The sequence below is a fragment of the Mariniluteicoccus endophyticus genome (assembly GCF_054780035.1).
The window spans coordinates 57,672-114,217 of the sequence record NZ_BAAGXC010000015.1 but is presented as its reverse complement, the minus strand read 5'-3'; the positions used below and the strand labels follow the sequence as shown (position 1 = coordinate 114,217).

The following is a 56,546-nucleotide window of genomic DNA, read 5'->3' as shown; positions in this document are numbered from 1 at the left end:
CGGCGCCGGCAGGCCCGACTCGAACGGCTTGTACGCTCGCCGGACGGCCTCCCAGTAGGGCTCGAGGTCCATGACGGCCCGCAGGTCACCGGACCCGTCGCCGCCGGTGAGCCGGGTCGCCCGCTCGGTGTGCTCGAGCGCCGCGACGAGCGCGGACGCGGGGACCTGGGAAGTGGTGCCGGCCAGGGCCGACGAGGCCACGTCGACGGCGTCGACCCCCGCGTCGATGGCGGCGAGCAGCGTGGCGAGCTGGCCGCCGGCGGTGTCGTGGGTGTGCAGGTGGACCGGCAGGTCGAAGTGCTCGCGCAGCGCCGTGACGAGCGTGCGGGCGGCAGGCGGACGCAGCAGGCCGGCCATGTCCTTGATCGCGAGCACGTGGGCGCCGGCGTCGACGATCCGCTCGGCCAGCCTCAGGTAGTGGTCGAGCGTGTAGATCTTCTCGGCGGGGTTCGACAGGTCCGAGGTGCAGCAGAGCGCCACCTCGGCGACGGCGGTGCCGGTCTCCCGGACGGCCTCGATGGCCGGGCGCATCTGCTCGACGTCGTTGAGGGCGTCGAAGATGCGGAAGATGTCGATGCCGGTCGAAGCCGCCTCGGCGACGAACGCCTGCGTCACCTTCGTCGGGTAGGGCGTGTAGCCGACGGTGTTGCGGCCGCGCAGCAGCATCTGCAGCGTGTGGTTCGGCATCGCCTCGCGCAGACGGGCCAGCCGCTCCCACGGGTCCTCGGCGAGGAAGCGTAGGGCCACGTCGTACGTCGCCCCGCCCCAGCACTCGATCGAGAACAGCCCGGGCAGGGTGCGGGCCATGTGGGGGGCGACCTCGAGCAGGTCCTTGGTGCGCACGCGGGTCGCCAGCAGCGACTGGTGGGCGTCGCGGAACGTGGTGTCGGTGACCTCGACGTACACGGTGTCGCGCAGCGCGCGGGCGAAGCCCTCGGGGCCGAGCGCCTGGAGGCGCTGCTTCGCGCCGTCGGGGATCGGCCCCGAGGTGTCGAGCGCAGGGAGCTTGGTGCGGGGGTCGAGGCGGGTGGGCGCCGGGCCGTGGGGCTTGTTGACCGATACGTCGGCGAGCCAGCGCAGCATGCGGGTGCCGCGGTCGCCGGGGGTGACGGCGGTCAGCAGGTGGGGGCGCGTGTCGATGAAGTCGGTGGCCAGATTGCCGGCGGCGAACGCCGGGTCGGCCAGCACGGCCTGGAGGAACGGGATGTTCGTCGCGACACCGCGTACGCGGAACTCGGCGAGCGCACGGCGGGCGCGGGCGGTGGCGAGCTCGAAGGTGCGTCCGCGCGCGGTGAGCTTCACCAGCAGCGAGTCGAAGTGGGGACTGATCTCGACACCGGTGCCGACGGTGCCGCCGTCGAGGCGGATGCCCGCGCCGGAGGCGGAGCGGTAGGTGGTGATCATGCCCGTGTCGGGGCGGAACGAGTTCGTCGGGTCCTCGGTGGTGATGCGGCACTGGAGCGCGGCGCCGCGGATCTGGAGCTCGTCCTGCTCCAGGCCCAGGTCGGCGAGCGTCTCGCCGGCGGCGATGCGCATCTGCGACTGGACGAGGTCGACGTCGGTGATCTCCTCGGTGACGGTGTGCTCGACCTGGATGCGCGGGTTCATCTCGATGAACACGTGCTCGCCGGCGCGGTCGCCCTCGGTCTCGAGCAGGAATTCGACGGTTCCGGCGCACGAGTAGCCGATCGACTCGGCGAACGCGACGGCGTCGGCACACAGGCGCTCGCGCAGCTCGTCGGAGATGTTGGGCGCAGGCGCGATCTCGACGACCTTCTGGTGGCGGCGCTGGATGGAGCAGTCGCGCTCGAACAGGTGGATCGTCTCGCCCGTATGGTCGGCGAGCACCTGGACCTCGATGTGGCGGGGGCGGCGTACGGCCTGCTCGATGAAGACCGTCGGGTCGCCGAACGCGGCCTCCGCCTCGCGCATGGCCGCGCCGAGCGCGTCGCGGAGCGCGGTCGCCTCGTCGACGCGGCGCATCCCGCGGCCACCGCCACCGGCGACGGCCTTCACGAAGACCGGGTAGCCGATCTCGTCGGCGGCGACGACCAGCGCGTCGACGTCGGTCGACGGCGCGCACGACTTCAGGGTGGGTACGCCGGCGCGCCGGGCGGCCTCCAAGGCGCGAACCTTGTTGCCGGCCATCTCGAGGACCTCGGCGGGCGGGCCGATGAACGTCAAGCCGTTGGCGGCGCAGGCCTCGGCGAGGTCGGGGTTCTCCGACAGGAAGCCGTAGCCCGGGTAGACGGCGTCGGCGCCAGCCTCCTTGGCGACGCGGATGATCTCGGAGACATCGAGGTAGGCGCGGACCGGGTGGCCCTCCTCGCCGATCAGGTAGGCCTCGTCGGCCTTGATGCGGTGCTCGGCGTTGCGGTCCTCGTGGGGGAAGACGGCGACGGTGCGCGCGCCCAGCTCGGTGGCGGCGCGGAAGGCGCGTACGGCGATCTCGCCTCGGTTGGCGACCAGGACCTTGGAGAACATGGCCCCGACCCTAGTGCCAGGTCGGGCCCGGCGGGAGGGTCGTCCGGTCAGTGTGGACGGTAGCCAACGATGTGGGGCGCTCGGGCCCGCTTGTTGTGCTCGTCGGCGGCCACGGCGGCCCACACTGCGCCGATGGGGATGGTGAGGATCAGGCCGATCCCGAAGGTGAGGAACAGTGTCAGGACGTTGATCCCGAGCATGACCAGCGCCCCGACGGCCGTGGAGTAGAGCATGCCGAGGGGGCCGAAGAACAGACCGAGCAGGGCGGCGACGACGGGGGACTTCTCGGGCACCATCGGGATCGGCGCGGGCCCGTAGGGCACCATCCCGTACGCGCCGGGTGGCGGCATCGGTGCGGGCTGGACCGGGGCCGACAGGTTTACCGGGGGCGTCGGGGGCGGTGGCGGGGCGGGGCGGCTGATCGGCATGGGCGGCGCCGCGCGGTGCTCGCGCGGCGCGGGATCGGCGACGTGGGCCGGCGTGGGCTGCTTGTCACGCGGGTAGATGGGAAACCCGTTGTCCTGCGTCATGTTGCCTCCCCGAAGTGTCACCAGGTATTGAACCACTCAGACCGGCTCAGCCCCGGGCCACGAGCTGGCCGATGAGACCCTGGGTGAAGTAGATGAGGAACAGCACGGAGACGACCCACATGAGCGGGTGGACGTCCTTGCTGCGGCCGCGGGCGACCTTCATGAGGACGTAGGTGATGAAGCCGGCGCCGATGCCCACGGAGATGGAATAGGTGAAGGGCATGAGGGCCAGAGTCAGGAATGCCGGCAGGCCATCCTCGATGTTGTCCCAGTCGACGCCCGAGACCTGGGCCATCATCAGGAAGCCGACGAAGACCAGCACGGGGGTAGCGGCCTCGGAGGGCACGATGTTGACCAGGGGCGCGAAGAACACGGTGAGCAGGAACGCGCAGCCGGTCACGACCGAGGCCAGCCCCGTACGCGCGCCCTCCCCCACGCCGGCGGCGGACTCGACGTAGGAGGTGTTGGACGACACCGAGCCGAGGCCACCGGCCATGGCGGCGACGGAGTCGACGGCGAGGATCGAGGTGAGGTGGGGCGGCGTACCGTCCTCGTCGAGCAGGTCACCCTCGGCGCCGACGGCGACGACGGTGCCCATGGTGTCGAAGAAGTCGGCGAGCAGCAGAGAGAAGACGAGCAGCACCAGGGCGAGCACGCCGGAGAATCCGGCGCTGTGGGAGAACGCGCCGAAGAGGTCGACGCGGCCGAGCAGGCTGAGGTCGGGCAGGGCGAAGAGGTCCTTGACCGCGGGGACGTTGAGCATCCAGCCGGTGGGGTTGACGACCTCACCCCTGTCATCGTTCATGGCGCCGATGGAGAAGGTCGCCTCGAGGGCCACGGCGAGCATGGTGGTGGCGAGGATGGCGATGAGCAGGCCACCGCGTACGCGTCGGGCGTGGAGGATGGCGGCGAGCAGCAGTCCTACGATGAAGATCAGCATGGGCCAGCCCATGAGCGAGCCGTGGAGGCCGAACTCGACGGGCGGGGCGCCGGACGGCTTGCGGACGATGCCGCCGTCGATGAGGCCGACGAAGGCGATGAACAGGCCGATGCCGACGGCGATGCCGGCGCGCAGCGAGCGCGGGACGGCCCGGAACACCGCGGTCCGGAAGCCGGTGAAGACCAGCAGGGTGATGAGGATGCCCTCCCACACGACGAGGCCCATGGCCTGCGCCCAGGTCATCTTGGGAGCGATGACGTACGCGAGCATGGCGTTGAGGCCCAGGCCAGTGGCGATGCCGATCGGGTAGCGGCCGACGACACCCATGAGGATGGTCATCAGCCCGGCGACGAGAGCGGTGGCGGCGGCGACCATGGCGATGGTCGCGCCGATGTTCGGCCCGGTCGGCTCGAGGCCCGAGATGAGGCGTCCGGTCGCATCGGGGCGCGTACCGATGATCAGCGGGTTGAGGGCGACGATGTAGGCCATCGTGAAGAACGTGACGAGGCCGCCGCGGACCTCCCGGCCCACGGTGGATCCACGCCTGGTGATCTCGAACCAGCGATCGAGCGCGCCCGTGGTGGGCTCTGCGGTCTGGGTGCTCATGGCACGGATCCTAAGGCGTGACCAGTGGTCGGCCCGCCGCCGCACGTCCGGCGGACCGCGGCCGCCGCAGCTCTCTGCTGTCGCGGCCGACGCCCACTGGCTCCTCGTCCCACTGGCGCTCGCTCGGAGAACGCGACCACGCAGGGAGCCGACCTCTCCGGCGAGCGTCGGTCAGCGCGCCCCGGCGATTGGAAGAGCACAAAGGAATCGCCCCCGCGACGGCTTTTCGCTGGGGAGAGCGAAGCCGCCGCGGGGGCGGTGACGACTGCGATGAAGACGCCGGTTGACGGCGCGCGGACGCGAGCCGGGACGACTAGTCGAACAATGACTCGTCCAGCGAGATGGTGTCGAACACGGGGGCGGGGAGCTCGCCGCCGCGTTCGGGTGCGGTGACGTCGGAGTGGCCGCCGCAGCCGTGGTCGACGGAGACGACGCGGCCGTCGGAGGGGGACCACTGGTTGGAGCAGGCGCCGAACATCATGCCGAGATTGCCCTGGAGGCGGACGAAGTAGGCGCAGGTGTGGCAGTGGGCGGGCGCCTGGCGTGTCATGTCGTTGTCGGGGCCGCCGTCGGAGCCGAGCCAGCGTTGGGCGGCGTCCTCGCGTCCTTCGACGGAGAGGACTCGTTCGCGGCCGAGGCCGAGCTCGGCGACGACGGCGCGCATCTGGGAGGCCTCGGCGGGTTCGAGGTCCTTGGCGTGCTCGCCGCCGGTGAAGCCGGGTTCGAGGCGGGGGTCGTTGTCGGGCGTCGGCATGAGGGTACCGGGGGCGACGTCGCCGGGCTGGAGGCGGTCGGCCCAAGGCACCCAGGTGGGGGCGAGGAGGGCGTCGGGTCCGGGGACCAGGACGACCTCGTTGACGGTGATCTTGCGGGCGCGGGAGGCGCGGGCGACGGTGACGGACCACTCCCAGCCGCGGTAGCCGGGGTGGTTGCAGGCGAAGCGGTGGGTCACGACTCGATCACCCTCGGCGGTGACGCCGAGGTGGTCACCGACGGGCATGGTGGTGACGGTCGCGGACGTTGCGGCCTCGCGGGCGAGGTCGACCGCCTCGGCGCAGGCGGGGTCGAGCTTGGGCGCTGCCATCACATCTCCAGCTCGTCGGCGACGGCGCGGAGGACCTGGGCGACCCTGGCGCCGTGGCGGGCGTCGGGATGGCGCCCGTGGCGGTAGCCGTTGCCGATGCCGTCGAGCATCTTGATGAGGTCCTCGACGATGACGGCCATCTGTTCGGGCTTCTTGCGCGCGGCCTTCGACAGGGAGGGCGGTGCCTCGAGGAGGGCCACGGAGAGGGCCTGCTCGCCCTTGCGTCCCTCGACGACGCCGAACTCGACCTTCTGGCCGGGCTTGAGGCTCGTGACCCCGGCCGGCAGCGCGTTGGCGCGCACGTAGACGTCGCCGCCGCCCTCCTTGGTCAGGAAGCCGAATCCCTTTTCCGCGTCGTAGAAGCGGACCTTGCCCACCGGCACAGCTACCTCGCTCGATCAGTTGGCGTGCATGCGTGATGTTCCCGCGTGGTTCACGGGTCCCCCGATCCTAGCGCCGGTTGGCGGTCGCCACCTCCTTCTTTCCGTGGGGCGGGGTGGTGCGTACGTGTGGTCAGCGTCGGATGGCGGTGAGGGGGAGGTTCATGATGGCGCGGGTGAGCGCCTCGACGGGTTCGCGGGCGGCGCGGGGGTTGGCCTGCAGGGCCATCTCGACGTCGCAGAGCTCGGGGAGCTCGAAGCGGCCCGAGAGGATGCGGAGGTCGGAGGGTACGCGGGACTTGGACAGCACGCAGATGCCGAGGCCGGCGCGGACGGCGGCGAGGATGCCGTTGATCTCGCGGGTGTTGCAGGTGATGCGCCAGGTGCGTTCGGCGGTGCCGAGGGCGTCGATGGCGGCGGACCGGGAGAACGACGGTGCGTGGTAGGTGACCAGCGGCACGGGTTGGGCGGGGTCGAGAGCGGTGGACTCGAGCCCGACCCAGACGAGCTGGTCGCGGCGTACGAGGCGCCCGACGTCGGTGTCGGGTGGCTGGTTGATGAAGATCAGGTCGAGGTGGTTGGACTGGAGGCGGCGCTGGAGGACGCCGGACTGGGTGACGGTGAGCTCGAGGTTGATGCCGGGGTAGAGGACGCGGAAGTCGCGGAGGATGCGGGGCAGCTCGGAGAGCGCGAACTCGTCGGCGGCGCCGAAGCGGAGGCGGCCGCGCATGGCCTTGCCGGAGAAGTAGGCCTGGGCCTCGTCGTGGGCGGCGATGATCTGGCGGGCGAAGCCGCGCATGGCCTCGCCGTTGTCGGTGAGGGTGACCGACCGGGTGTCGCGGATGAGGAGCTGGCGTCCGGCGGCGGCCTCGAGGCGGCGTACGTGCTGGGAGACGGCGGGCTGGGTGATGCCGAGCTCGTCGGCGGCGCGGGTGAAGCTCAGGCTGTCGGCGACGGCGAGGAAGGTACGCAACAGCCGGGGCTCGAAGAACGCCTCCACGACCACCCTCCCCGCTCATAAGGACTCCTTATTGAATATATAGGCGCCATGAGGTTGAGGAATATAAACCTTTGCTTAGAGTTGTTCCACGCAGCGCCGCCAGGCCTCTCGGCCACTCCCCCATCCATACCCACACCTGAAACGGTGATCAGTTCGTCATGCCCTCCGGCAGCCCCGCAGTACTTCTTCCCCGCACGTCCCGCAAGTCCCGCAGCACCCGCAGCACCCGCAACCGCGGCCTGCCCACCGGTCTCGTGGCCCTCACGGTCCGGCACTACCGCACCTACTTCGGCGCCCTGTTCCTCGGCAGCCTCGGCTTCTGGATCCAGCGCATCGCCCAGGACTGGCTCGTCCTCGAGCTGACCGGCTCGGCATCGGCCGTCGGCGTGGCCGTCGCGCTCCAGTTCGCCCCCGTCCTCGCCCTCGGCCTCTACGGCGGCGTGCTGGTCGACCGGTTCGACGCCCGCCGCCTGCTGGCGATCAGCCAGACGGTGTGCGCGGTCCTCGCCGGGGTGCTGGCCGTGCTCGTCGCGACCGACCGGGTCACGATGTGGGCCTGCTACGGCCTCGCGCTGGGGATCGGCCTCACGTCGGTCGTCGAGCAGCCCGCCCGCATGCAGCTCGTCACCAGCCTCGTCGGCCTGTCCCGCCTGCGCAGCGCGCTGGGCCTCAACTCCACCGCCTTCCAGTCGGCCGGCCTCGCCGGACCCCTCGTCGCCGGCGGTGTCATCCACACCCTGGGGCTGAGCTGGTGCTTCGCCATCAACGTCCTCGGCTGCCTCACGGTCATCGCGGCCTGCGCGCTGATGCGCACGGGAGCCCCGCTGGAGTCGGACCGCCGCGAGGCCGAGCCGCAGAGCCAGGTCGCCGCCCTCGTGGAGGGCCTGCGCCACGTCGTACACCGCAGCGAGATCGCCTGGTCGATCACGCTCGTGGCCGTCATGGGCGTCTTCGGGACCAACCTCGCCGTGCTCCTCACCGCGTTCTCCCAGCGCGAGTTCGGGACGGGCGTGTCCGGCTATTCGACGTTCAACGCGCTCGTCGCGCTGGGCTGCGTCGCCGGCGCGCTCATCGGCGCCCAGCGCACCACCACGATGCGCCTGCGCCGCCTGACCGCGGTGATGGGCGTCTTCGGCGTGCTGCTCATGCTCGTCTCCCGCGCCCCGGGCCAGGGCCTGTTCGTCGCGGGCCTCGCGGTCGTCGGCGTGCTCATGATGACGTTCCAGCTGTCGGCGAACTCGACGGTCCAGATGGCCGCCCCCACCCACGTGCGCGGGCGCGTCATGAGCGTCTACGTGCTGGTCCTGCTCGGTGGCCAGACGATCGGCGGACTGCTGATCGGCTCGGTCGTCGACGCGTACGGCGCCCGCCTCGGCATGATGCTGTGCGGTGCCGCGATCACCACGCTCGGCGGGCTGTGCGCCCTGGGCATGGCCTATCAGTCCCACCTGACGCTGTCGTTTCGCCGCGGGCTGGTGCCGACGATCGTCCAGCGCTGAGGCTCACACCCCGCGCAGGGCGTCGTTCATCGAGCCCGACCGGAACGGCGCCCACTCGACGACGTCGAACCCGGCTTCGGTGACCTTCGCGGCAGCGGCGGCGCGGGGCGCCTCGCCCAGGGCGTCCAGGGTGGGGCGATCGACCTCCACGCGGGCGCGCCCGTCGCCGAGGTCGCGTACGCGCAGGTCCCGCAAAGCGTCCGGCAGGGCGGAGCGTACGCCGTTCTCGGCGCGCTCGACACGGGCCAGCCGCGCCGGGGTGATCCGCAGGCCGTACGCGACGCGCGAGCTCAGACAGGCGGCGGCAGGCTTGTCCCACGTGGGGAGCGCCCATCGGCGGGACTGCTCGCGGACGGTGGCCTTGTCGATGCCGGCGTCGGCCAACGGGGTGATGGCCCCGCGCTCGGCGGCGGCGCGGATGCCGGGCCGGAACCCTGCGACGACGTCGTCGGCGTTCGTCCCGGTGGCGACCGGCCACCCCAAGCCCTCCCCCACGGGCAGGACCCGCTCGACGAGCTCGGCCTTGCAGAAGTAGCAGCGGTCGCCCGCGTTCGCCCGATAGCCCTCGCGGTCCATCTCGCGGGTCTCGACGACGCGGTGGGTGACGCCGAGCGAGGCCGCATACGCCGCTGCCGGGTCGCGCTCGGAGCGGGGCATCGAGTCGGAGTGGGCCGTCACCGCGAGCACCCGGTCGGGGCCGAGCGCGCGCGCCGCGGCCGCCACCAGGAAGGCCGAGTCGGCGCCACCGGAGAACGTGACCACGAGCCCGGGCAGCGCGGCAAGCCGCTCCATGAGCGCGGGTACGCCGGGGGCGAGCTCGTCGGTCGGATCGTGGGTGGCCATGTACCCAGCCTAAGATGGAGCGCATGGCTACCTGGGAGGACGGACCGGAGTACGCGCCGGCGCAGCGGCCGGACGCGTTCCGCTCCCCCGCGGCCCCACCGCTCGACGTGGCCCCACCGCGCCCGCGACCCTCGGCCGACGCGCCGAGGGCGCTCCCGGTCTTCCGCCAGGATCGTCCGGCGCCGCCGCTGGAGTCGCTAGCCCCCCGCGGCGACGACCCGCGTGACCCCCATCAGGAGTTCGAGGTGGCGTCGAGCACGCTCACCGAGCCCGACTCCGCCTGGGGCGCCGTGGCCACCCACCACGCGCCGCAGCAGGTGTGGAGCCCGCCGACCGGGGCACCGGTGGTCGCCGCCGCGCCGGCACCCGACCCATCCTTCGAGATGCCCCACCCCGATGCGGTGACGGGCCCGCCGCAGGCCGACCCGCACGCGCCGATCACCCTCACCGGTGGCCGCCGCCGCGAGCCCGGCTGGGAGGTCCCCGGCTCGGCCTCCGCGCCGTTCGGCGCCCCTCCCCCACAGGGGTGGCCCGCGGTGGGCGTCACCCCTCCGGGTGAGATGGTGTGGGCGCCGCCCCAGCCCGTCATGCTCACGCTGGCGAGCTGGTGGTCGGCCATGCGACCCATCACGGTCGCCGCCCTGCTGTTCGGCGGGATCCTGTTCCCCGTGTCGCCGTTCCTGTTCGCCGTCGCGGCCTGGTCGGGCTGGGGGGTTCGCCAGCGCTCCGAGTGGGTGCGCAACATGTTCCTCGTGGGCATGGGCATGCTCGGCGTGACCGGTGTCCTCGGCCTGGTCATGACCGGTGGCGAGCTGCTCACCGCCTGGGACGTCCTCGGCAAGGTGTCCCTCGGCGTGTGCTGGCTGACGCTGGGCACCGTCGGCGTCATCGTCGCGACCAGCCTGGCCGCCGGGGAGCAGCCGGAACGATGGGCCTGACGTTCGCGTCGGCAGTCTCCGCCCTCGACCGGCCGGCCCTCCTCGAGCTGCTCACGCTGCGGCCCGACCTGCGTACGCCGGTCCCCCACGACCTCACCGACCTCGCGTCCCGCGCGGCCACCGAGTCGTCGGCGCGCCGCGCCCTCGACCGGCTCGACCGGGCCCACCTGGCCGCCGCCGAGGCGCTGGCGGCGCTCGGCGACCCCGCCACCACCGCGGAGGTGGCCGACCTCCTCGAGGTGCCCGCCTCCCGTGCCGCCGACCTCGTCGACGGACTGCGTCGACGTGCCCTTCTGTGGGGTGACGACGACGGCATCCACCTCCTGAGGGCGGTGCGGACGGCCTTCGGCCCGTACCCCGGTGGCCTCGCCACTCCCGGGGCCACCCCGCTCACCCCCGCAGACGTCGACGGCCGCCTCGCCGCACTCGACGACTCCACCCGCGCCGTCGTCACCCGGCTCGAGTGGGGACCGCCGGCCGGTGCGCTGCGCAACGCCGACCGCCCCCTTCCGCCGGAGGGCGAGCGCTCCCCCGTCGAGCGGCTGCTCGCCGCGGGCCTGCTGCGCGTCGGTGGCCCCGACACCGTGGTGCTGCCCCGCGAGGTGGCGCTGCGCTCCCGCGGCCGGTTCCTGCGTACACCGCTGGTCGACCCGGCCCCGCTGCCAAACGGCACCCGCACCGCCCGCCTCGTCGACCACGCCGGCGTCGGGGCGGCGTACGAGCTGGTCCATGACGTCGAGGTCGTCGGCGACGACCTCGGGACCACCCAGCCGGCCCTGCTCCGCTCCGGCGGTCTCGGCACGCGCGAGACCGCGTCGCTGGGGCGACGCCTCGGTCTGGCCGCCGAGCGGACGGTCCACGTCGTGGAGCTGGCGCACGCGGCCGGGCTGGTCGCCACCTCCGGAGGCCGCGTGACCGCGACCACGGCCTACGAGGCGTGGCTCGACCGGACCATCGCCGAGCGGTGGTCGACACTGGCGCTCGCCTGGCGCGACGCGCTGCGCTGGCCCAGCCACGCGCTCGGCACGCACGCGCTGGGCGAGCAGGCGTCGGTCGGCTGGGCGGCCGAGGCCCGCGCCGCGGCCATCGCTCCCCTGCGCGCCGGTCTGCGCCCCGACCCCGGGCCGTGGGCCGAGCAGGTGGCGTACGCGCGACCCGGGCTGGCCCGTCACATCTCCCCCGACGAGCTGGTCGCCGACGTGCGCACCGAGCTCGCGCTGCTCGGCGTCGTGGCGCTCGACCACGTCAGCGCGCTGGTCACGGTGCTGCACGACGAGGAGCTGCCCGTCGCGGTCGCGGACCTGCTGCCGAGCACCGTCGAGACCTTCGTCGTGCAGGCCGACCTGACGGCCGTCGCGCAGGGGCCGCTGGACCACTCGGTCGCACGAGTGCTGAGGCTGCTCGCCGACCAGGAGTCCCGCGGCGGCGCCGGGGTGTTCCGCTTCACCTCCGCGTCGGTACGCCGCGGCTTCGACGCCGGCTGGGACGCCGAGGCCATCGAGCGGTGGATCACCGATCACTCCACCACCGGGGTGCCGCAGCCGCTGTCCTACCTCATCGGAGACGTCGCCCGCGTCCACGGTGCCATCCGGGTGGGCCGCGCCGCCGCGTACGTGCGGGTGGAGGACCCGGCCCAGGTGCCGACGATCCTTGCGCACCCCCGCGCCGGCGAGCTGGGGCTGCGCCAGGTCGGGATCGGGGCGCTCGTCGCCGACGCCGATCCCGACGAGGTGGTGGAGGTCCTGCGCACGCTCGGGCTCGCCCCGGCCGCCGAGGACGCGACCGGCGGGGTCGTCCACGCGCCCGCACCGGCCCGCACCCCGGCGCGGGGGGCCGAGACGCCCCGCCCGGTCGCCACCCCCGAGCAGGTGGCGGCGACGCTGCTCGAGCGCGCCAAGGCTGCCGCCGACCGGGCCCTGACGACGTCGTCGGTGCTGGAGCGGCTGCGTGCCGCGTGCGACGAGGGGCGGGCCGTCGAGGTCGCGTACGTCGACTCCACCGGCATGCGGGAGACGCGCACCATGATGCCCGTCCACGTCGCTGCGGGCATGGTCCGGCTCACGTTTGATGAGGGTGCTCTCACCCTGCCCCTGTCACGCGTGAGCGACGTGCGCGACGCGACCTGAAAGGTGCCGTGCATCACATGCGCTCAGGTACCCTGATCCGCATGCGCACCCGGTGGATCCGTCGACTCCCTGTCGGCCTTGCCGTGTGCACAGCGCTGGGCATCTTCTTCTGGTCGCCGTCCCACCAGGCACCTCCGACCCCGCTGGCGGACGGTGTGCCGGCCGGACCGTTCACGGCCGCCCGCAGGCCCGCCTCCCCGACGCCGCGCGTGGTCGTGGTCCCGCCGAGTCCCGAGCCCACGGTCACCCCCGAGCCCACGCCCACGCCGACCTCGAGCACCACGCGCCCGACGCAGCGGCCGACGGCGACGTGGACGCATCCCGCGTCGTCGTCGACGCCGGCGGCCTCGTCCCCCGGCGAGCCGCTGCCCTCCACGGACCGGCCCGCACCGGTCGAGCCCGCGCCCGGCCAGACCCCGGCGCCCGCCCCGCAGGACGTGCCGCCCACACCGATCACCACCGCCGCGGAGCCGAGCCCAACCCCCACGCCGACCCCGACGCCGACCGGCATCGACATGCGCACGGCGCCCGTGGTGAGCACCGAGGACGTCAACGACGTGTGCAACACCGAGCGAGTCAGCTTCCTCGTCACCTGGACCGCGGTCAGCGGAGCGCAGGACTACTCCATCACCGCCTCCGGCCTGGGCCTGAGCTATTCGACCGCAGGCCTCAGCCACGAGGTCGCCTGCCCCACCACCGAGGGTCCGATCACCATCACCGTCGTCGGACGCGACAGCTTCGGCGCCGAGTCCGCGCCCGGGACGGCTTCGGTCCGCTACAACGGGCCGATGGGCGGCCCCCAGCTCCAGGTGGCCCTGACCCAGCCGTGACGGGCGTCACCGCCCGCCGGATGTTCCTCCCGTCCGGCTCCGCCGGTGGGCGACCGACGGCGACCTACTAGAATGAGCCGTAGCATGAATGGCCCCCTCGTCGTCCAGTCCGATCGCACGCTCCTGCTCGAGGTCGACCACCCCGACGCCGACGCCTGCCGCATCGCCATCGCCCCGTTCGCCGAGCTCGAGCGCGCACCGGAGCACATCCACACCTACCGGCTGACGCCGCTGGGCCTGTGGAACGCGCGCGCCGCCGGCCACGACGCCGAGCAGGTCGTCGACGCACTGATGACCTACTCCCGCTACCCCGTGCCCGGATCGCTGCTGGTCGACGTCGCCGAGACGATGGACCGCTACGGCCGGCTGCGGCTCGAGAAGCACCCGACCCACGGCCTGGTGCTGGTCTCGACCGAAGCCCCCGTGCTCGCCGAGGTGACCCGCTCCGCGAAGGTCAAGGGCCTGCTCGGCGAGAAGATCGATGCCGACACCGTGGTCGTCCACCCCAGCGAGCGCGGCCACCTCAAGCAGGTGCTGCTGAAGCTCGGCTGGCCGGCCGAGGACCTCGCCGGCCATGTCGATGGTGAGGCCCACGCCATCGAGCTCGACACGTCCGCCCACGCCGGCGGCAAGCCGTGGGAGCTGCGTCCCTACCAGAAGCAGGCCGCCGAGTCCTTCTGGCACGGCGGATCGGGCGTCGTCGTGCTGCCCTGCGGCGCGGGCAAGACCATCGTCGGCGCGGCAGCCATGGCGCTCGCCCGGGCCACCACCCTGATCCTGGTCACCAACACCGTGTCCGCGCGCCAGTGGCGCGACGAGCTGCTGCGGCGCACGTCACTGACGCCCGACGAGATCGGGGAATACTCGGGCACGCGCAAGGAGATCCGTCCGGTCACGATCGCCACCTACCAGGTCGTGACCACCAAGCGCGGCGGCGTACACCCCCACCTGGAGCTGTTCGACGCCCGCGACTGGGGCCTGGTGATCTACGACGAGGTCCACCTGCTGCCCGCACCTGTGTTCCGCCGCACGGCCGACCTTCAGGCGCGCCGCCGCCTCGGGCTGACCGCGACGCTCGTCCGCGAGGACGGCCGCGAGGGCGACGTGTTCTCCCTCATCGGGCCCAAGCGGTTCGACGCGCCGTGGAAGGACATCGAGACCCAGGGCTACATCGCCCCCGCCGACTGCGTCGAGGTGCGCGTCACCCTCACCGAGGGCGAGCGGCTCGCGTACGCGACGGGCGACACCGACGTGAAATACCGCCTGGCGGCGACCGCCGGGTCGAAGACCGACGTGACCGAACGGCTCGTCCGGCTCCACGAGGGCGTGCCGCGGCTGGTCATCGGCCAGTACGTCGACCAGCTCGAGGAGCTCGCCGAACGCCTCGACGCGCCCCTGATCACGGGTGCCACGACCAACAGGCAGCGCGAGAAGCTCTACGACCAGTTCCGCACCGGAGAGATCGACCTGCTGGTCGTGTCGAAGGTCGCGAACTTCTCGGTCGACCTGCCGTCGGCACAGGTCGCCATCCAGGTGTCGGGGGCCTTCGGCTCACGCCAGGAGGAGGCCCAGCGCCTCGGCCGCCTCCTGCGCCCGCAGGACGACAAGACCGCACGCTTCTACGCCGTAGTCGCCCGCGACACCTCCGACGCCGACTTCGCCCAGCACCGCCAGCGCTTCCTGGCCGAGCAGGGCTACGCGTACCGCATCATCGACGCCGAGGACATCGGCACGGGTGACCTAGGATCGGCGTCGTGACCGACCAGCCCCACCCCGAGCACGACCTCGGCGTCGACCCGACCACCGACGACTTCGGCCGCGAGAACCCGGATCCCGTGCCGGAGGCCGCCCCCCAGCGAGCCGCCGCACGCTCCCGCGTACCCTCCATCGTCGCCGTCGCGGGCGCCGGCGTCCTCGTGCTGGGCGTGCTCATCGGCCTGCTCATGTGGCGGCTGTCGGGCGGTGCGCCGGAACAGCTGCAGGGCCCCGACTCCACCCCCACGCCGGTCCTCACCCCCCGTGCGGGCACGCCCGCCCCCGTCGTCGAGGCGAAGGTCGGCCAGCGCGTCCCCATCGAAGGACTGTACGGCAAGGGCACCGTCATGGTGACCAAGTACGAGTGGTCCGACAAGGGCGACCTCCCGCCCGGTCAGGGCAGGAACTACCTGAACGTCGAGCTGCGCTACGACTGCTCCGAGGGCGTCATCCAGATCAACAAGAACCTGTACGCCGCGTACGACCTGGCGAAGAAGGAATACCTGTCAGGCATCGGCTCGGGCAAGGAACCGCTGCCCGACACCGAGCTCAAGCCCGGCACGCCGCCGGTGACGGGCTGGATCTCGATGGAGGTCCCGCCGGGTCAGACGCTGTTCACGATCGCCGACGAGGGCATGAACACGATCGTGATCGTCGACCTGCCCAAGCCCTGAGCCTGTTCCCCGATCAGACCGCCAGGGTCGACTCGTGGGTCTCGCGCCCCTTGTCGACGACCCAGCGATCCGGGTGGTCGGCGAGTGAGACCAGCTCGGACAGATAGCTCGGCCAGATCCACTCGTCGGTGGTGCGGAGCTCCTCAAGAGTCCACCAGCGCCAGCCCCGTAAGGTCAGCTGCTCGTCCTCGGTGTGGCCCGACTCGTCGACCTCGAACAGCTCGCATCGGACGACGTAGAAGTCCTCCGCCTGCTCGAGCACCTGGTCGGAGTAGCCGTGGACGGCAACGCGGCGCGAGACCGGACCAACGAGCCTGTCCTCTTCGATGACGAGCCCCGTCTCCTCCTGCAGCTCCCGGACGGCCGCCTGCGCAGGGGTCTCGCCCGGGTCGATGCCACCGCCGGGCGTCACCCACCAGGCCTGCTCGGGCAGACCGGGGTCGGAGTCGGCGAACAGCAGGACCTCGTCACCGGCGAGCACAACCAGGCGTACGGCCGTGCGGGTCTTGTGGGGCCGCTCGGCGGGCGGCAGCGGCACGTACTTGCGGGAGCGGAATGGTTCCTCGGTCACGTCCCGAGCCTAGCGAGTGGACAACGGTACGCCGGCGGCGCTAGGTTCTCCGTCTCCCTGTCCCCTCCCGCCGGCCACAGGTCGGCCTCGGCACGCTGCCACGTGCCGAACGGACGAAGGCCGGCCATGACCGATCTCGACCACGAACGTGCCCATCTCGCTGCGTCCCGCGCGGCGCTGCGTCGTATGCGCGAGGCGGCGTCGCGCCTGCGCGCCGACGGCGGCGACCGCGTGTCGACCGAGGCCATCGCCGAGGCGCTGTGGCGCCGGCGCCGATCGCTGGAGGACGACCCGACGGTGCCGCTGTTCTTCGGCCGCCTCGACTACGACACCGCCCTCGGCGCCGACCACGACGAGCGGCTCTACGTGGGCCGCCGCCACGTCGTCGGCGAGGCCGGCGGCGAGCCGCTGGTCATCGACTGGCGCGCCGGCATGGCGCTGCCCTTCTACCGGGCACGCCCGGGTGACCCGATGCGCGTACGCCGGCGCCGCCGGTTCGGTTTCGACCACGGCGAGCTGACCGCGTACGAGGACGAGGTGCTCTCGGACCCGACGACCGACACCCACTCACGGATCCTCGACGACGAGATCGAGCGACCGCGCACCGGCCCGATGCGCGACATCGTCGCCACCATTCAACCCGAGCAGGACGTGCTCGTGCGCGCCGACCTCGACCGCTCGGTGTGCATCCAGGGCGCTCCGGGCACCGGCAAGACGGCCGTCGGCCTGCACCGCGCGGCGTTCCTGCTGTATGCGTTCCGCAACCAGCTGTCCCGCTCCGGCGTGCTCGTCGTCGGCCCGAACGACGCGTTTCTCGGCTACATCGGCGACGTGCTGCCCGCACTGGGCGAGATCGACGCCCGCTCCGAGACCGTCGACTCGCTCGTCTCGCACGCGACCGGACTGGAGGTGAGGGGTGCCGACGAGGCAGACGTCGCGGTGCTGAAGGGCGGCGCCCGCATGGCCGACGTGATCCGCACCGCCGTCTGGTCGCACCTCCAGCGGCCCACCGAGACCCTGGTCGTGCCCCGCGGCGCACACCAGTGGCGCGTGCCCGCGTACGTCGTCGAGGAGGTCGTGGCGGCCATCCGTGCCCGTGGCGTCCGCTACACCGCGGGGCGCGAAATGCTCGCGCAGCGCCTGGCCCACGAGGTGCTGCTGAAGATGGAGGCGGTGGGCGACTCCCCCGACGACCGCGTCCAATCGGCGGTGGCGCGTACGCGGGCCATGAAGGCGTACGTCGACACAGTGTGGCCGGCGGTCGACCCGGCGAAGCTGGTGCTGCGGCTGCTGACCGATGCCGAGCTGCTCGCCGCCTGCGCCGAGGGCGTGCTGGACGAGGCGGAGCAGGGGCGGCTGCGGTGGGCGAAGGCGCCCCGGTCCCTGCGCGCCGCGAGGTGGTCCGCCGCCGACGTCGTGCTGGTCGACGAGGCCGCCGACGTGCTGGCCCGCACCGGCTCCGTCGGCCACGTCATCCTCGATGAGGCCCAGGACCTGTCCCCCATGCAGCTGCGCGCGGTGGGACGGCGGGTGGCGACCGGCTCGGTGACGCTGCTCGGCGACCTCGCCCAAGCCACCACGCCGTGGGCGACGACGTCGTGGGCCGAGTCACTCGCCCACCTCGGCAAGCCCGACGCCGACGTCGAGGAGCTCGTGGCGGGCTTCCGCGTACCCGGTGCCGTCATCGAGTACGCCGCCCGACTGCTCCCGGCGATCGCGCCCGGCCTCACTCCCCCGCACTCGATCCGCCGCTCGCGTGGCGAGCTAGACCTCCGACCAGGGGACCCGCTGGCCGCCCTCGCCGGCGTCGTCGGCGGTTTCACCGCGGCCGAGGGCACCGTCGGCGTCGTGACGCCTGACGCTCTGGTCCCGGCGGTGCGGGAGCGGCTCGAGGACGCCGGCATCACCTACGAGCTGCTGGGGGCCGACGACGGCTTCACCTCCCACGTCCAGGTCGCGCCCGCGAGCCTGGCCAAGGGCCTCGAGTTCGACCACGTCGTGCTGCTGGAGCCCGCGGGCATCGTCGACGGCGAGCCCGATCGCGTCACGGGCCTGCGCCGCCTGTACGTGTGCCTCACCCGCGCGGTGACCTCGCTGGTCGTGCTGCACGCCCGGCCGCTGCCCGACGAGCTGCGCTGACGCACAATCCTGTAGCCCCATTCGCCCACGGACTGGGATTGGGGGCGGTGGGACAGGAAGCGTGGGGAACGGTCAGCGCGGGGTGGACTTCACCTTGGCGTGGCGCTCGTAGTGGTCGAGCACGTCGTGGCAGATCCGCTCGCCGCTGTACTCGTACACCTCGTAGACCAGGCCCGTGGGCATCGCGACCTCGAGCTGGGTCGTCACGTCGTCGCTCTCGATCATGCGGCCGCCGTACGCCGGGGCGGGCAGCTGTCGCACCTGCACCGGATAGCGGAATTCGTCGCCCTCCTCGCCCTCGACGGCCAGCACGGCCCGGGCGACCACGCGCGCCTCGGTGGCCTCCTCGCGCTGGCGTACGACCGCCGGGATGCCGCGGTCGACCAGCTCCTCGGCGACCTCCCGCAGCGCGGGGATGACGACCGAGTCGAGACGCTGCTCGGCCTGGCGTACCGAGACCGTGCCGAACGTACGTGCAAGACGCTTGCGCCACGACACGCCCGAGGTCGGTGTGTCCCGCACGATCTGGGCCGTGAGCGAGCGGCGGGTCAGCTCGTCGTGGGCGCGCTCGCCCTCGAGCGCCCGATAGAGGCCCACCATGACGACGACCATGACTACCGCGAACGGCAGGCCCATGATGATCGTCGCCGACTGGAGCGCGGGCACGCCACCCACGACGAGCATCGCGATGGTCAGCACGCCGGTGGCGACGGCCCACAGGATGCGCAGCGACGCGCGGGCGTCGACCTCGGGGTCGTCGAGGACCGAGGTCAGGTTGGCCATGACCAGCGCGCCGGAGTCGGCGGACGTCACGTAGAACAGCAGGCCGACGAACGTGGCGAGCGCGATGATGACCATCGGCAGCGGCACCGACTGCAGGAGCGTGAAGAAGCCGTCCTGCGGCGAGTTCATCGCCAGCTCGCCGAACGCCTTGTCACCGTCGACGATGCGCTTGACGGCGGTGTTGCCGAAGATCGTCACCCACATGACGATGTAGGAGAACGGGATCGTCAGTGTCCCGACGACGAACTGGCCGATCGTGCGGCCCTTCGAGATCCGGGCGAGGAACATGCCCACGAACGACGCCCAGGCGATCCACCAGGCCCAGAAGAACAGCGTCCACGACCCCATCCAGCTCGCCGGGTAGTCGTACGCCATTGCGTCCAGCGTCATACCGGGGAACATCGCGACGAAGTCGCCGACGTTCATCACGATGGCGCGGAGCAGGAACGCGGTGTCGCCGGTCACCAGCACCCAGGCGGCCAGCAAGATCGCGAGCGCGACGTTGAGCTGGGAGAGGATGCGGATGCCGCGGTCGACGCCCGTGGTCGCCGAGATGGTTGCGACGGTGACGGCCACGATGACGAGGATCGACTGGACGGCGAGGCCCTGCGGGGCGCCCACCAGGATGCCGAGGCCCACGTTGAGCATCACGACACCGATGCCGAGCGAGGTCGCCACGCCGAAGATCGTGCCGAGCACGGTGGCGATGTCGACGGCGTCACCCAGCGGGCCCTGGACGCGCTTGCCGAAGACCGGGTAGAGCGCGGAGCGCACGGCCAACGGCAGCTGTCTGCGGTGGGCGAAGTAGCCCAGCGCGATGCCCATGAGGGCGTACATGCCCCAGCCGGTGATGCCGTAGTGGAACAGCGTCCACACCGTCGACTCACGTGCCGCCTCGAGCGTGCCGCCCGGGCCCTGCGGCGGAGCGAGGTACTGCGTGGCCGGCTCGGCGACGGCGAAGAACATCAGGTCGGTGCCGATGCCGGCGGCGAACAGCATGGCCGCCCACGAGAACGTGCTGTACTCCGGCCGGTCGGAGTCGGCGCCCAGGCGTACGCGGTGAAACCGCAGGCCCAGATAGATCACGAAGAGGAGGATCGACGTGGCCAGCAGGATGTAGAACCAGCCGAACCAGTTCGACGTCCACGTCACGGCGCTGCCGAGGAGGGCGGCCGCACCCTCGGGCGAGGCCAGGCACCAGCCGGCGACGAGCGCCGTGATCAGGCCGGCGACGACGAGGACGGGCCAGCGCACCGGCGTGCGCGCGGTGCGTGCTGCGGTGGCGCTCATCGCACGCCTCCCGCCCGGCCGGCGATGGCCTCCTCGGCGGTGGGGATGCGGTCGACCGCGTCCCATGCCTGGTTGCGGGCGTCCCCGGGCGGGAAGATCGGCATGCCGGCGTTCGCCCGGTAGACCGGCGGGTGCTCGGCCGGCAGCGGCGTGTTGCCGGCGATGAGGTCGGCGGCCTTCTCGGCGACCATCATCACGGGCGCGTAGATGTTGCCGTTGGTGATCGTCGGGAAGACCGAGGCGTCGACGACGCGCAGGCCCTCGGTCTGGTGGACGCGCATGGTGGCCGGGTCGACGACCGACATCTCGTCGGTGCCCATCTTGGCCGTGCACGACGGGTGGAGGGCCGTCTCGGCGTCCTTGGCGACCCAGTCGAGGATCTGCTCGTCGGTCTCGACGGCTGGCCCGGGCGAGATCTCACCGCCGTCGAACGCGGCGAACGCGGGCTGCGACAGGATGTCGCGGGCCGCGCGGATGACCTCGACCCACTCGCGGCGGTCGGTCTCGGTCGACAGGTAGTTGAAAAGGATGGACGGGCGCTCCATCGGGTCGGCGCTTCTGATGCGCACGTGGCCGCGTACGTCGGAGTTCATCGGGCCGACGTGGACCTGGTAGCCGTGCTCGCCGCCGGCGGCCGTGCCGTCGTAGCGGACCGCGATCGGCAGGAAGTGGAACATCAGGTTCGGGTACGCGACGCGGTCGCTGGTGCGGATGAAGCCGCCGCCCTCGAAGTGGTTGGACATGCCGACGCCCTGGCCGAGGAACAGCCACTGCGCGCCGATGACGGGCGCCTTCCACATCTTCAGCCACGGCGCGATCGACACCGGCTGGATGCAGCGGTGCTGCAGGTAGACCTCGAGGTGGTCCTGGAGGTTCTCGCCGACACCGGGCAGCTCGACGCGCGGGGTGACGCCCGCGGCGCGCAGCGTCTCGGGGTCGCCGACACCGGACAGCTGCAGCAGCTGCGGCGAGGCGAACGCGCCGCCGCACAGGATGACCTCGCCCGCCTCGACGTGGCTGTGCTGGCGGCCCAGGCGTACGTAGTCGACACCGGTGACGCGGTTGTCGCGCCAGGTCAGACCGGTGACGTGCGACAGCGTGGAGATGTCGAGGTTCTTGCGGTTGCGGATCGGGTGGAGGTACGCGCGGCTCGCGCTCCAGCGCGAGCCCCTGTAGACGTTGCGGTCGAACGGCGCGAAGCCCTCCTGGCGGTAGCCATTCACGTCGTCGGTACGTGGGTAGCCGGCCTGGACCGTCGCCTCGAAGAACGCCTGGAACAGCGGGCTGGAGGCAGGGCCACGCTCGAGGCGCAGTGGGCCGGCGCCGCCGCGCCAGGCGTCCGCGCCGGCGTACGTGGTCTCCATGCGCTTGAAGTAGGGCAGGCAGTGGGCGTAGTCCCAGTGGTCGAGGCCGTCGAAGTTCGCCCACTTCTCGTAGTCGCCGGCGTTGCCGCGCTGGAAGATCATGCCGTTGATCGACGACGAGCCGCCCAACACCTTGCCGCGCGCGTGCTTGACGCGGCGACCGCCCATGAAGGGCTCTGGGTCGGACTCGTACGTCCAGTCGTACAGCGGGTTGCCCGACGGGAACATCAGCGCGGCGGGCATGTGGATGAGCGGGTCGACCAGGAAGTCCGCACGACCGGCCTCCAGCACCAGCACCGAGGTGGACGGGTCGGACGAGAGCCGGTTGGCCAGCGCGGATCCGGCGGACCCACCGCCGACGATCACGTAGTCGTAGCGCTTCTTCATCGGTTCTCCTCGTTCTTCGGGTCGGAGAACCAGCCGGCGGGCGCGGGACGCGTGTTGTGCCAGATGTGCTTGGTCTCCTGGTATTCCTGCAGGCCCGCGTGGCCGAGCTCGCGGCCGAAGCCCGACTGCTTCATGCCGCCCCACTCGGCCTGTGGGACATAGGGGTGGTAGTCGTTGATCCAGATCGTGCCGTGGCGCAGGCGGCTGGCGACGCGCTCGGCGCGGCCCGCGTCTTGGGTCCAGACGGCCCCGGCAAGGCCGTAGATGGTGTCGTTGGCGATGGCGACGGCGGCGTCCTCCGCCTCGTCGCGCGTGGCGCCCGAGAAGGTCTCGACCGTCAGGACCGGGCCGAACGACTCGTCGTGGACGCAGTCCATGTCCTGGGTGCAGCCGTCGAGGATCGTCGGCGGGTAGTAGAAGCCGTCGGCCAGCTTGCCGCCGGCACGCTCGCCACCGCAGCGCAGCACGGCCCCCTCGGCCACCGCGGCGGCGACGTACGCCTCCACCTTCTCGCGGTGGGCCGAGCTGATCAGCGGACCGGTCTCGGCGTCGTCGTCGAACGGGCCGCCGAGGCGGATGGCCCGGGCGCGGCGTACGAGCTCGTCGACGACCTGGTCGTGGATCTCCTCCTCGACGACGAGGCGGGCGCCGGCGGAGCAGACCTGGCCGGAGTCGAGGAACACGGCCGTGAGCGCGTTGTCGATGGCGGCGTCGAGGTCGGCGTCGGCGAAGACGACGTTGGGGTTCTTGCCGCCGAGCTCGAGGGCGACGCGCTTCACGGTGCCCGCGGCGTTGGCCATGATCGTGCGTCCGGTCACGAGGCCCCCGGTGAACGAGACGAGATCGACGTCAGGCGACTCGCTGAGCGGACCGCCGGCGCTCGCGCCGGCGCCCAGGACGAGGTTGGCGACGCCCCTGGGCAGGCCGAGCTCGTCGAGGGTACGCATGAGCCAGATCGCCGTCTGGGGCGTCAGCTCGGACGGCTTGAGCACGAACGTGTTGCCGGCGGCGAGCGCCGGGGCGACCTTCCAGGCCGTCTGCAGCAGCGGGTAGTTCCACGGTGTGATGAGCGCGCACACGCCGACCGGCTCGGTGACGACTCGCGAGCTCACATCAGGGATTCCGGTGTCGACGACGCGACCGGCCTCGGACTGGACGATGGCGGCGAAGTGGCGGAAGACCGAGACGATGTCGGCCATGTCCAGCTGGGACTCGATGAAGCGCTTGCCGGTGTCCTGGGACTCCAGGCGGGCGACCTCGTCGGTCTCCGCCTCGAGGCGGTCGGCCAGCCTGGTCAGGATCGCGGCGCGCTCGGGCGTCGGGGTGGTCGGCCAAGGGCCCTCGTCGAAGGCGCGACGGGCGGCGGCGATGGCGCGCAAGGTGTCCTCGGGGCCGGCCTCGGGCACCGAGACCACGTGCGTCCCGTCGGCCGGGCAACGGATCTCGCGGGTCTTCCCGGACTCCGCGGCACACCACTGGCCGTCGATGAACAGGTGGTTCTCCGTCATGCTTCTCCTCGGTCGAAGGGGTACGCGCGGTGCGCCGACGTTATCGAACGACTGACAGAAACGCACGTTACACTTCTTGGGTGCCGAAGTATCCTGTCCGCGAACGCCTGCTCGACGCGGCCGATGCGGTGATGTTCATCGAGGGCGCGGTCGGCACCCCGGTGGACCAGATCCTGAAGGTCGCCGGCGCCTCGCCCGCCTCGCTGTACGGCCACTTCGGCAGCAAGGACGGGCTCGTCGCCGCGGCTCTCGAACGTCGTCTCGTCGTGTGGACCGCCGTCTGGGACGAGGCGCTCGCCGCCGCCACCACCGACGTCGAGCGACTGCTGAGCGTGTTCACCGCCATGCGGACCTATCACGACGAGCGGATGGCCGAGCGCTGGTGCGCCTTCCACGGCACCGCGGCCGCCATCCGCGATCCCAGCCCGGCGGTTCTGGCGCCGATCATGGCCGACCGCGAGCTGCTGTCCGGTCGCCTGCTCGAGCTGGCCCGCCCCATCGCGAACGACCGTGCGGCCGAGCTGGCCGACCACCTCGTCGTGGCGTACTCGGGGATGCTGGCGCTCATGCTGCGCAACGATCCCCACCAGGCCATGGAACAGGCCGAACGCACCGCCCGGTTTCTCGTCAGCGCGTACGCCACCACCACCGACTGATGCGCGCCAGACTGGGCTCATGACCCTCGCCCCCACGTTCTCGACGCCCTACACGGGGCGTCACTGGCTGCCGCACAGCCCGGTTACTCGGGCATCGAGTCCGCACGCGATCCGGAGACGGGCCTGGGGATCACCGTCAGCTACTGGGCCGACCGCGCGTCTGCTCGGGCGTGGAAGCAGGTCACCGAGCACGAGCGCGCCCAGAGCCGACGGCCGCACGCTGTGGTACAGCGACCACGTCGCCCGCGTCGAGCGGGACTGCACGGCATGAGCGGGGTGGCCGGGGCCTACGACACCGTCGCCGACACGTACGCCGACCACTTCCGGGGCACCGAGCCCGAGCAGCCCGTGGACGTCGCGATGATCGCGCACTTCGCCGCACTTCTGCCGGGCCAGCGGCGCGTCCTCGATGCGGGCTGCGGGGGGGGCCGCATGCTGCCCGTGCTCTCCGGCCTCAGGTGCCGCCCCGAGGGGGTCGACCTCTCCGGCGGCATGGTGCGGCGCGCTCGGCAGGACCACCCGGCGTACGCGACCGCCGTGGCCTCACTGGACGCTCTGCCGTACGCCGACGCGACCTTCGACGGGGTCTTCTCGTGGTACTCGACCATCCACACCGATGACGCCGGGCTGCCCGCCGTGCTGACCGAGCTGGCGCGCGTCACCCGCCCCGGCGGCGCGGTGCTGGTGGCGTTCCAGACCGGTCAGGGCGTGCGCGACGTCGCCCCTGCCTACAGGGCGGTGGGGCTGGAGGTCGAGCTCGTCCGTCACTGCCGCACGGCCGACGCGATGTCCCGTGCGCTGTCTGGTGCCGGGCTCACCGAGGTGGCGCGGCTCGACCGGGCTGCGGTCGGTGCCGAGCGAGACGGCCAGGCCGTGCTGATCGCCACGAAAACCCGTTGACCATGCACCGACGCACCCCGTTGGATGCGGTCATGGACGGACTCCCGACGTCGCTCCCGACCCTGTCAGGCGAAAGTTTGACCTCAGCAGCCCTCCAGAGGGGGGCCAGGGCGAAATCTCGGATGATTCGGCACGCCGCCCTCCGTTCAGGGCCGGATGATCGCCATCTTCGTGACGGTGAACTCCTCCATGGCCCAGCGCGGGCCCTCGCGGCCGATGCCAGAGTCCTTCACTCCGCCGTACGGCATGACGTCACTGCGGAAGCCCGGGATCTCGTTGACGACGACGCCGCCGACGTCGAGGCGGTCGAGCACGTCGAAGGCCGTGGCGAGCGAGGCGGTGTAGACCGCGCCCTGCAGCCCGTAGCGCGAGTCGTTGGCGATCTCCAGGGCCTCGTCGACCGAGCCGACGCGCTGCACGCAGACCACCGGGCCGAAGACTTCCTCGCACCACAGCTCGGCGTCACGCGGGACGTCGGTCACCAGCGTCGGGCGGAAAGCCCCCTCGCCGGCGGTGCCGTCCTCGCCGGCGATCACGCGGGCACCGGCCTCGACGGCGGCGGCGACCCAGGACGTGAGCCGGTCGCGGTTCTTCTGGTCGATCACCGGCGCCACGCGGGTCGCCGGGTCACGCGGGTCACCGACGACGACCTCCGGCAGGCGTGCCTGGAGCCGGTCCAGGAACGAGACGGCCACCGCGTCGTGGACCAGCAGGCGCTGCACCGAGATGCAGGCCTGGCCGTTGGCGTAGAAGCCGCCACGGACCACCGCGTCGACGGCGCGGTCGAGGTCGGCGTCCTCGGCGACGATCAGGGCGGTGTTCGAGCCGAGCTCCAGCAGGGCCTTGCGGGGCGCGGCGTTCTTTGCGATGAGGTGGCCGATCGCTGCGGAGCCGGTGAACGACACGATCGCGGCGCGCTCGTCGGTGACCAGGGCGTCGCCCACGTCGACGCCTCCCGTCACGAGCTGGCACGCCGCCGCCGGCAGACCCGCGGCGGCCAGCGCCTCGCGGACGATCTTGGCCAGCCACAGCGTCGCCAGCGGCGTCTGCGGTGCGGGCTTGCACACGACGGGGCAGCCCGCGCCGATGGCGGAGGCGACCTTGTGGGTGGCGAGCAGCAGCGGGTAGTTGAAGCCGGCGATGCCGACCACCACGCCGGCGGGGCGGCGGGTGAAGAAGCCCACCATGCCCTCGCCCGCGGCCTGCACGTCGAGCGGGACGGTCTCCCCCACCAGGTGGGTGACCTCGTCGGCGGCTGCCTCCCACGTCGACAGTGTCCGGGCGACCTCGACGCGGCAGTCCACCAGCGGCTTGCCCGTCTCGAGGACGAGCAGCTGCTCCAGCGCCTCGGTGTTCTCGCGCACCGTTGCGGCCACCGCCTGCAGCACGGCCTTGCGGGCGCCCACGGTCGCCTTCGCCATTGGGCGGCGCACGGCCTCGGCGGCGTCGATCGCGGCGCGCGCCTGGGCGGCCGAGCCCACCGGGGCATCGGCGACGTGCGAGCCGTCGTACGGGAACGCGATCGGCGTGGTCTCGGCGGTCGGCGCCCAGTCGTCACCGATCGGCAGGCCTGCGGGGAGCGAGTCGAGGAGGTTCTGCATGCCGCGAAGGCTAGCCGCGCAACCGTGTCACGCGGGGGTGTCTCAGGTGGTCTCGAACCAGCGCAGCGCGGCGACGACCAGCCCGTCGGCGCCGATCGGCGCGGCGACCTGCAGGCCGACCCGGCGTCCATCCGGCAGCGCGCCGATGTCGACGGTGCCTGCGGGCTGCCCCGACGCGTTGTGCGGCAGCGTGTACGAGATGTGCTGCATCGGCAGGTCGACGTCGGCGAACGGCATCGGGTCCTCCGCCGAGAACGCGGCCACCTGGCAGACGGGCGACACGATCAGGTCGTACGCCTCGGTGCGTGCCCGCGTCACCCTCGCCAGCTCGGCGAAGCGCTGGTAGTTCTCCACCGTCGCCGGCCCGTCGAACCGCGTACCGCCCTCGGCCCAGCGGCGCACCCACGGCAGGACGAGGTCCTGCTCGCCTCCGGCGAGGCGGCGCAGGTCGGCGAGGGAACGCGTACGCCAGAACCCGTCGATGCCCCCCAGGACCGGCTCGGTGAGGAAGGGGCCCACCCGCTCAAGGACCGCGCCCGCGTCGGACAACCGGCCAAGTGCGCGCTCGACGACCGCGGCGACGCCCGGGTCGAGCGGCAGGCCCGGCCCCGGGTCGAGCTGGACGCCGACCCGCAGGCCGCGCGGGTCGAGCGTGTCGCGGTATTGCACCGCCGGATAGGGCCGCGCGGTGAAGTCGCGCGGGTCGGCGACGGCGATGACCTCCATCAGCGCGGCCACGTCGTCGACACGGCGCGCCAGCGGCCCGGCCGCACGCGCGAGGTAGGGCACGTCGAGCGGCACGAGCCCCTCCGACGGCTTGAGGCTGGCCAGCCCCTGCCACGTCGCGGGCAGGCGGATGGACCCGCCGATGTCGCTGCCGACGTGCAGCGGCCCATAACCGGCGGCGGCCGCCGTGCCCGCACCAGCCGAGGAGCCGCCTGCGGTCAGGTGAGGGTCGAGGGCGTTGCGCGTGATGCCGTGGCGCGACGAGACGCCGGACGACAGCATCCCCCAGTCGGGCATGGTGGTGGCCCCCACGATCACACAGCCAGCCTCCAGCAGGCGGTCGGTGATCGGCGCGTTGTTCTCTGGCACGCGCGGCTCCAGCGCCGTTCCCGCGGGCATCGGCCACCCGGCCCGGGCGATGTTCTCCTTGATCGTCACCGGCACCCCGTCGTACGCCGAGCGCGGCGTCCCCCCGCGCCAGCGCAGCGTCGCGGCGCGCGCGTCGGCCAGCAGCCGGTCACGGTCGAGGATCCACAGGGCGTTGAGCTCGGGCTCGCGCTCGTCGATGCGGGCGAGGACGGAGGCGGCGGTGTCGTCGGGGGTCAGGTCACCCGCCGCGTAGGCCCGCGACAGCTCGTCGGCGGTCAGGTCGCACGGCTCGGTCACGCGTGCCCCCGCGTCACGGAGTCGATCAGGGAGCGCCACGAGGCCACGAGATCGGCGTCCACCCACGCCTTGAACGAGCCCTGCGGCCGGGCCGCGGCGCCGATATGGAAGGCGCGTACGCCGGCCCGGGCGAGCCAGGCGACGTGCTCGGGCTGCAGTCCCCCGCCGACCATCATCAGCGCTGCCTCCTCCGGCGAGGCCTTGGCGCGGGACAGCAGGTCGTCGAGGCCGTGCTCGACGTCGCGCGCCGAGCCGGCGGTGAGCACCTGGTCGAGCCGCGGCAGCGTACGCACCGCCCGCCACGCCTTGTCGGTGTCGAACGCGGAGTCGATGGCGCGATGGAACGTGAAGGGCCAGTCGCCCTCGTCGAGCAGGGCGTTGCAGACCTCGAGGTCGACCTCGCCGTGGCCGTTGAGGAAGCCCAGCACGATGCCGTCGGCCCCGGCGTCGACATAGCTGGCGGCGAGGCCGTGGAGGCGTACGAACTCGCCGCCGTCGGTGCCGAAGCCCTCACGCAGGCGCAGCGTCACCCGCACCTCGATCGACGTGGCCGCACGCACGGCCTTCACCACGTCGGGCGTGGGTGACATGCCGTCGTGGTCGATCGTGCCGACGACCTCGACGCGGTCAGCGCCGCCCTCCTCCGCACGCCGCGCGTCGTCGGCGTGCAGGGCGATGACCTCCAGAAGCCCGCTCATGGCACGAGTCTGCCAGCAGCCTCCTCGACGCGGGCGAAGGTGGCGGCGATGTTTCGCCAGCCGAGCTTCTCCAAGTCGCTCGGGCTCCAGCCACGCCCGCGAAGCGCGTCCATGAGGCGGGGGTAGGTCGACACGTCCTCCAGCCCGTCGGGCAGCACGTCCACGCCGTCGTAGTCGCCGCCGAGGCCCATGTGGTCGATGCCCGCGACCTCGCGGACGTGGTCGAGGTGGGCGACGACGTCGTCGATGGTCGCGCGCGGGCGCGGGTGCTCGGCCTCGAAGCGCTCGGCGAGCTCGGTGTACGCCGGGTCGGGCCAGTGCAGGTCGCCCGCCGCCTCCTGGAGGTTCCTCGACCACTCGGCGCAGGCCGGCGACACGAACTTCGGCACGAACGTCACCATGCACGTGCCACCGCCGGCGGCCATGCACTCCAGCACGTCGTCGGGCACGTTGCGGGGGTGGTCGTTGACGGCGCGGGCCGACGAGTGACTGAAGATCACCGGGGCGGTGGACGTGTCGAGCGCGTCACGCATCGTGTCGGGCGAGGTGTGGGACAGGTCGACCATCATGCCGAGGCGGTTCATCTCGGCGACGACCTCGCGGCCGAACTCGGACAGGCCGCCGTGGCGCGGCTCGTCGGTCGCCGAGTCGGCCCAGTCGTTGTTCTCGTTATGGGTCAGCGTCATGTAGCGCACGCCCAGCGCGTACAACATCCGCAGGACGCCCAGCGAGTTGTCGATCGAGTGGCCGCCCTCCGCGCCCAGCAACGACGCGACGGGACCGTCGGCCCGCTCGCACAGCTCGGTCAGCCCCGCCGAGGTGGTGACGAGCGCGAGCCGCTCGGGATGGCGCTCGACGAGACGGTGGACGCAGTCGATCTGCTCCAACGTGTCGCCCACCGGCGAGCCGGTCGTCGGCTCGTACGGCACGCCCGGCACGAACACCGACCAGAACTGGCCGCGTACGCCACCGGCCGCGAGCCGCGGCAAGTCGGTGTGCAGGTGCGGCTGGGAGACGGCGATGTCGCACGCCTCGAGGTCGTATGGTCGCGGCTGCGAGCGCAGCGCCCAGGGAAGGTCATTGTGCCCGTCGACGACTCCGATGCTTTCCATCGGGCCAGTCTCGCAGGGAGGTCAGAGCTGCAGCATGTGGGGCACTCGGTCACCCCTGTCGCCGTCTCGGTATCGCTCGATCCACGTCGCCATGGCCCCAGCCAAGCCGCGGTCGGGTGCAGGTCCCGCGTACCCTGACCGGCGTGACAGACGCCGACCGCCCCGCCGTGCCCACGTGGGTGTTCGGCTCACTCGGGTTCGTGACATTCTTCGACCGGTTCGGGATGCCGCCGATGCTGCTGATCATGGCGCGGCAGACCGGCATCCCGCTGCAGCTGGTGATCCAGCTGGTGACGATCTACTCGCTGCTGTACGCGCTGGGCCAGCCCGCCTGGGGTGTGGTCAGCGACCGGCTGGGCCGCGGCACCGTGCTCCGCCTCGCGCTGTTCGGCGCCGCGGTCGGCTCGCTGCTGAGCGCGCTGGTGTCGGGCTTCGTGCCGCTGCTGCTCGCCCGCGGCCTCGCCGGGCTGACGATGGGCGCGCTCTACCCCGCCCTGCTCACGATCATCGGTGACACGTACACCGGGCCCCAGAAGGTGCGCGCGCTCAGCGACCTCCAGGCGTACGCCGCCGTCGGCAACGCCGTCACCACGCTGGTGACCGGCGCCGTGGCCGCGTGGACGAGCTGGCGGGTCCCGTTCGCGATCACCGCTGTCGCGTGCCTGGCGATGCTCGTGGTCGTCCGCGACCTGCGGACGTCGACCCCCGACCCGACCGAGCGCTCCCTGCGCGAGGCCGCCGGCCGCTGGCCCGCGCTCGTCTACGTCGCCGCGTTCACCGAGGGCGCGGTGCTCATGGGGATCCTCACCTACGTCGTGCCCGCGCTGCAGGCCGACGGCGTGGGCGTCGCGCTCGCTGGGGCGCTGGGCGCCACCTACGGCCTCGGCGTCATCGCCGGCACGCGCCTGATGCGCCCGCTGTCCCGCCGCACCTCGCGTACGCAGCGCATCGCCGTCGGCGGGGCCGCGCTCGTGGCCGCCTGGGGCCTCGCCGCGCTGATGCACCCGGTGACGCTGACCGCCGCCGCCGTGCTGACGGGTGTGGCGAACGCCGTCATGCACTCCTCGCTGCAGGGCTGGGCGACCGAGGTCGCACCACGCGCCCGTGCCACGGCCGTATCGCTGTTCGTCACCGCGCTGTTCCTCGGCGCGTCGGCGGGCACGTTCCTGATGGCGCCGTGGGCCGGCCAGGGCCGGTACGCGCTCCTGTTCGCCGTTGCGACCGCGGCCACCGGCGCGGTCGTGGCGTACGTGGCGCTGGCCCACCGCGCGTGGGCGCGTACGCACCGCTGACCCGCACAACAGGCCGAAAACTTCACAACAGGCGTTGGCCGGCCTGTTGTGACGTTTTCGGCCTGTTGTAGCGAGGGAAGACCCGGTACGCGAAGGAGGCGGCCCCCTTGCGGGGACCGCCTCCTGCTGCGTTCAGAGAACGGCTGGACTCAGAAGTCCATGCCGCCCATGCCGCCGTCGGCGCCGCCCGGCATGGCCGGGGCCTTCTCGGGCTTGTCGGCGATGACGGCCTCGGTGGTGAGGAACAGCGCGGCGATGGACGCGGCGTTCTGCAGCGCCGAGCGCGTGACCTTGGCCGGGTCGATGATGCCGGACTTGACAATGTCGACGTACTCACCGGTCGCGGCGTTCAGGCCATGACCGGCCTCCAGGCCGGCGACCTTCTCCGCGACGACGCCACCCTCGAGACCGGCATTCACGGCGATCTGCTTCAGCGGGGCCGAGCAGGCGGAGAACACGATCTGGGCGCCGGTGGCCTCGTCACCCTCGAGACCCTCGACGTTGGCCTTCTTCGCGGCCTGGATCAGGGCGACACCGCCGCCGGGGACGATGCCCTCCTCGACGGCAGCCTTGGCGTTGCGGACGGCGTCCTCGATGCGGTGCTTGCGCTCCTTGAGCTCGACCTCGGTGGCCGCGCCGACCTTGATGACGGCCACGCCGCCGGCCAGCTTGGCGAGGCGCTCCTGCAGCTTCTCGCGGTCGTAGTCGGAGTCGCTGTTCTCGATCTCGTTGCGGATCTGCTGGACGCGGCCGGCGATCTGATCGGAGTCGCCCGCGCCCTCGACGATGGTGGTCTCGTCCTTGGTCACGCGGACCGAGCGGGCCTGGCCGAGAAGCTCGAGGGTGACGGCGTCGAGCTTGAGGCCGACCTCCTCAGAGATGACCTGGCCACCCGTGAGGATCGCGATGTCTCCGAGCATGGCCTTGCGACGGTCGCCGAAGCCCGGGGCCTTGACGGCAACGGACTTGAAGGTGCCGCGGATCTTGTTGACGATCAGGCCGGCGAGGGCCTCGCCCTCGACGTCCTCGGCGATGACGACGAGCGGCTTGCCCGACTGCATGACCTTCTCGAGGACGGGCAGGAGGTCCTTGAGGCCCGAGACCTTCGAGTTGACGATCAGGATGTAGGGGTCGTCGAGCACCGTCTCCATGCGCTCGGCGTCGGTGACGAAGTAGGGCGAGATGTAACCCTTGTCGAAGCGCATGCCCTCGGTGAGCTCGAGGTCGAGGCCGAACGTGTTCGACTCCTCGACCGTGATGACGCCCTCCTTGCCGACCTTCTCCATCGCCTCGGCGATGATCTCGCCGACGGTGGTATCAGCGGCGGAGATCGAGGCGGTCGCAGAGATCTGCTCCTTGGTCTCGATCTCGGTGGCCATGCCGAGCAGCTCGTCAGAGATGGCCTTCGTGGCGACCTCGATGCCCTTCTTCAGGCCCATCGGGTTGGCGCCGGCGGTGACGTTGCGCAGGCCCTCGCGGACCATCGCCTGGGCCAGCACGGTCGCGGTGGTGGTGCCGTCGCCCGCGACGTCGTCGGTCTTCTTGGCGACCTCCTTGACGAGCTCGGCGCCGATCTTCTCGTACGGCTCCTCGAGCTCGATCTCCTTGGCGATGGAGACGCCGTCGTTGGTGATCGTGGGGGCGCCCCACTTCTTCTCGAGCACGACGTTGCGGCCCTTCGGGCCGAGGGTGACCTTGACCGCGTCGGCGAGCGTGTTCATGCCACGCTCGAGCCCGCGGCGGGCCTCGATGTTGAATTCGATGAGCTTTGCCATGGTGTTCCGGGAGTCCTCCCGCGTCGGGGGCCGAAGCCCCATTGGTCAACGTTTCATACGTCAAGTCGATGCCCGCGACGGACGGCGCCACAGCGCCTCACCGGACTTGACGGTGGCACTCTCTTGCCGAGAGTGCTAACACCCTCATTTTTAGCACTCGCCCCATCCGAGTGCAAACAGTCCCGGCCCACGACAATGGCGGGGTGAACGCCTTCCTCGCGCTACGCCGCGCCGCCAACTGGGCCAACCTCTCCACGCCGCTCGGCCTGGCCGTGGCACGGGTCGGCCGGGCCCGCGTACGCCGGGGTCCGCGGGGGCTCTGGCTGGCCGAGGGATATCGGTTCGGCTTCCCCGTAGCCGGGGCGTTCACCGTCGGCAACGTTGTCGTCACCGCCCACGACTTCGCCACTCTCGAGGAGTCGGTGCCCGGCACGCTCGCCCACGAGGACGAGCACGCCTGGCAGTGGATGGCCTGCCTCGGCCTGCCATTCCTACCGATGTACGCGGCCGCCATGGGCGTCTCCGTCCTCGTCAGCGGGGACCGGGCCGCGTACAACCCGTTCGAGCGGGCGGCCGACCTGGAGGCCGGAGGCTATCTGCGCACACCGCACCGCTGGGCCCGCACGAGTGAGCCACGACGCTCCTAGGCTGCGAGCCATGACGAACCTCCCCCCGAACATGCCGCCGATGCCCGACCCGCGGTGCATTCTTGCCAAGATGGAGGCCGACGTGCGGGCCTTCGACGCCCGGGCCCAGCGCACTCAGGCCGCGCTCGCCGCCTCGGCGGTCGAGGCGACCTCCGACCACCTTCGGGTCAAGCTGCTCGGGGCCCACGTCGTCGGCATCGAGTTCGACGACTCGGCGCTCTCGCTCAGCGCACCCCAGCTGACCGAGGAGGTACGCCGGACCCTGCTGGAGGGCTCCGCCCGCGCCAATCACGCGTCCGCGGACGTGGTCCGCAACGCCTTCGGTGACGAGCAGGCGGCCAGGGGCGTGGAGGACGCCGCCCCCGAAGAGGTCGCCGATGAGCGCGACCGGCTGCGTTCCGACGAGGAGCTGCCGGCACCGAGCGCCGAAGGTCTGCGCGCCGAGGCCGAGCGCGCCATGACCACCGACGAGATCGAGGACCTCCTCGACGACGTGCTGAACCGCCTCGACAGCGACGACGAGTCGATCGACCCGGCGGAGATCGCGCGCGAGATCGGCTATGAGCAGTACCGCAGCACCGTGCCGCCCGAACAGATGCAGGCCCAGTTCGAGGCCGAGATGGACGCGCTCAAACGCCGGTCGGCCGGCCTTCCGACGCTCGTCCAGCAGGTGGAGGGCACCGGCGCGAACGACGAGGTCGAGATCACCGTCAACGCCGCGGGCTCCGTCCTCGCGACCCGGTTCCGGGCGGCGTTCGCCCGGAAGGGCTCCGACCACCTCGCCGAGCGGTTCATGGACGCGTACGCGGCCGCGCGCTCCGAGGCGGGCCGCGAGCTGACCCGGCGACTGACCGGCTCGGGCCTCGAGGTCCCCGACGAGACCCGCGACGCCCTCGGCCTCTGATCAGGGAACGTTCCACCGCCCCGGGCCCACCCATCGCACCCGGGCACACCTAGTGTTCGTGAGAGCCATCCAAGGAGGACCCATGAGCGAGACCTACTCGGTCGCCGAGATGCGAGCGCACCACCAGTCGCTGCAGACCGTCGACTCGAAGACCCAAGCACTCGTCGGCGAGGCCAACGGGCTGGGCTTCGGTGACTGGAAGATGTACGGCCTCTTCGCCAGCCCGATCCTGTGCCCGATCCTTGCGATCGGCAACGCCGCGAACACGGGCGCCATCAAGGAGCTCGGCCGCGTCTCGACCACCGCCACGGAGGCCTTCAAGACCACGGCCGACCTCTATGACGCCGCCGAGCAGTCGAACGTCGACCTGAGCAAGGTCATCCTCGAACAGATCGAGGACACCGGACGGAGGACCCGATGACCGCCCAGCCCCTGCCCGACGCCAAGGTCGGCAACGCGACGATCACCATCCCGGTCTACTCCGACCTGGTCAACGCCGGCAAGCACTGGACCGACGGCGAGACCACCCTGGGCGATCTGACCGCCGTCGGCGACGTCGCGCTGGGTGTCCTCGGTGCGGTCCTCGACCCCCTCAACACCTTGGTGGGTGCTGCCGTCGGCGCGCTGATGGACATCCTGGTCAAGAACATCTCCTGGCTCAAGGAGACTGTCGACTTCCTGCTCGGCAACCCCGACGGCATCTTCGAGCACGCCCAGAAGTGGCAGCGCGTGTCCGTGAACCTCGCCAAGACGGCCAACGAGCACGCGGAGACCGCCGGTCAGCTTCCCGGCTGGACCGGCCCGTCGTCCGACGCCTACACCCAGGTCCTTGTCAACGTGAACGAGAACTTCAAGGCTGCCAGCGGCGCCGCCGCCAAGATGGCCGACTGGGTGAGCGTCGCCGGCACCGTGGTGGCCATGTTCCGCGACTTCATCTGGAACATGATCAAGGACTTCGTCACCGAGGTCGTCACAGCCGCGATCATCGCCGCGGCCTCCGCCGTGCCGTCCCTCGGCGCATCGGTCGCCGCCTTCACCGGATGGTTCTCGGCGAAGATGGCGCTCATCGGCGCCAAGGTCACCAGCAAGCTCGCCAAGCTGATGCGCGTCCTGTCCAAGCTCGCCAAGAAGATGGGCATGAGCGGCAAGATGTTCGATGACGCCGCCCGAGCTCTCTCGCGCGTCTCGCAGTCGCTGTTCTCGAAGTCGCGCAACATCATCGCCTCGGGCGCGACCCGCCCGGCCCCCCGCGGCCGTCACCAGGTGCCCAACAGCACGATCCCGGTCACGGAGGCCCCCAAGCTCCCGAAGTTCGACTCGAAGGACCTGCTGGGCGAGCGCGGCGGCGACATCTACGACACGCTCAAGGACGCCAACAAGAAATACAACAAGCCGTTCGTCAAGCCCATCGACAAGGGACAGACGAAGGGCACCACCGAATTCGGCAACGATCCGTCGAGCACGATCGGCGACATCCAGCGCTGACCGGCGCGGCACGAGGGCTCCACTTCACCAGGAGCGGGGCCCTCGTGCGTCCGCGGATGGCGCGGGTCGGTTCAGTCGTCGAGGTCGAAGCCCAGACGGCGCGCCGAACGGGCACGTTGGCGCGAGGCACGCATGCGGCGCAGGCGCTTGACCAGCAGCGGGTCGTGGGCGAGGGCCTCGGGCTTGTCGATCAGGGCGTTGAGCACCTGGTAGTAGCGGGTGGCCGACATCTGGAACTGCTCGCGGATGCCCTGCTCCTTGGCGTCGGCGTACTTCCACCACTGGCGCTCGAAGTCGAGGATCTCAGCGTCCCGGGCGCTCAGGCCGGACGACGCGGCCGAGTCGCCGTGTGTGTGCAGTGCTTCGGACATGCCCCCCACCCTACGGCAGGAATCACAGCCATGTCATTCCTCGAGCGCGTCGCAGGAAGCCTCCGCGGGCTCCTCCGCGTACCCGTGGGTACCATCGCAGGACACGTTCGCGACAGGAGTGAGGCATGTTCAAGATCGAGGGTGTCGTCCAGGCGTACGACTGGGGATCGACCGACGGCATCGCGTCCGTCCTCGGCACCGAACCGACCGACCAGCCGCAGGCCGAGCTCTGGCTCGGCGCCCACCACCGCGCGTCGTCGACGACCGCCGACGGCCGGAGCCTGATCGAGGTCGTCGCCGCCGAACCCGAGGTCCTGGGCGCCGCCACCCGTGACCGCTTCGGCGACCGGCTGCCCTATCTCATGAAGATCTTGTCCGCGTCCCGCGCGCTTTCCCTCCAGACCCATCCCTCGCGCGCGCAGGCCGAGGAGGGCCACGCCCGCGAGGACGCCGCCGGCATCCCGCTGGACGCGCCCCACCGCAGCTACCGCGACGACTGGCCCAAGCCCGAGGCCATGGTCGCGCTCACCGAGTTCCACGGCCTGTGCGGGTTCCGCGACCCGGTGCGTACGCAGGCCCTCGTGGAGCGCCTCGGCGTCGACGAGGCCAGCCAGCTGGTCGAGCCGTTGGCCGACAACGACGGCATCGCCCGCGTCTTCCTCGAGGTCCTGTCGCTGGGAGCCGAAGGCGCCGACCTGGTCGCGTCGGTCGTCGAGGCCGCCACGCCGCACGCGGACGAGGACTCCGAGTTCGGCCTGTTCTGCCGCACCGCCGTCGAGGTGGGCCGCGACTACCCGGGCGACCCGGGCGTGCTGGCCGCCCTGCTGATGAACCGCGTGGTCCTGGCCCCCGGCGAGGCGTTCTTCATGCCCGCGGGCAACCTCCACGCCTACCTGCACGGCACAGGCATCGAGATCATGGCGTCGTCGGACAACGTGCTGCGCGGCGGGCTGACCTCCAAGCACGTCGACGTCGACGAGCTCGCGACGGTCGTCGACTTCCGCCCCAGCCTGCCGCCGACGATCGCCCCTATGGCCGACGGGCCGGGCGTCCTGCGCTACCCGACCCCGTCGCCGGAGTTCGAGCTGTACGAGGTCACCGGCACCACGGACCTGCCCGGTGTCGGCGGCGCCCGCATCGTGCTCGTCGTCGAGGGGGCCCTCCGGCTGGTCGGCGACGACACCTCGATCGACCTCGGGCGTGGCCAGGCCGCCTTCGTCGACGCCCGCGAGGACGTCGGCATCTCCGGCACCGGTCGTGCGTTCGTGGCGGCCCCGGGGGCCGACATTTCGGCTTGACGCCGGAACCGGGCACAATGGGCCCGCTGCCCCTGTAGCTCAGTTGGTAGAGCGTCGCTCTTGTAAAGCGAGGGTCGCGGGTTCGAATCCTGTCGGGGGCTCTGGAAGAAGCGTGTGATCGCCGACCCGAGAGGTATCCCCTTGAGCCGACCCGCCACGAGCGTCCCGAGGGGCAGGGCCGTACGCGCACGCTCCCGGACCGGTGGACGCCCGGCTCCCCGCGCCACGCCCAGGACCCGTGACGTCCCGCGTACGCGTTCCGGATCCCCGCGGCGCATGGAGATCCACGGCCTGCGCGGCCTGGCGATCGCCCTGGTCGTCGTCTACCACCTGTGGGGCGTGGGCCGCGTCTCCGGGGGCGTCGACATCTTCCTGATGATCTCGGCCTACCTGATGACGATGAGCTTCGTCCGCCAGGGCGAGAAATTCGACACGGGCAACTTCCTCGTCAAGCGATTCCGCCAGCTCATCCCCCAGGCCGCGCTGGTCATCCTGTCGACGTGCGTGGCGTCGCTGCTGATCCTCGCCCCGACACGCCTGCCGGTGGTCTTCGACCAGGCGAAGGCGTCGCTGCTGTACTACCAGAACTGGGCCCTGATCAATCTGGCCACCGACTACAACAGCCCCGACCGGTCCGGCACCAGCCCGCTGCAGCACTTCTGGTCGCTGTCGATGCAGGGCCAGGTCTTCATCGCGTGGGCGCTCATCATGGGCCTGGCGGTCTTCCTGGCCCGCTCCATGAAGATCAACATCCGGCTCACCCTCGGCATCGTCTTCGGCGTCCTGACGCTGTTCTCGATGACGTACGCCCTGCGCCAGATCTCGTCGAATCCCACGGGTGCCTACTTCAACACCTTCGCCCGCATCTGGGAGTTCTCGCTCGCCTCGCTGCTGGCCCTCGCGCCGACGATCAGGCTCCCCCGACCCTTGGCGACCGCGCTGGGCTGGGGCGGCCTCGTCGCGATCATCACCTGCGGCATGACCGTCGGCCATGAGCCCTTCCCCGGGCCCGCGGCGCTCGTCCCGTCGCTCGGCGCGGCAGCCATCGTGATGGCCGGCTCCGACGGTGGGCGCGGGACCGCCGCGTACTGGCTTGCCTCGTCGCCGCTGAGGTTCCTCGGCGACCGCGCGTACGGTCTCTACCTGTGGCACTGGCCGGTCTACATGCTGTGGATGGGCGCGACGGGCGTGAAGCAGGTCGGGCTGCTCGACGGGCTCGCCGTCATCGCGATCTCCGTGGCGCTGGCCGACGTGGCGACCCGGCTCGTCGAACGCCGCTTCAACCAGTGGGGTGCACTGAAGTCCTGGCAGGCCGGCCTGATCACCATCGTCACCGTCCTGACCGTCGCGTTGGGGGTCGTGTTCCTGCTCGACAAGCCCGTCAAGGACTCCGGCAGCGGCAAGCCCGTATCCCCGCCCGACACCAGCGGCAACGCCCTGGCCACGCCCGGCGTACCCGTGCCGCCGGGCAGCTCGACACGCAACGTCGCCCCCGGGGACACGATCGTCGCCCAGGACTGGCCCCCGCTGCAGGACTGCCCCATGGGCGTCCAGCCCACCCCGCCGTTCGGGGCGCAGTGCCACGAGGTCCCCGCCCAGGGCCAGCCGCGCAAGACCGTCGTCGTCATCGGCGACTCCCACAGCCGCCAGTGGATGTCGGTGATCGAGCCCATCGCCAAGGATAACAACTGGCGCGTGCTCATCTGGTCGCGCAGCTCGTGCCGCGTCGCCACCAAGGGCCAGTGGGTCGACGACGGGTGCGTCGAATACGGCCGCAACACCGTCGACGCCATCGTCAGGCTCAAGCCCGACTTCGTGTTCTCGACCGCGACCCGCGCCCACGCCAACAGCTCGGCCGAGGAGATCGTGGAGGGCTACTCGGAGATGATGCGTCCCGTCCTCGACGCCGGGATCAAGGTCGTCAACATGCGCGACAACCCGCGCTGGAGCCAGCAGATGCCCGAGTGCGTCCAGCAGTTCGGCAACGACGAGGGGAAGTGCACGCGGCCGGTGGCCGAGAAGCTCGCGCCGGTGTCCCCCCTCGACATGCTCGACCCGCGGATGGCGCAGATGGACCTCACCGAATACTTCTGCCCCGCCGGCATGTGCAACGGCGTCATCGGCAACACCTACGTCTACATGGACGACAACCACCTCACCAAGACCTACATCAAGACGCTCCGCAGGCCGTTCGAGGAGCAGCTGTTCGCGGTGGTGCCGAGGTAGACCATGTGGAACCGTGCCCGGATCGCCCTCATCGCGCTCGCGCTCCTCACCGCCGTCGGCGGCCCCCGCTCGGACCGCCCGCAGGTCATGGCGCCGCTGCGCCACCCCCCCGCGCTGCACGAACCCTTCCCGGAGGACGAGTCGCCTCGTTCCGACGACGCCCTCGACGACAAGCCGACGCTGCGCTCGACCATCGTCGGCGGCAAGCTCGTGCAGTACTGCGGCAACGGTTCGATCGACCGGCCGCCTGCCACCGTGCGGCGGGTCATCTTCATGATCCACGGCAACGACCGCGGCTCGTGCAACGCCGCTGGCGCGGTGATGAAGGCGGGCACGGCTGACGAGTTGCGGACGACCATGGTGGTCGCCCCGCGCTTCCCCATGGCGACCGACTCGGGCGTCGACCACCGCAACCAGCTGCACTGGTCGTTCTACGGCTGGTCCCAGGGTGATGTGTCGCTCAACACCGACGCGCCCATCAGCTCGTTCGCGGTCCTCGACAACCTCGCCTCGCGGGTGCCCCGCACGAGCCGCGTCATGGCGGGCTTCTCCGGCGGCGGCCAGTTCATCAACAGGTACGCGGCCGGCACCCCGGTCGAGGCCACCAGGTTCGTGATCGCCAACCCGTCGTCCTACCTCTACTTCACCAGCAAGCGCCCGGGGGTCGACCCGAAGCTGCTGCTGACGTGCCCCCACTACGACCGCTACCGCTACGGGATGAGCGAGCGCAACACCTACATGCGCCAGTGGACCCCCGAGGAGCTGCAGCGCCGCTACGCCAGCCGCGACGTGGTGTATCTGCTCGGCGACGCCGACAACGACCCGAAGTCGTCGTCGATGGACATCGAGTGCGGCGCCCAGTCCCAGGGCTCCAACCGCTACGAGCGCGGCCGCAACTACTGGGCCTATCTCCCCTCGGTGTTCGGGGCGAGGATCACCGAGCGGCAGTCGATGTTCGTCGTGCGCGGGGTGGCCCACGACGGCGGCCGCATGATGGCCGATCCCAACGGCAAGAAGGCGTTGTTCCGGTGATGGCCCCGGGGGTGAAAGACTCGGGCAACACGTCGGACGCGCCCAGGAGGACCTCGATGCTCGAGCGGATCTACCGACCTCTGGTCCTCGCGCTCGTCGGGGTGGGCCTCGTCGTGTGGGGCCTGCGCATCGACCCCCTCGCCGCCGAGTGCGGCAGCCGCGCGATGACCCCGGGCCAGATCTGCGACATCGTGGGCAAGGCGGGCCCGGTCCGCAAGACGTACGACGACATGGTCGCCGAGCGGCGCGCCCAGCGATTGTGGTTCCCCGTGGGCGGGGGTGCGGTCGTGCTGCTGGCGGGTGTGTGGACGCTCGTCGCCCTGCGCGGCCACCGACGCCCCGGCGACGACACCGCCGACGACGAGACCACGGGCCGTCACACGGCGGCCTCACCCCACACCGGCCCCCACCCGGCGCCGGCCCAGGAACGCGACCGCGGCTGGCGCCACGCCAAGGGTGCCACCGCCCTGTCGCGCCGCGGGGCCAGCACCCCGGCCCCGGCCCACCAGCGTCCCCAGCAGCCCGCCGAGCACAGCACGCCACCGCGTACCCAGCCCTCCGTCGCCTCGCTGCCCAGCGCCTCGCGCCCGGTGCCGTGGCAGCCCGGGCAGCCGTACGCGGGTGGCCGCCAGCCCGGTTCGCAGCAACCGCAGCAGGCGCGCCCCCAGCAGCCCTTCCCCCAGCAGGCACGCCCCCATCAGGTGCAGTTCCCGCCACACTCGGAGCAGGAGCCGGCGCACGGCCCGGCCCGGCCGCAGCAGCCGCCCCCGTACGGGCAGGGTCCGCAGGGACGCCCGCCGGGCGTACCACCGGCTCCCCCACCGCGCTGACCGCGGGCGTCAGGCGTCGGCACCCTCCCGGGCGCGGCGGCGCTGGGAGACCACGTAGGACCCGATCATCACCACGATGATGGCCAGCGAGACGTACCAGGCCCACCTGCCGTACTCGGCGACGACCTTCACGGCGGGTTCGCCGATGCGATAGCCGAGGTACATGTAGATGGCCTGCAGCATGCCGGCGAACGCGAAGTTGGCGGTGAGGAACCTCCGCCACGTCATCCCCGCCGCGCCGACGGTCGCGTAGACGACCGCGGCGGGCAGCGGGATCGGCAGGTAGGTCACGAGGATGGCCGGCACCTCGTAGCGGTGGGCGAACCTCTCGGCGCGCTCGGCGTTGCGCCGCGCGCGCGGCGAGCGGCCGGCCACCATCTCGAAGACGCCGCGCCCCCACAGCTTGCCGGCCCAGAAGTAGACCGGGTCGAACTTCATCACGCTGAGCGTGGCGAACAGCCACCACATCGGCAGCCAGCGCACGTCGTGGTGGGTGGCCGCCAGGGCGCCGATCATGACCACGCCGGTGCGTGAGCCGGTCAGGCAGGCCGCCAGGTAGGGCCTGGTGATCAGCACGGCGCGGAAGGGAAGGAGCGCCATGCCGTACACGCCGAGCGCGGCGATCAGCCAGAAGCACGTCATGTCGGCGCGCGTCGGCTCCTTGCTCCACGGGAGGTTCGGGTCGTCCCACCACGGCTTCTCGTCGGGCTCGCCACCGTCGGCCCGGTCGGGGTCGGCCCGGTCGGGGTCGGCCGGCAGCTCAGCGTTGGTCGGCTCCCACGCGTCCTCGGCCGGTCGGGCCGCCTCGTCGTCAGTCACGCGCGCAAGCATAGGTCTTGACGTGTCTCGGATATTGGGCAGACTTCACCCGTGACCGTGAGCGCATTCGACCTGTTCAAGATCGGCATCGGACCATCGTCGTCCCACACCGTGGGCCCCATGCGGGCCGCGCGCCGGTTCGTCGACGCCCTCGCCGAGGAGGGCCTGCTGGACGACGTGACGCGGGTGAAGGCCGAGTTGTTCGGCTCGCTCGGAGCCACCGGTCACGGCCACGGCTCGCGCGGGGCGGTGATGTGGGGTCTCGAGGGTGACGACCCCGAGACCGTCGACACCGACGCCGCGCCCGCCCGCACAGAGGCTATCGAGGCCTCGGGCCTGCTGCGGCTGGGCGGCACGCGCCGCATCGCGTTCGACACCGCCACCGACCTCGTGCTCCATCGCACCCGTCGGCTGCCGTTCCACCCCAACGGCATGACGTTCACCGCCTGGTCGGGCAAGCGCCAGGTCGCCCAGCGCACCTACTACTCGGTCGGCGGCGGCTTCGTCCTCGACGACGACGGCTCGGGGACCCCCGAGATCGTCCCCGACCCGACACCGGTCCCCCACCCGTTCCGCACGGCCGCCGAGCTGCTCGAGATCTGCGAGCGCACCGGCCTGTCGATCAGCGAGGTGGCGCTGGCCAACGAGTGCGCCCGCCGCAGCGAGGACGAGGTACGCGCCGGCCTGACGCGCCTGTGGGAGACGATGCAGGCCTGCGTCGACAAGGGCATGGGCACAGAGGGCACCCTTCCGGGCGGCCTCCGCGTACGCCGGCGCGCGGCCGAGCTGAAGGCCCGCCTGGAGAAGGACGCCGGGCGCTTCCGCGACGCGGCCGACCCCATGGCGGCGATGGACTGGGTGAACCTGTGGGCGCTGGCGGTCAACGAGGAGAACGCGTCCGGCGGCCGCGTGGTGACCGCGCCGACCAACGGCGCGGCGGGCATCATCCCGGCGGTGCTGCACTTCGCGGTCACTTATGTCCCCGACACCGATGTCGACGCGGTGCATCGCTTTCTGCTGGTCGCGGGGGCGATCGGTTCGATCTACCAGCAGACGGCGTCGATATCCGGCGCGGAGGTGGGCTGTCAGGGCGAGGTGGGCACGGCGTGCTCGATGGCCGCGGGCGCGCTGGCCGAGGTCCTGGGAGGTACGCCGGCGCAGGTCGAGTGTGCCGCCGAAATCGGGATGGAGCACCACCTGGGCCTCACCTGCGACCCGGTGGGTGGCCTGGTGCAAATTCCTTGCATCGAGCGCAACGCCGTCGCGTCGGTGAAGGCCATCAACGCCGCGCGCCTGGCCCTCTACGGCGACGGGACCCAGAAGGTCCGGCTCGATCAGGTCATCAAGACGATGATGGAGACCGGTCAGGACATGAAGATCAAATACAAGGAGACGGCCCGCGGCGGGCTCGCCGTGAACATCGTCGAGTGCTGACCCGTTCTTGACTGTTTGGTCACATCTTGGTGTCCATCGGGCGCCCGTGCGGTGACTCGGGGTCGACCGGGTGACATGATGAGGACACCTCGGGCGTCTGCCCGGGCGCTATTCCACTACGGATCGTCGGGCACGTACCTGCCCGTGGAAGGACACAACGGAACAATGGCAACCGTCAGTTTCAAGGACGCCACGCGCGTCTACCCGGGTGCGGACCACCCCGCCGTCAAGGCGCTCAACCTCGAGATCGGCGATGGCGAGTTCATGGTGCTCGTCGGCCCCTCGGGCTGTGGCAAGTCCACGTCGCTGCGCATGCTCGCAGGTCTCGAGGAGGTCAACTCGGGCGACATCTACATCGGCGACCGGAACGTCACCGACCTTCCGCCGAAGGACCGCGACATCGCCATGGTGTTCCAGAACTACGCGCTCTATCCGCACATGACGGTCGGCGACAACATGGGGTTCGCACTGAAGATGCAGGGCGTCTCCAAGCAGGAGCGCGACCAGCGCGTCATGGAGGCCGCCAAGCTGCTGGGCCTCGAGGAATACCTCGAGCGCAAGCCGAAGGCCCTGTCGGGCGGCCAGCGTCAGCGTGTGGCCATGGGCCGCGCCATCGTCCGCCAGCCGCAGGTCTTCCTCATGGACGAGCCGCTGTCGAACCTCGACGCGAAGCTGCGCGTGTCGACGCGTACGCAGATCGCCGCGCTCCAGACCCGCCTGGGCGTCACCACCGTCTACGTGACCCACGACCAGGTCGAGGCCATGACGATGGGTGACCGCGTCGCCGTGATGAAGGACGGCCTGCTCCAGCAGGTCGACTCGCCGCTGGCGCTGTACGACACCCCGAAGAACCTATTCGTCGCCGGCTTCATCGGCTCGCCGGCCATGAACCTGGTCGAGGGCAAGGTCTCCGATGGTGGAGTGGCCGTCGGCGACTTCACCGTCCCGGTCTCGCGCGAGGTCCTCGGCCGCGCCTCCGGTGACGCCGTCACCGTCGGCATCCGCCCCGAGAACCTCGGCCTGGCCCCCGACGACAACGGCATCGGCATCGACGTCGCCGTCGTCGAGGAGCTGGGCGCCGATGCCTACCTGTACGGCACGCCTGTCGGGCTGTCGGACGCCGACAAGATGACCGCCCAGCAGGTCGTCGCCCGCATCTCGTCCCGTCGTCCTCCGCAGCGTGGGAGTCAGGTGCGCCTGGCGGTCGACCCGGCCCACGTGCACGTGTTCGACAACGCCACGGGCGACCGCATCAGCTGACGTCACCCGCACCATCCGAAGGGCTCCCCGGTTCGCCCGGGGAGCCCTTCGGCGCCTCCCGCGGCTCAGCCGACCGTGACGTGGACGTGGTCCATGTGGTTGGCGGTCGCCGAGCCCCGGTCGGACATCGCGCGCCATCCCTCCGACGCGCGCTGAGTGCTCCAGATGTGCTGACGCCAGATGACGTAGCTCACGTCGAGCCGGTCGGCGTTCTCCTTCAGGTACGCGGCGATCTCGTCGCCGAGTGCCCTGCCCTGGGCCGACGTGGGATCGGGGATCATCAGGTCCAGCGCACGACCCGACGGGTGGTCGGGAAGGGGGTCGGCGCGTACGCCACCGATGTCGGTGACCTGCGGGAACCTCGAGCGGATCTCATCGAGCACGACCTCGGTCTGCGGCTGCAGGCCGTCAGTGCCCGTGAGCGTGCCGGAGGTGTCGCCCGTGCCTGCATCCGAGTTGTCGCCGGTGGACGTGTCGCCAGCGGAGGTGTCGCTCCCGGTTGTGGTGCTGCGGTTCGTGCCGCCTTCTGTCGCGCCGCTGCTGCTCCGGGTCGACGACCGCGCGGGGGTGCGCGCGGCCCCGTCGCCGTCGGGACGATCGGGTGCCGGACGGGCTGAGGAGGTGCCGGGCCGCGGGTCGTGGCGTACGCCGGCCTCGGCCGGGGAGACCAGGGACGTGAGTGAGCCCAGCAGGATGCCGGCCCCCAGCACGCCGGCGGCGAGCCGGCGCGGCGCGAAGAGATGGTTGGTGGACATGTTTCTCCTTGGTTCGTGACCTTCGGACGGGTCGACCCTAGGCAGACCTGAACGAAAACCAAGCAGATCCTGAGATATTCACAGTTTTTATGAAATGGCTGTGGTGGCGGCTGGGGCGGGGGTGCCACACTGGTCCCGTGCCCCGATTCCTCTCCGCGAAGCCCGACGCCCGGCTGATCCCCCTGCCCTGGGACGTACCGCTCGAGGAGTGGCCGCTGGAGCACCTGGTCGCACTCCCCCGCGGCATCTCGCGTCACGTGGTGAGATTCATCCCCATCGGCGACCAGGTCTACGCGGCCAAGGAGGTACTCGAGCACCTGGCGATCCACGAGTACCGGCTGCTGCACGACCTTATGCGTCTCCACACGCCCAGCGTGGAGCCCATCGGCGTGGTGACGGGGAGGCAGGACGCGGACGGCATGGCGCTCGACCCGGTGCTGATCACGCGCCACCTGAAGTTCTCGCTGCCCTACCGCTCGCTGTTCAACCGCGGCGTACGCCAAGAGACCGTGACGCGACTGGTCGACGCGCTGGTGGTGCTGCTGGCGAGGCTACACCTGATCGGCTTCCTGTGGGGAGACGTGTCGTTGTCCAACACGTTGTTCCGGCGCGATGCGGGCGAGTTCGCGGCCTATCTGGTCGATGCGGAGACCGGCGAGCTGCACGAGCGCCTCACCGACGGCCAGCGCGAGCACGACCTGCAGATCGCCCGCACGAACCTCTTCGGCGAGTTCTGCGACCTGCAGGCGGGCGGCCTGCTGGACGACGCGCTCGACCCGCAGAACCTGGTCGACACGATCGAGAACCGCTATCGCGAGCTGTGGCACGAGCTGACGGGCGCGGAGGAGTTCCAGCCGTCGGAGATGCACCGGATCGAGCGCCGCGTACGCCGGCTGAACGCGCTGGGATTCGACGTCGCCGAGCTCGACATCATCACCGACGTCGACGGGGCACGCATCCGGATCCAGCCGAAGGTCGTCGACGCCGGCCACCACTCACGGCGCCTGCTGCGGCTGACCGGCCTCGACACCGAGGAGAACCAGGCGCGGCGACTGCTGAACGACCTTGACACGTTCCGGGCGCGGACGGGGCAGCAGGGCGCCGACGAGGCGATCGTGGCCCATCAGTGGCTGACGCAGTGTTTCGAGCCGGTGGTGAACGCGGTCCCGGAGAACCTGCGCGGCAAGCGCGAGTCGGCGCAGCTGTACCACGAGGTGCTGGAATATCGCTGGTACCGCTCGGAGGAAGCCAACTACGAGGTTCCATTGGCCGATGCCGCACGGGGCTACGTACACGACGTGCTGACCACCTTGCCCGACGAGGCGATCTCACCGGACGCCCTGGCCGTGGTCGACTCGGACGGGGGCCGCGCACTGGCGAACCCCTACGACCCGAGCAAGGGGTACGCCGACGATCTCGACGACGAGCTGCTGCCGGAAGACCCCTGGGAGGTCGCTGCCCAGGCCGAACCGGAGCCGTCGGGCTTCCTCGACATCGACGCGTTGCGCCGAAAGGCGAAGGGGTAGCCGATCCTTCCGCTCCCGCCACCGGTTCACACAGACAACGCCGGCTGCCTGGGGTGAATTCGCACCGGCACCGATCTCCCGTCGGTCATGGACGGCTGATGCCGGCCCGATCGACGGCCAGCCCGGCCAAAACAACGACAAGGCGCGGGCGAAGTCCTGAATCAGTCACAGTTCGAGCAGGCGCGGGGCCGGACTAGCGCGGCGGCATCCGGAGCGCCCCGTCGAGGCGGATGACCTCGCCGTTGAGCAGCGGGTTCTCGAGGATGTGGCGGGCGAGCATCGCATACTCGGCTGGGGAGCCGAGGCGCGCGGGGTGGGGCACGAGGGCCTCGAGGGAGGTGCGGGCGGCTTCGGGCAGGCCGGCCATCATCGGGGTCTCCATGACACCGGGGGCGATGGTCATGACGCGGATGGACTTGTCGGCGAGGTCGCGTGCGGCGGACAGGTTGAGGCCGACGATGCCGCCCTTGGAGGAGGCGTAAGCGGCCTGGCCGATCTGGCCGTCGTAGGCGGCGACCGACGCGGTCATGATGACGACGCCGCGGTCGCCGTCGAGGGGCTCGTTGTCAAGCATGGCCTCGGCGGCGAGGCGGAGGACGTTGAAGGTGCCGATGAGGTTGATCTCGACGACGGTCCTGTAGGTCTCGAGGTCGAGGACGCCCTTGCGGGAGATGATGCGGCCGGGGGTGGCGACGCCGGCGCAGCAGATGGCGGCGCGGAGCGTCCCCATCTCCTTGGCCTTCGCGATGGCGGCGGCCACGTCGTCGGCGGAGCGGACGTCGGCGGGGGCGAAGGCGACGCGGTCGCCGAACTCGGCGTACGCCTCGATGCCGCGGCTGCCGGGCAGGTCGAGGACGACGACCTTGGCGCCGCTGTCCAGGACTTCGCGGGCGGTCGCCTCGCCGAGGCCGGAGGCCCCGCCGGTGATGAGGACGACGTCGTTGTCGGCGAGCTTCATGGTTCTCCTCACTTGAGCAGGTCGCGCGCGATGACGACCCGCTGGATCTGGTTGGTGCCTTCGAAGATCTGGGTGACCTTGGCCTCGCGCATGAAGCGTTCGACCGGGAAGTCTCGGGTGTAACCGTAGCCACCGAAGACCTGGACGGCGTCGGTGGTGACCTTCATCGCCGCGTCGGTGGCGACGAGCTTGGCGACGGCGGCCTGACGCACGAAGTCGCGGCCGGCGTCACGGCGGCGGGCGGCGTCGAGGTAGGCGGCGCGGGCGGTTTCGACGGCGGCCTCCATGTCGGCGAGGAGGAACTGCACGCCCTGGAACTCGGCGATGGCCTGACCGAACTGCTCGCGCTCCTTGGCGTACGCGACGGCCTGGTCGAGTGCGGTCTGGGCGAGGCCGGTGGCGCAGGCGGCGATGCCGAGGCGGCCGTTGGCGAGGCCGGCGAGCGAGATCTTGAGCCCCTGGCCCTCGTCACCGATGCGGCGGTCGACGCAGACCCGGACGTTGTCGAAGTAGACGGCGGTGGTGGTGGAGCCGGTGAGCCCCATCTTCTGCTCGGGGGCGCCGAAGGTGAGGCCCTCGGCGTCGGCGGGCACGATGAAGCACGTGATGCCGTTGCGACCTTCGCCGGTGCGGGCGAAGGTCGTGTAGTAGTCGGCGTGGGAGCCGTGGGTGATCCACTGCTTGGCGCCGTTGATGACATAGTCGTCGCCGTCGCGGCGGGCGACGGTCTTCATGGAGGCGACGTCGGAGCCGGCGCCGGTCTCGGAGAGGGCGTACGCGCCGAGCAGGTCGCCGCCGAGGATCTCGGGGGCGAGGCGTTCGCGCTGCTCGGACGTGCCGAAGGCCATGAGCCCGTAGCAGGTCATGATGTGGACCGAGACGCCGACGCCGACGCTCATCCATGCGGCGGCGACCTCCTCGAGGGCCTGCAGGTAGACCTCGTAGGGCTGGTCCATGCCGCCGTGCTCCTCGGGGTAGGGCATGCCGAGGAGACCGAGCTCGCCGAGACGCTTGAAGGCGTCGCGGGGGAACTTCTCGGCGGCCTCGTCGGCGGAGGAGCGCGGCAGCAGCTCGGCCTGGGCGAACTGGCGGACGAGGTCCACGAGTTCGCGGGCGTCGTCGTCGGGCAGGAGTCGGTCAACAGCCATCACGGAGTCCTCGTCGCTGAGTCGGAGCGGTACTTCGAGGTGAACTCTAGTACCACCGTGGGGATCACGCGAACCCCATGGGGTGGTGGCATACTGGCTCCACCATGGCCCCTCGCTCCCCGCTCACCCCGCGTCAGGAACAGCTGCGCGACGACCTGCTCGCGCTGTTCCTCGCGGAGGGCTTCTCCCACTTCACTCTGGACGAACTGGCGGCGCGGCTGGGCTGCTCGAAGCGGACGCTGTACACGTTGGCGCCGTCGAAGGAACAGCTCGCCTCGTCGGCCGCCCGCCTGTTCTTCCGTCGGGCGACGGAGCAGGTGGAGGCGTCGATCGCACGGCTGCGCTCCCCCGCCAGGCGACTCACCGGCTATCTCGAGGCGGTCGCGGCGGCGCTCCAGCCGGCGTCGCGGGAGTTCCTCGCAGACCTGGCCGCGCTGGGACCGACACGCGAGATCTATGCCGAGAACACGACGGCGGCGGCCGGCCGCGTACGCGACCTGATCGACGAGGGCGCGGCGGCGGGTGCGTTCCGGGCCGACCAGGCCGGCTTCATCGCGGAGGTCGTGACGGCGACGATGACGCGCATCGGGACGGGTCGGGTCCAGACCAACACGGGGCTGACGGACGCGGAGGCGTACGCCCAGCTGGCGCGACTCGTGGTCGCGGCGGTCCAGCGCTAGTCGGCGCTGCGCGCGTGGTGACGCAGCGCGTACGCGAGCCACTCGACGAGCGCGTCCCCCTCGACGGCGTCGCCGGAGACGGCGAGCCAGCCGTCACCCATCTCGCGGGCGGGGCCCATCATGGCGACCTTCGCGCCTGGCCGTGCCATGAGCTCGGGGCGGTCGGCGGGGTCGATGCGCAGGAGCAGGTCGCCGTCGGCGCGGGCGGCGGCGACCATGCGGTCGTCGACCATGAAGGACCGGCCGCCGAACATGTTGACCTCGCGGACGTCGCGGCCGGACAGAATTGCGCGTACGCGCTCGGGCAGGGTCGGCACGGGGCACCTCGTTCGGTCGGTGATGGCTTCAGGGGTGCATCGTCTCGCAGCGGCGGGTCGCGGGCTCGAGCTGGATGGTGGCGTGCTCGAACGACACGGGGAAGTGCTCCTGGACGCAGGCATGGATGTCTTCGAGGATCCGTGGCGCGTGCCCGTCGCGGAAGCAGCCGTCGTCGACGACGACGTGGCCGGTGAGGACCGGGAGGCCGGTGCCGACGGTCGACGCGTGCAGGTCGTGGACCTCGCGGACGTGATCGAGGGCGGCGATGTGGGCGCGTACGTCGTCGAGGTCGACCCCTGCCGGGCTGAACTCCATGAGGATGTGGAGCGCATCGGACGCGATGCGGAACGCGCGCGGGAGAATCAGCACGGCGATGAACAGCGCGGCGAGCGCGTCGGCGCGCGTGAAGCCCGTCCAGCGGATCACCACGGCGGCGACGATGACCGCGACCGACCCGAGGCTGTCGTTGAGCACCTCCAGGAATGCCGCACGCATGTTGAGGTTGGCGTCGCGCCCGCCGCTGAGCAGGGCCAGCGATGCGAGGTTGGCGGCGAGCCCGATGATGCCGAACAGCAGGAGCCCCTCGGCGGTCACGTCGGGCGGGTCGATGAGGCGGCGCACGCCCTCGACGGCGGCGAAGACGCCGACGACGAGCAGGACGGCCGCCTGGGCGAGCGCGGCGACGACCTCGACGCGGGCGAAGCCCCAGGTGTGCCGACTGCTGGCGGGACGCAGCATCAGCGTTGCGGCGATGGTGGCGATGACCAGCCCCGAGGCGTCCACGAGGGCGTGGCCGGTGTCGGTGAGCAGGGCGAGGCTGCCGGTCACGAACGCGCCGATGGCCTGCGCCGCCACGACGACCAGCGTCAGGGCCAGCGCGCCGAGCAACCGGGCGCGCGACGCGTGGGCGCCATGGGAGTGATCGTGGCCCATCACGCACCCCCGATGGCCTGCTCGCGCGCAAGGTGGGCGGCGAGGTCGACGCCACCCGTGGCGGCGGCGTGGGCGTCTGCGGCGCGGCACAGTGAGTCGAGGAGGTCGGGGTGGGCGATCGTGAACCACGAGCTGCGGCCCTCGTTGCGCACCGTCGCCAGTCCGCAGTCGCGCAGGCAGGCAAGGTGCTTGCTGACGGTCGACTGGGCCAGGCCCATGTGGTCGACGACGTCGCGTACGCGGTGCTCACCCTTCGCGAGGTGGCCGAGGATCGCCAGCCGGGCGGGCTCGGACAGCGCATGGAACAGCGCGGCCCGCCCGACCTCCACCGGCACCTCAAGGCCTTCATTGATCGCCATATGTCGATGATATCACCGGGGAGCGATCATTTCTCGTCGACCGGTCGCCTCCGAAGGCCGACACGGCCATCGCCTGACCCCTCCAGAACCTGCGTACGCCCCCAGGTCCCCGCATGCTGGCGCGGGGGGTTGTGAGGGCGCGCCGTTTGGGTCAGGCTCGGCCCATGACCTATGACGTCGCGCGTGTGCGTTCCCACTTCCCCGCCCTGACCGGCCCCGACGCGGCCGCCCACTTCGACGGGCCCGGGGGCTCGCAGACGCCGGCCGTCGTCGGCGAGGCCATCGCCCGCACCCTGACCTCCCCGCTGGCCAACCGCGGCGTACGCACCGCCGCCGAGCGCAACGCCGAGGACGCCGTGACCGCGTGCCGGCAGGCCGTGGCCGACCTCGTCGGCGGTGATCCGCGTGGCGTGGTGTTCGGCCGCTCGGCCACCCAGCTGACGATGGACATGGCACGTACGCTCGCCCAGCAGTGGTCGCCCGGCGACGAGGTCGTAGTGACGCGCCTCGACCACGACTCGAACATCCGGCCGTGGATCATCGCCGCCGAGCGGGTCGGCGCCACCGCCCGGTTCGCCGAGTTCGACCCCGCGACGGGTGAACTGGAGCCCGAGGCGATCGCCGCCGTCCTGTCGGACCGCACACGTCTGGTCGCCGTCACCGGCGCGAGCAACCTCATCGGCACGATGCCCGACCTCCCCGCCATCAGCCGGCTCGTCCATGACGCGGGGGCGCTGTTCCACGTCGACGGCGTCCACCTCACCGCGCACGAGCTCGTCGAAGTCGCCGAGATCGGCGCCGACCTCTACACGGCCTCGCCCTACAAGTTCTGCGGCCCCCACTGCGGAACCCTGACCGCCTCACCCGACCTGCTCGAGACGCTGCACCCCGACAAGCTGCTCCCGTCCACCGACGCCGTCCCCGAGCGCTTTGAACTCGGCACACTGCCCTACGAGCTCATGGCCGGCACCACCGCGGCGATCGACTTCCTCGCCGACCTCGTCCCGGGCGAGGGCGACCGGCGTACGCGCCTGCGGGCGTCGTTCGAGGCCATGGGCGAGCACGAGCTCCGGCTGCGTACGCGCATCGAGGAGGGCCTGGCCGAGGTGGGTGCGACCATCTACTCCCGTGCCGCGCACCGCACGCCGACCCTGGCGTTCCGCCTGCCCGGCCGCTCCGACGCCGAGGTGTACACGTCGCTGGCCGGCCGCGGCGTGAACGCGCCGGCGAGCAACTTCTACGCGCTGGAGTGCTCGCGTGCGCTCGGTCTGGGCGACGAGGGCGCGATCCGCGTCGGCCTGGCGCCCTACACCGACGACTCCGACGTCGACCGCCTGCTCGAAGGTCTACGTGCCATCGTCGCGTGACCGATGGTCCCCAACCGCACACCGGGCACCCCCTGGGGGCACGACGAACGTGGGAAGGGACGATCGGGCACGGCCGCTAGGCTGTCGGGGTGACGTTCCAGCTCTACGACTCCGCGACCCGACGGGTCACCGCCCTCGACCCCGTGCGCCCCGGTGAGGTCTCGATCTACCATTGCGGCCTCACTGTCCAGTCGCCCCCCCACCTGGGCCACATCCGCAAGGAGGTCGTCTTCGACGTCCTGCGCCGCTGGCTGACACACTGCGGGTTGAAGGTCACCGTCGTCGCCAACGTCACCGACATCGACGACAAGATCCTCGCCAAGTCGGCGGCCGCCGGCGTCCCCTGGTACGCCCACGCGTACCACTTCGAGCGCGAGCTCCACCGTGCGTACGCGGCGCTGGGTTGCCAGCCGCCCACCTACGAGCCCCGCGCGACCGGCCACGTGCCGGAGATGATCGAGATGATCTCGACGCTGATCGAGCGCGGCCACGCGTACGCCGCCGAGGACGGGTCCGGCGACGTCTACTTCGACGTGCGCTCCTGGCCCGCGTACGGCCGCCTGTCCAACCAGCGCGTCGACGACATGGAGGACGCCGCCGACGCCGACGCGCGCGGCAAGCGCGACCCGCGTGACTTCGCCCTGTGGAAGGGCCACAAGGACGGCGAGCCCGAGACAGCCTCGTGGCCCACCCCGTGGGGCGGCGGGCGTCCGGGCTGGCACCTCGAGTGCTCGGCCATGGCCGGAAAATACCTGGGAACCGAATTCGATATCCACGGCGGCGGCCTCGACCTGCGTTTTCCCCACCACGAGAACGAGCTCGCACAGTCGACCGCGGCGGGCCAGGCGTTCGCGCGGCACTGGATGCACAACGCACTGGTGACCATGCGCGGCGAGAAGATGTCGAAGTCGATGGGCAACGGGGCACTCGTCACCGAGGTCGTCAAGGAGTTCCCGGCCCGCGCGGTGCGTCTGTACCTGCTGGCCCCCCACTACCGCTCGATCATCGAGTACGCCGCCGACTCGCTCGCCGAGTCGACCGCCGCGCTCGAGCGCATCGACAGCTTCGTCGCCCGCGCCTCTGAGCTCGTCGAGCCCGCCGAAGTCGACGTCCCCGAGGCGTTCCGCACGGCGATGGACGACGACCTCGGCACCCCTGCGGCCGTCGCCACGCTCCAGACCGCGGTGCGCCGCGGCAACCAGTTTCTCGAGTCCGGCGACCGCGAGGCCCTGTCCACCACGCTGGGCGAGGTGCGGACCATGCTGCGCGTCCTCGGCCTCGACCTCGACGACCCGGTCTGGGCCGAGGCCGCCGCGCCCGCCGACGACGACCTGCGGCCGGTGGTCGACGGCCTGGTCGGGGCGCTGCTGGAGCAGCGCGCCCAGGCCCGCGCCCGCAAGGACTGGGCGGCCGCCGACGCCATCCGCGACACGTTGAACGACCTCGGCCTCAAGGTCGAAGACACCCCGCAGGGTGCCCGTTGGACCCTGCAGAAGAAGGGATCCTGACATGCCCGGAAACTCCCAGCGCCGCGGCGCCGGCCACAAGGGCAAGGGCAACACCGCCGGCTCGGGCGGCCGGATCCGCCGCTCCCTGGCCGGCCGCGGCCCCACCCCGAAGGCCGAGGACCGGCCCTACCACAAGGCCCACAAGGCCAAGAAGGCCGCCGAGCGCAGCGGGGGGCGCGCCGCGCCCCGCCGTGACGCCCAGCGCACGGGCCGCCCCGGCGCCGGCCCTGAGTGGGTGGCCGGGCGCAACCCGGTGCTCGAGGCGCTCCAGGCCGGCATCCCGGTGTCCACGGCGTACGTCGCCGAGGGCGCCGAGCGTGACGACCGGCTCAAGGAGATCCTGCGCCACTGCGCCGAGCACGGCATCAACCTGCTCCAGGCCAGCCGGATCGAGCTCGACCGCCTCACCGGCGGCGCGGTCCACCAGGGCGTGGCGCTGAAGCTGCCCGAGTACGAGTACGCCCACCCCGACGACCTGCTCGCCGACGCGCTCGACTCCGACACCCCCGGGCTCGTCGTGATGCTCGACCAAGTCACCGACCCGCGCAACCTCGGCGCGGTCGTCCGCTCGGCCGCCGCGTTCGGCGCCCACGGCGTGGTCATTCCCGAGCGCCGCTCGGCGTCCATGACCGCCGCCGCGTGGAAGACGTCGGCGGGCGCCGCCGCGCGCCTGCCGATCGCGCGCGCCACCAATCTCAACCGCGCCCTCGAGCGGTATGCGAAGGCGGGCTTCACCATCGTCGGGCTCGCCGGCGACGGGGACGTCGACATCCAGGACGTGCCCGGCGTCGACGGCCCGCTCGTGCTGGTCGTGGGCTCCGAGGGCGACGGCCTGTCGCGGCTCGTCCGCGAGCATTGCGACGTGCTCGCCTCCATCCCGATCGCCAGCGCCGTCGAGTCGCTCAACGCTGGCGTGGCCGCCGGCATCGCCCTCTATGAGGTCAGCCGGCTGCGCTGACGGCCTAGACGATGAACGCGGTCCACTCCAGGATCCACGTGGTGAATAGGAAACCTTGGTAGACGGCGCTGACCGTCACCAGCGGCCACGCCAGCCACGGCACCTTCCGCGCGACGAGCGCGAGCAGCAGCGTGAGGGCGAACAGGCCCGAGGCGTACCTGATGATGCTGAGGTGCCAGTAGGTCAGCGACGCCATCGGCAGGGCCAGCAGCAGGACGCTGTACAGGCCCAGCGGCCACGGCACCCAGCGCATGCTGACCAGCGCCGCGACGGCGAGCAGGATCACCAGCCACGCCTTCAGCGTCACTTGGTCGACGTGCGGCTGGGCGAGCGCGGCGAGGATCGGCTCCCACGGCATGCGCGGCTCGATGCCCCAGCCGACCTTCTGCAGCTGGGAGTACGCCATCCAGTTGCCCGTGAGCTGCTTGCAGTACAGCAGGAACGCCGCGAAGCCCAGCCCGGCTCCGGTCGACGCGGCCGCGCCGGGCAGCAGCACGCGCAGGATCGCCCGCCACCCGTCCCGCCACGGCACCTGGGCCAGCACGATCAGCCCCAGCGGCATCGCGATCAGGA

50 protein-coding genes and 1 tRNA gene (2 of these 51 cut by a window edge) are annotated in these 56,546 nt (G+C 71.5%); 26 read left to right on the top strand and 25 right to left on the bottom strand.

Translation table 11 applies throughout. The features are described from left to right. From ACYVGD_RS05100 to ACYVGD_RS05075, 6 genes are all read right to left on the bottom strand, one after another. On the bottom strand, nt 1–2,484 hold the 5' portion of the coding sequence (locus ACYVGD_RS05100) for a pyruvate carboxylase (protein ID WP_460741912.1). It extends 942 nt beyond the left edge of the window; the window shows 2,484 of its 3,426 coding nt (coding positions 1–2,484); the start codon lies at nt 2,482–2,484; its stop codon lies beyond the left edge, outside the window. 47 nt (nt 2,485–2,531) lie between these two features. Then, nucleotides 2,532–3,014: a hypothetical protein gene (locus tag ACYVGD_RS05095; RefSeq protein ID WP_460741911.1), complete on the bottom strand. Its 483-nt coding sequence runs from the start codon at nt 3,012–3,014 to the stop codon at nt 2,532–2,534. A 46-nt stretch (nt 3,015–3,060) separates the two neighbouring features. Beyond that, nucleotides 3,061–4,560, bottom strand: a complete 1,500-nt coding sequence (locus tag ACYVGD_RS05090; protein ID WP_460741910.1) for an NCS2 family permease — start codon at nt 4,558–4,560, stop codon at nt 3,061–3,063. A 313-nt stretch (nt 4,561–4,873) separates the two neighbouring features. Beyond that, nucleotides 4,874–5,644, bottom strand: a complete 771-nt coding sequence (locus ACYVGD_RS05085; RefSeq protein WP_460741909.1) for a DUF3027 domain-containing protein — start codon at nt 5,642–5,644, stop codon at nt 4,874–4,876. Continuing rightward, nucleotides 5,644–6,027 carry a cold-shock protein gene (locus tag ACYVGD_RS05080; RefSeq protein WP_460741908.1) on the bottom strand — a complete coding sequence of 128 codons (384 nt, stop codon included), beginning with the start codon at nt 6,025–6,027 and terminating at the stop codon, nt 5,644–5,646. Before ACYVGD_RS05080 ends, ACYVGD_RS05085 begins: the two co-directional genes overlap by 1 nt. Before the next feature lie 130 nt (nt 6,028–6,157). Next, the gene (locus tag ACYVGD_RS05075) at nt 6,158–7,024 is read right to left on the bottom strand and encodes a LysR substrate-binding domain-containing protein (protein ID WP_460741907.1); all 867 of its coding nucleotides are present in this window, start codon (nt 7,022–7,024) and stop codon (nt 6,158–6,160) included. Nucleotides 7,025–7,182: 158 nt separating this feature from the next. On the opposite strand from ACYVGD_RS05075, the gene ACYVGD_RS05070 reads away from it, so the two are divergent. Next, a complete protein-coding gene (locus ACYVGD_RS05070) occupies nt 7,183–8,523 on the top strand; it encodes an MFS transporter (protein WP_460741906.1) in 1,341 nt (446 codons plus the stop codon). Between the two features lie 3 nt (nt 8,524–8,526). On the opposite strand, the gene larE is transcribed toward ACYVGD_RS05070, so the two are convergent. Beyond that, nucleotides 8,527–9,366 (bottom strand): ATP-dependent sacrificial sulfur transferase LarE, encoded by an 840-nt coding sequence (gene larE, locus ACYVGD_RS05065; RefSeq protein ID WP_460741905.1) that lies wholly within the window; start codon nt 9,364–9,366, stop codon nt 8,527–8,529. Between the two features lie 23 nt (nt 9,367–9,389). On the opposite strand from larE, the gene ACYVGD_RS05060 reads away from it, so the two are divergent. The 5 genes from ACYVGD_RS05060 (at nt 9,390) to ACYVGD_RS05040 (ending at nt 15,689) form a co-directional block, all read left to right on the top strand. Continuing rightward, on the top strand, nt 9,390–10,304 hold the full coding sequence (locus tag ACYVGD_RS05060; RefSeq protein ID WP_460741904.1) for a hypothetical protein: 915 nt from the start codon (nt 9,390–9,392) through the stop codon (nt 10,302–10,304). Continuing rightward, a complete protein-coding gene (locus tag ACYVGD_RS05055; RefSeq protein WP_460741903.1) occupies nt 10,295–12,430 on the top strand; it encodes a helicase-associated domain-containing protein in 2,136 nt (711 codons plus the stop codon). The genes ACYVGD_RS05060 and ACYVGD_RS05055 overlap by 10 nt, the downstream gene beginning before the upstream one ends. A gap of 41 nt (nt 12,431–12,471) precedes the next feature. Next, a complete protein-coding gene (locus ACYVGD_RS05050; protein WP_460741902.1) occupies nt 12,472–13,260 on the top strand; it encodes a hypothetical protein in 789 nt (262 codons plus the stop codon). 72 nt (nt 13,261–13,332) lie between these two features. After that, entirely contained in the window at nt 13,333–15,018 is a 1,686-nt protein-coding gene (locus tag ACYVGD_RS05045) for a DNA repair helicase XPB (RefSeq protein ID WP_460741901.1), read from the top strand. Beyond that, a complete protein-coding gene (locus tag ACYVGD_RS05040; RefSeq protein ID WP_460741900.1) occupies nt 15,015–15,689 on the top strand; it encodes a hypothetical protein in 675 nt (224 codons plus the stop codon). Before ACYVGD_RS05045 ends, ACYVGD_RS05040 begins: the two co-directional genes overlap by 4 nt. A gap of 13 nt (nt 15,690–15,702) precedes the next feature. Here the strand turns inward: ACYVGD_RS05040 and ACYVGD_RS05035 are convergent, their stop codons facing one another. After that, nucleotides 15,703–16,260, bottom strand: coding sequence for an NUDIX hydrolase (locus ACYVGD_RS05035; RefSeq protein ID WP_460741899.1), 558 nt, complete (start codon nt 16,258–16,260; stop codon nt 15,703–15,705). Between the two features lie 126 nt (nt 16,261–16,386). Here ACYVGD_RS05035 and ACYVGD_RS05030 point away from each other — a divergent pair, with 126 nt between their 5' ends. After that, nucleotides 16,387–18,399: a HelD family protein gene (locus tag ACYVGD_RS05030; protein ID WP_460741898.1), complete on the top strand. Its 2,013-nt coding sequence runs from the start codon at nt 16,387–16,389 to the stop codon at nt 18,397–18,399. Nucleotides 18,400–18,471: 72 nt separating this feature from the next. On the opposite strand, the gene betT is transcribed toward ACYVGD_RS05030, so the two are convergent. Genes betT through ACYVGD_RS05015 form a run of 3 tightly spaced genes read right to left on the bottom strand, consistent with a single transcriptional unit; the run spans nt 18,472 to nt 23,731 of the window. After that, nucleotides 18,472–20,472 carry a choline BCCT transporter BetT gene (gene betT, locus ACYVGD_RS05025; protein WP_460741897.1) on the bottom strand — a complete coding sequence of 667 codons (2,001 nt, stop codon included), beginning with the start codon at nt 20,470–20,472 and terminating at the stop codon, nt 18,472–18,474. Continuing rightward, nucleotides 20,469–22,223 carry a choline dehydrogenase gene (betA, locus tag ACYVGD_RS05020; protein ID WP_460741896.1) on the bottom strand — a complete coding sequence of 585 codons (1,755 nt, stop codon included), beginning with the start codon at nt 22,221–22,223 and terminating at the stop codon, nt 20,469–20,471. The genes betT and betA overlap by 4 nt, the downstream gene beginning before the upstream one ends. Next, a complete protein-coding gene (locus ACYVGD_RS05015) occupies nt 22,220–23,731 on the bottom strand; it encodes an aldehyde dehydrogenase family protein (protein WP_460741895.1) in 1,512 nt (503 codons plus the stop codon). Before ACYVGD_RS05015 ends, betA begins: the two co-directional genes overlap by 4 nt. Nucleotides 23,732–23,811: 80 nt before the next feature. Here ACYVGD_RS05015 and ACYVGD_RS05010 point away from each other — a divergent pair, with 80 nt between their 5' ends. Next, complete coding sequence (locus ACYVGD_RS05010; protein WP_460741894.1) at nt 23,812–24,387, top strand: TetR/AcrR family transcriptional regulator; 576 nt, start codon at nt 23,812–23,814, stop codon at nt 24,385–24,387. 267 nt (nt 24,388–24,654) lie between these two features. Beyond that, the gene (locus ACYVGD_RS05005; RefSeq protein ID WP_460741893.1) at nt 24,655–25,287 is read left to right on the top strand and encodes a class I SAM-dependent methyltransferase; all 633 of its coding nucleotides are present in this window, start codon (nt 24,655–24,657) and stop codon (nt 25,285–25,287) included. A gap of 146 nt (nt 25,288–25,433) precedes the next feature. On the opposite strand, the gene ACYVGD_RS05000 is transcribed toward ACYVGD_RS05005, so the two are convergent. From ACYVGD_RS05000 to ACYVGD_RS04985, 4 genes are read right to left on the bottom strand one after another with little or no spacing between them, the layout of a single operon-like run. After that, entirely contained in the window at nt 25,434–26,888 is a 1,455-nt protein-coding gene (locus ACYVGD_RS05000) for an aldehyde dehydrogenase family protein (protein ID WP_460741892.1), read from the bottom strand. 42 nt (nt 26,889–26,930) lie between these two features. Then, the gene (locus ACYVGD_RS04995; protein WP_460741891.1) at nt 26,931–28,280 is read right to left on the bottom strand and encodes an amidase; all 1,350 of its coding nucleotides are present in this window, start codon (nt 28,278–28,280) and stop codon (nt 26,931–26,933) included. Beyond that, nucleotides 28,277–28,978, bottom strand: a complete 702-nt coding sequence (locus tag ACYVGD_RS04990) for a copper homeostasis protein CutC (RefSeq protein WP_460741890.1) — start codon at nt 28,976–28,978, stop codon at nt 28,277–28,279. The genes ACYVGD_RS04995 and ACYVGD_RS04990 overlap by 4 nt, the downstream gene beginning before the upstream one ends. After that, nucleotides 28,975–30,090, bottom strand: coding sequence for a dipeptidase (locus tag ACYVGD_RS04985; protein ID WP_460741889.1), 1,116 nt, complete (start codon nt 30,088–30,090; stop codon nt 28,975–28,977). Before ACYVGD_RS04985 ends, ACYVGD_RS04990 begins: the two co-directional genes overlap by 4 nt. A gap of 143 nt (nt 30,091–30,233) precedes the next feature. Between ACYVGD_RS04985 and ACYVGD_RS04980 the strand changes: the two genes are divergently transcribed. Beyond that, nucleotides 30,234–31,382 (top strand): MFS transporter, encoded by a 1,149-nt coding sequence (locus tag ACYVGD_RS04980; RefSeq protein ID WP_460741888.1) that lies wholly within the window; start codon nt 30,234–30,236, stop codon nt 31,380–31,382. A 149-nt stretch (nt 31,383–31,531) separates the two neighbouring features. Here ACYVGD_RS04980 and groL read toward each other — a convergent pair whose 3' ends face one another. Continuing rightward, nucleotides 31,532–33,157 carry a chaperonin GroEL gene (gene groL / locus ACYVGD_RS04975; protein WP_460741887.1) on the bottom strand — a complete coding sequence of 542 codons (1,626 nt, stop codon included), beginning with the start codon at nt 33,155–33,157 and terminating at the stop codon, nt 31,532–31,534. 203 nt (nt 33,158–33,360) lie between these two features. Here groL and ACYVGD_RS04970 point away from each other — a divergent pair, with 203 nt between their 5' ends. The 4 genes from ACYVGD_RS04970 to ACYVGD_RS04955 all read left to right on the top strand — a co-directional run bounded on the left by ACYVGD_RS04970 (nt 33,361) and on the right by ACYVGD_RS04955 (nt 36,193). Next, on the top strand, nt 33,361–33,804 hold the full coding sequence (locus tag ACYVGD_RS04970; RefSeq protein ID WP_460741886.1) for a hypothetical protein: 444 nt from the start codon (nt 33,361–33,363) through the stop codon (nt 33,802–33,804). 10 nt (nt 33,805–33,814) lie between these two features. Continuing rightward, nucleotides 33,815–34,708 (top strand): hypothetical protein, encoded by an 894-nt coding sequence (locus ACYVGD_RS04965; RefSeq protein ID WP_460741885.1) that lies wholly within the window; start codon nt 33,815–33,817, stop codon nt 34,706–34,708. 82 nt (nt 34,709–34,790) lie between these two features. Continuing rightward, complete coding sequence (locus ACYVGD_RS04960) at nt 34,791–35,129, top strand: hypothetical protein (RefSeq protein ID WP_460741884.1); 339 nt, start codon at nt 34,791–34,793, stop codon at nt 35,127–35,129. After that, on the top strand, nt 35,126–36,193 hold the full coding sequence (locus tag ACYVGD_RS04955; RefSeq protein ID WP_460741883.1) for a hypothetical protein: 1,068 nt from the start codon (nt 35,126–35,128) through the stop codon (nt 36,191–36,193). The genes ACYVGD_RS04960 and ACYVGD_RS04955 overlap by 4 nt, the downstream gene beginning before the upstream one ends. Nucleotides 36,194–36,264: 71 nt before the next feature. Here the strand turns inward: ACYVGD_RS04955 and ACYVGD_RS04950 are convergent, their stop codons facing one another. After that, nucleotides 36,265–36,564 (bottom strand): DUF3263 domain-containing protein, encoded by a 300-nt coding sequence (locus ACYVGD_RS04950; RefSeq protein ID WP_460741882.1) that lies wholly within the window; start codon nt 36,562–36,564, stop codon nt 36,265–36,267. Between the two features lie 125 nt (nt 36,565–36,689). Between ACYVGD_RS04950 and manA the strand changes: the two genes are divergently transcribed. The 5 genes from manA (at nt 36,690) to ACYVGD_RS04925 (ending at nt 41,950) form a co-directional block, all read left to right on the top strand. Beyond that, nucleotides 36,690–37,862: a mannose-6-phosphate isomerase, class I gene (manA, locus tag ACYVGD_RS04945; RefSeq protein WP_460741881.1), complete on the top strand. Its 1,173-nt coding sequence runs from the start codon at nt 36,690–36,692 to the stop codon at nt 37,860–37,862. Nucleotides 37,863–37,890: 28 nt separating this feature from the next. Then, a tRNA-Thr gene (locus tag ACYVGD_RS04940) sits at nt 37,891–37,963 on the top strand. Between the two features lie 175 nt (nt 37,964–38,138). Then, nucleotides 38,139–40,088: an acyltransferase family protein gene (locus ACYVGD_RS04935; RefSeq protein ID WP_460741880.1), complete on the top strand. Its 1,950-nt coding sequence runs from the start codon at nt 38,139–38,141 to the stop codon at nt 40,086–40,088. Between the two features lie 3 nt (nt 40,089–40,091). Then, nucleotides 40,092–41,120: an alpha/beta hydrolase family protein gene (locus tag ACYVGD_RS04930; RefSeq protein ID WP_460741879.1), complete on the top strand. Its 1,029-nt coding sequence runs from the start codon at nt 40,092–40,094 to the stop codon at nt 41,118–41,120. Between the two features lie 56 nt (nt 41,121–41,176). Next, nucleotides 41,177–41,950 (top strand): hypothetical protein, encoded by a 774-nt coding sequence (locus tag ACYVGD_RS04925; RefSeq protein ID WP_460741878.1) that lies wholly within the window; start codon nt 41,177–41,179, stop codon nt 41,948–41,950. Nucleotides 41,951–41,959: 9 nt separating this feature from the next. Here ACYVGD_RS04925 and ACYVGD_RS04920 read toward each other — a convergent pair whose 3' ends face one another. After that, nucleotides 41,960–42,769, bottom strand: coding sequence for a DedA family protein (locus ACYVGD_RS04920; RefSeq protein ID WP_460741877.1), 810 nt, complete (start codon nt 42,767–42,769; stop codon nt 41,960–41,962). 51 nt (nt 42,770–42,820) lie between these two features. Between ACYVGD_RS04920 and ACYVGD_RS04915 the strand changes: the two genes are divergently transcribed. Both ACYVGD_RS04915 and ACYVGD_RS04910 read left to right on the top strand, forming a co-directional pair. Continuing rightward, on the top strand, nt 42,821–44,203 hold the full coding sequence (locus ACYVGD_RS04915) for an L-serine ammonia-lyase (protein WP_460741876.1): 1,383 nt from the start codon (nt 42,821–42,823) through the stop codon (nt 44,201–44,203). 165 nt (nt 44,204–44,368) lie between these two features. Next, the gene (locus ACYVGD_RS04910; protein ID WP_460741875.1) at nt 44,369–45,463 is read left to right on the top strand and encodes an ABC transporter ATP-binding protein; all 1,095 of its coding nucleotides are present in this window, start codon (nt 44,369–44,371) and stop codon (nt 45,461–45,463) included. 65 nt (nt 45,464–45,528) lie between these two features. Here the strand turns inward: ACYVGD_RS04910 and ACYVGD_RS04905 are convergent, their stop codons facing one another. Then, entirely contained in the window at nt 45,529–46,218 is a 690-nt protein-coding gene (locus ACYVGD_RS04905; protein WP_460741874.1) for a hypothetical protein, read from the bottom strand. 137 nt (nt 46,219–46,355) lie between these two features. Between ACYVGD_RS04905 and ACYVGD_RS04900 the strand changes: the two genes are divergently transcribed. Beyond that, nucleotides 46,356–47,744, top strand: a complete 1,389-nt coding sequence (locus ACYVGD_RS04900) for a DUF4032 domain-containing protein (RefSeq protein ID WP_460741873.1) — start codon at nt 46,356–46,358, stop codon at nt 47,742–47,744. A gap of 193 nt (nt 47,745–47,937) precedes the next feature. Here ACYVGD_RS04900 and ACYVGD_RS04895 read toward each other — a convergent pair whose 3' ends face one another. Together ACYVGD_RS04895 and ACYVGD_RS04890 are read right to left on the bottom strand one after the other, a co-directional pair. Next, nucleotides 47,938–48,702 carry an SDR family NAD(P)-dependent oxidoreductase gene (locus tag ACYVGD_RS04895; protein WP_460741872.1) on the bottom strand — a complete coding sequence of 255 codons (765 nt, stop codon included), beginning with the start codon at nt 48,700–48,702 and terminating at the stop codon, nt 47,938–47,940. 8 nt (nt 48,703–48,710) lie between these two features. Beyond that, entirely contained in the window at nt 48,711–49,850 is a 1,140-nt protein-coding gene (locus tag ACYVGD_RS04890; protein ID WP_460741871.1) for an acyl-CoA dehydrogenase family protein, read from the bottom strand. 104 nt (nt 49,851–49,954) lie between these two features. Here ACYVGD_RS04890 and ACYVGD_RS04885 point away from each other — a divergent pair, with 104 nt between their 5' ends. Further along, on the top strand, nt 49,955–50,530 hold the full coding sequence (locus ACYVGD_RS04885) for a TetR/AcrR family transcriptional regulator (RefSeq protein WP_460741870.1): 576 nt from the start codon (nt 49,955–49,957) through the stop codon (nt 50,528–50,530). Here the strand turns inward: ACYVGD_RS04885 and ACYVGD_RS04880 are convergent. From ACYVGD_RS04880 to ACYVGD_RS04870, 3 genes are read right to left on the bottom strand one after another with little or no spacing between them, the layout of a single operon-like run. Continuing rightward, nucleotides 50,527–50,847 (bottom strand): TfoX/Sxy family protein, encoded by a 321-nt coding sequence (locus ACYVGD_RS04880; protein ID WP_460741869.1) that lies wholly within the window; start codon nt 50,845–50,847, stop codon nt 50,527–50,529. The two genes, ACYVGD_RS04885 and ACYVGD_RS04880, sit on opposite strands and share 4 nt — an antisense overlap. Nucleotides 50,848–50,875: 28 nt before the next feature. Next, nucleotides 50,876–51,781 carry a cation diffusion facilitator family transporter gene (locus tag ACYVGD_RS04875; protein WP_460741868.1) on the bottom strand — a complete coding sequence of 302 codons (906 nt, stop codon included), beginning with the start codon at nt 51,779–51,781 and terminating at the stop codon, nt 50,876–50,878. After that, nucleotides 51,781–52,140, bottom strand: a complete 360-nt coding sequence (locus tag ACYVGD_RS04870) for an ArsR/SmtB family transcription factor (protein WP_460741867.1) — start codon at nt 52,138–52,140, stop codon at nt 51,781–51,783. Before ACYVGD_RS04870 ends, ACYVGD_RS04875 begins: the two co-directional genes overlap by 1 nt. Nucleotides 52,141–52,304: 164 nt before the next feature. On the opposite strand from ACYVGD_RS04870, the gene ACYVGD_RS04865 reads away from it, so the two are divergent. The 3 genes from ACYVGD_RS04865 to rlmB all read left to right on the top strand — a co-directional run bounded on the left by ACYVGD_RS04865 (nt 52,305) and on the right by rlmB (nt 55,973). Continuing rightward, on the top strand, nt 52,305–53,507 hold the full coding sequence (locus tag ACYVGD_RS04865; RefSeq protein ID WP_460741866.1) for a cysteine desulfurase-like protein: 1,203 nt from the start codon (nt 52,305–52,307) through the stop codon (nt 53,505–53,507). Between the two features lie 89 nt (nt 53,508–53,596). Next, nucleotides 53,597–55,015 (top strand): cysteine--tRNA ligase, encoded by a 1,419-nt coding sequence (gene cysS / locus ACYVGD_RS04860; RefSeq protein ID WP_460741865.1) that lies wholly within the window; start codon nt 53,597–53,599, stop codon nt 55,013–55,015. 1 nt (nt 55,016) lies between these two features. Then, a complete protein-coding gene (gene rlmB / locus ACYVGD_RS04855) occupies nt 55,017–55,973 on the top strand; it encodes a 23S rRNA (guanosine(2251)-2'-O)-methyltransferase RlmB (protein ID WP_460741864.1) in 957 nt (318 codons plus the stop codon). Nucleotides 55,974–55,977: 4 nt separating this feature from the next. Here the strand turns inward: rlmB and ACYVGD_RS04850 are convergent, their stop codons facing one another. Then, nucleotides 55,978–56,546 carry the end of a hypothetical protein gene (locus ACYVGD_RS04850; protein WP_460741863.1) on the bottom strand. 667 nt of this gene lie beyond the right edge of the window, so only the last 569 of its 1,236 coding nucleotides appear in the window; its start codon lies beyond the right edge, outside the window; it ends in the stop codon at nt 55,978–55,980.

Bases quoted from the DNA above. Each gene is read 5' to 3' on its own strand.
- ACYVGD_RS04865 (WP_460741866.1), top strand. From the start codon at position 52,305: ATGACCTATGACGTCGCGCGTGTGCGTTCCCACTTCCCCGCCCTGACC.
- ACYVGD_RS05085 (WP_460741909.1), bottom strand. From the start codon at position 5,644: ATGGCAGCGCCCAAGCTCGACCCCGCCTGCGCCGAGGCGGTCGACCTC.
- ACYVGD_RS04885 (WP_460741870.1), top strand. From the start codon at position 49,955: ATGGCCCCTCGCTCCCCGCTCACCCCGCGTCAGGAACAGCTGCGCGAC.
- manA (WP_460741881.1), top strand. From the start codon at position 36,690: ATGTTCAAGATCGAGGGTGTCGTCCAGGCGTACGACTGGGGATCGACC.
- rlmB (WP_460741864.1), top strand. From the start codon at position 55,017: ATGCCCGGAAACTCCCAGCGCCGCGGCGCCGGCCACAAGGGCAAGGGC.
- ACYVGD_RS05005 (WP_460741893.1), top strand. From the start codon at position 24,655: ATGAGCGGGGTGGCCGGGGCCTACGACACCGTCGCCGACACGTACGCC.
- ACYVGD_RS04965 (WP_460741885.1), top strand. From the start codon at position 33,815: ATGACGAACCTCCCCCCGAACATGCCGCCGATGCCCGACCCGCGGTGC.
- ACYVGD_RS04905 (WP_460741874.1), bottom strand. From the start codon at position 46,218: ATGTCCACCAACCATCTCTTCGCGCCGCGCCGGCTCGCCGCCGGCGTG.
- ACYVGD_RS04875 (WP_460741868.1), bottom strand. From the start codon at position 51,781: ATGGGCCACGATCACTCCCATGGCGCCCACGCGTCGCGCGCCCGGTTG.
- ACYVGD_RS04890 (WP_460741871.1), bottom strand. From the start codon at position 49,850: ATGGCTGTTGACCGACTCCTGCCCGACGACGACGCCCGCGAACTCGTG.
- ACYVGD_RS05090 (WP_460741910.1), bottom strand. From the start codon at position 4,560: ATGAGCACCCAGACCGCAGAGCCCACCACGGGCGCGCTCGATCGCTGG.
- ACYVGD_RS05050 (WP_460741902.1), top strand. From the start codon at position 12,472: ATGCGCACCCGGTGGATCCGTCGACTCCCTGTCGGCCTTGCCGTGTGC.
- ACYVGD_RS04925 (WP_460741878.1), top strand. From the start codon at position 41,177: ATGCTCGAGCGGATCTACCGACCTCTGGTCCTCGCGCTCGTCGGGGTG.
- ACYVGD_RS05030 (WP_460741898.1), top strand. From the start codon at position 16,387: ATGACCGATCTCGACCACGAACGTGCCCATCTCGCTGCGTCCCGCGCG.
- ACYVGD_RS04950 (WP_460741882.1), bottom strand. From the start codon at position 36,564: ATGTCCGAAGCACTGCACACACACGGCGACTCGGCCGCGTCGTCCGGC.
- betA (WP_460741896.1), bottom strand. From the start codon at position 22,223: ATGAAGAAGCGCTACGACTACGTGATCGTCGGCGGTGGGTCCGCCGGA.
- ACYVGD_RS05095 (WP_460741911.1), bottom strand. From the start codon at position 3,014: ATGACGCAGGACAACGGGTTTCCCATCTACCCGCGTGACAAGCAGCCC.
- ACYVGD_RS05015 (WP_460741895.1), bottom strand. From the start codon at position 23,731: ATGACGGAGAACCACCTGTTCATCGACGGCCAGTGGTGTGCCGCGGAG.
- ACYVGD_RS05000 (WP_460741892.1), bottom strand. From the start codon at position 26,888: ATGCAGAACCTCCTCGACTCGCTCCCCGCAGGCCTGCCGATCGGTGAC.
- ACYVGD_RS05060 (WP_460741904.1), top strand. From the start codon at position 9,390: ATGGCTACCTGGGAGGACGGACCGGAGTACGCGCCGGCGCAGCGGCCG.
- betT (WP_460741897.1), bottom strand. From the start codon at position 20,472: ATGAGCGCCACCGCAGCACGCACCGCGCGCACGCCGGTGCGCTGGCCC.
- ACYVGD_RS05070 (WP_460741906.1), top strand. From the start codon at position 7,183: ATGCCCTCCGGCAGCCCCGCAGTACTTCTTCCCCGCACGTCCCGCAAG.
- larE (WP_460741905.1), bottom strand. From the start codon at position 9,366: ATGGCCACCCACGATCCGACCGACGAGCTCGCCCCCGGCGTACCCGCG.
- ACYVGD_RS04930 (WP_460741879.1), top strand. From the start codon at position 40,092: ATGTGGAACCGTGCCCGGATCGCCCTCATCGCGCTCGCGCTCCTCACC.
- ACYVGD_RS04990 (WP_460741890.1), bottom strand. From the start codon at position 28,978: ATGAGCGGGCTTCTGGAGGTCATCGCCCTGCACGCCGACGACGCGCGG.
- ACYVGD_RS04870 (WP_460741867.1), bottom strand. From the start codon at position 52,140: ATGGCGATCAATGAAGGCCTTGAGGTGCCGGTGGAGGTCGGGCGGGCC.
- groL (WP_460741887.1), bottom strand. From the start codon at position 33,157: ATGGCAAAGCTCATCGAATTCAACATCGAGGCCCGCCGCGGGCTCGAG.
- ACYVGD_RS04985 (WP_460741889.1), bottom strand. From the start codon at position 30,090: ATGGAAAGCATCGGAGTCGTCGACGGGCACAATGACCTTCCCTGGGCG.
- ACYVGD_RS04935 (WP_460741880.1), top strand. From the start codon at position 38,139: ATGGAGATCCACGGCCTGCGCGGCCTGGCGATCGCCCTGGTCGTCGTC.
- ACYVGD_RS04910 (WP_460741875.1), top strand. From the start codon at position 44,369: ATGGCAACCGTCAGTTTCAAGGACGCCACGCGCGTCTACCCGGGTGCG.
- ACYVGD_RS05055 (WP_460741903.1), top strand. From the start codon at position 10,295: ATGGGCCTGACGTTCGCGTCGGCAGTCTCCGCCCTCGACCGGCCGGCC.
- ACYVGD_RS04895 (WP_460741872.1), bottom strand. From the start codon at position 48,702: ATGAAGCTCGCCGACAACGACGTCGTCCTCATCACCGGCGGGGCCTCC.
- ACYVGD_RS04955 (WP_460741883.1), top strand. From the start codon at position 35,126: ATGACCGCCCAGCCCCTGCCCGACGCCAAGGTCGGCAACGCGACGATC.
- ACYVGD_RS04960 (WP_460741884.1), top strand. From the start codon at position 34,791: ATGAGCGAGACCTACTCGGTCGCCGAGATGCGAGCGCACCACCAGTCG.
- ACYVGD_RS05045 (WP_460741901.1), top strand. From the start codon at position 13,333: ATGAGCCGTAGCATGAATGGCCCCCTCGTCGTCCAGTCCGATCGCACG.